Source organism: Acidocella sp., assembly GCF_035535915.1.
GTDB lineage: Bacteria > Pseudomonadota > Alphaproteobacteria > Acetobacterales > Acetobacteraceae > Acidocella.
On record NZ_DATLPB010000111.1, the window covers coordinates 1 to 57,671 of the forward strand.

General features: G+C 61.1%; 50 protein-coding genes, 2 tRNA genes, 1 pseudogene and 1 riboswitch (1 of these 54 running past the window's edge). Of the genes and pseudogenes, 29 read left to right on the top strand and 24 right to left on the bottom strand.

The window, feature by feature from the left end; genetic code table 11:
* The 7 genes and pseudogenes from VNC39_RS14730 to VNC39_RS14760 form a co-directional block, all read left to right on the top strand.
* A pseudogene (locus tag VNC39_RS14730) lies at positions 1 to 243 on the top strand (aldehyde dehydrogenase (NADP(+))); the annotation flags it as partial.
* Between the two features lie 10 nt (positions 244 to 253).
* Positions 254 to 418 carry a hypothetical protein gene (locus tag VNC39_RS14735; protein WP_325400406.1) on the top strand — a complete coding sequence of 55 codons (165 nt, stop codon included), beginning with the start codon at positions 254 to 256 and terminating at the stop codon, positions 416 to 418.
* Positions 419 to 718: 300 nt separating this feature from the next.
* Positions 719 to 1,222, top strand: a complete 504-nt coding sequence (locus tag VNC39_RS14740; RefSeq protein WP_325400407.1) for a DUF892 family protein — start codon at positions 719 to 721, stop codon at positions 1,220 to 1,222.
* 163 nt (positions 1,223 to 1,385) lie between these two features.
* Positions 1,386 to 2,717, top strand: a complete 1,332-nt coding sequence (locus VNC39_RS14745; protein WP_325400408.1) for a DUF2254 domain-containing protein — start codon at positions 1,386 to 1,388, stop codon at positions 2,715 to 2,717.
* Between the two features lie 241 nt (positions 2,718 to 2,958).
* Positions 2,959 to 3,309: a hypothetical protein gene (locus tag VNC39_RS14750; RefSeq protein ID WP_325400409.1), complete on the top strand. Its 351-nt coding sequence runs from the start codon at positions 2,959 to 2,961 to the stop codon at positions 3,307 to 3,309.
* Between the two features lie 737 nt (positions 3,310 to 4,046).
* Positions 4,047 to 4,298, top strand: a complete 252-nt coding sequence (locus VNC39_RS14755) for a hypothetical protein (protein ID WP_325400410.1) — start codon at positions 4,047 to 4,049, stop codon at positions 4,296 to 4,298.
* Between the two features lie 84 nt (positions 4,299 to 4,382).
* A complete protein-coding gene (locus VNC39_RS14760; protein ID WP_325400411.1) occupies positions 4,383 to 4,637 on the top strand; it encodes a DUF1150 domain-containing protein in 255 nt (84 codons plus the stop codon).
* Between the two features lie 60 nt (positions 4,638 to 4,697).
* On the opposite strand, the gene VNC39_RS14765 is transcribed toward VNC39_RS14760, so the two are convergent.
* From VNC39_RS14765 to VNC39_RS14775, 3 genes are all read right to left on the bottom strand, one after another.
* On the bottom strand, positions 4,698 to 4,916 hold the full coding sequence (locus VNC39_RS14765; protein ID WP_325400412.1) for a hypothetical protein: 219 nt from the start codon (positions 4,914 to 4,916) through the stop codon (positions 4,698 to 4,700).
* 134 nt (positions 4,917 to 5,050) lie between these two features.
* Positions 5,051 to 5,770: an SDR family oxidoreductase gene (locus VNC39_RS14770; RefSeq protein ID WP_325400413.1), complete on the bottom strand. Its 720-nt coding sequence runs from the start codon at positions 5,768 to 5,770 to the stop codon at positions 5,051 to 5,053.
* Between the two features lie 125 nt (positions 5,771 to 5,895).
* Positions 5,896 to 6,117: a hypothetical protein gene (locus VNC39_RS14775; protein WP_325400414.1), complete on the bottom strand. Its 222-nt coding sequence runs from the start codon at positions 6,115 to 6,117 to the stop codon at positions 5,896 to 5,898.
* Between the two features lie 357 nt (positions 6,118 to 6,474).
* Between VNC39_RS14775 and VNC39_RS14780 the strand changes: the two genes are divergently transcribed.
* From VNC39_RS14780 to VNC39_RS14795, 4 genes are all read left to right on the top strand, one after another.
* Complete coding sequence (locus VNC39_RS14780; protein ID WP_325400415.1) at positions 6,475 to 6,969, top strand: hypothetical protein; 495 nt, start codon at positions 6,475 to 6,477, stop codon at positions 6,967 to 6,969.
* A 200-nt stretch (positions 6,970 to 7,169) separates the two neighbouring features.
* Positions 7,170 to 9,191, top strand: a complete 2,022-nt coding sequence (locus VNC39_RS14785; RefSeq protein ID WP_325400416.1) for an FUSC family protein — start codon at positions 7,170 to 7,172, stop codon at positions 9,189 to 9,191.
* Complete coding sequence (locus VNC39_RS14790) at positions 9,188 to 9,394, top strand: DUF1656 domain-containing protein (RefSeq protein WP_325400417.1); 207 nt, start codon at positions 9,188 to 9,190, stop codon at positions 9,392 to 9,394. Before VNC39_RS14785 ends, VNC39_RS14790 begins: the two co-directional genes overlap by 4 nt.
* Positions 9,395 to 9,405: 11 nt before the next feature.
* Complete coding sequence (locus VNC39_RS14795) at positions 9,406 to 10,287, top strand: HlyD family secretion protein (protein ID WP_325400418.1); 882 nt, start codon at positions 9,406 to 9,408, stop codon at positions 10,285 to 10,287.
* Positions 10,288 to 10,467: 180 nt separating this feature from the next.
* Here the strand turns inward: VNC39_RS14795 and VNC39_RS14800 are convergent, their stop codons facing one another.
* From VNC39_RS14800 to VNC39_RS14830, 7 genes are all read right to left on the bottom strand, one after another.
* Positions 10,468 to 11,235, bottom strand: a complete 768-nt coding sequence (locus tag VNC39_RS14800) for an energy transducer TonB (protein WP_325400419.1) — start codon at positions 11,233 to 11,235, stop codon at positions 10,468 to 10,470.
* A gap of 141 nt (positions 11,236 to 11,376) precedes the next feature.
* Positions 11,377 to 13,758 carry a TonB-dependent receptor gene (locus tag VNC39_RS14805; protein WP_325400420.1) on the bottom strand — a complete coding sequence of 794 codons (2,382 nt, stop codon included), beginning with the start codon at positions 13,756 to 13,758 and terminating at the stop codon, positions 11,377 to 11,379.
* Between the two features lie 287 nt (positions 13,759 to 14,045).
* A complete protein-coding gene (locus VNC39_RS14810; protein WP_325400421.1) occupies positions 14,046 to 14,453 on the bottom strand; it encodes an ExbD/TolR family protein in 408 nt (135 codons plus the stop codon).
* A gap of 4 nt (positions 14,454 to 14,457) precedes the next feature.
* Positions 14,458 to 15,117: a MotA/TolQ/ExbB proton channel family protein gene (locus VNC39_RS14815; RefSeq protein ID WP_325400422.1), complete on the bottom strand. Its 660-nt coding sequence runs from the start codon at positions 15,115 to 15,117 to the stop codon at positions 14,458 to 14,460.
* A 69-nt stretch (positions 15,118 to 15,186) separates the two neighbouring features.
* On the bottom strand, positions 15,187 to 16,284 hold the full coding sequence (locus VNC39_RS14820; RefSeq protein ID WP_325400423.1) for an NAD(P)/FAD-dependent oxidoreductase: 1,098 nt from the start codon (positions 16,282 to 16,284) through the stop codon (positions 15,187 to 15,189).
* Positions 16,281 to 16,973, bottom strand: coding sequence for a methyltransferase domain-containing protein (locus VNC39_RS14825; protein WP_325400424.1), 693 nt, complete (start codon positions 16,971 to 16,973; stop codon positions 16,281 to 16,283). The genes VNC39_RS14820 and VNC39_RS14825 overlap by 4 nt, the downstream gene beginning before the upstream one ends.
* Positions 16,973 to 18,031, bottom strand: coding sequence for a type III polyketide synthase (locus VNC39_RS14830; protein ID WP_325400425.1), 1,059 nt, complete (start codon positions 18,029 to 18,031; stop codon positions 16,973 to 16,975). Before VNC39_RS14830 ends, VNC39_RS14825 begins: the two co-directional genes overlap by 1 nt.
* A 297-nt stretch (positions 18,032 to 18,328) precedes the next feature.
* Between VNC39_RS14830 and VNC39_RS14835 the strand changes: the two genes are divergently transcribed.
* Complete coding sequence (locus VNC39_RS14835; protein WP_325400426.1) at positions 18,329 to 18,538, top strand: hypothetical protein; 210 nt, start codon at positions 18,329 to 18,331, stop codon at positions 18,536 to 18,538.
* 144 nt (positions 18,539 to 18,682) lie between these two features.
* Here VNC39_RS14835 and speE read toward each other — a convergent pair whose 3' ends face one another.
* The 5 genes from speE to gcvT all read right to left on the bottom strand — a co-directional run bounded on the left by speE (position 18,683) and on the right by gcvT (position 24,654).
* Positions 18,683 to 19,543: a polyamine aminopropyltransferase gene (speE, locus tag VNC39_RS14840; protein ID WP_325400427.1), complete on the bottom strand. Its 861-nt coding sequence runs from the start codon at positions 19,541 to 19,543 to the stop codon at positions 18,683 to 18,685.
* 166 nt (positions 19,544 to 19,709) lie between these two features.
* Entirely contained in the window at positions 19,710 to 20,165 is a 456-nt protein-coding gene (speD, locus tag VNC39_RS14845; RefSeq protein WP_325400428.1) for an adenosylmethionine decarboxylase, read from the bottom strand.
* Between the two features lie 179 nt (positions 20,166 to 20,344).
* Positions 20,345 to 23,212: an aminomethyl-transferring glycine dehydrogenase gene (gene gcvP, locus VNC39_RS14850; RefSeq protein ID WP_325400429.1), complete on the bottom strand. Its 2,868-nt coding sequence runs from the start codon at positions 23,210 to 23,212 to the stop codon at positions 20,345 to 20,347.
* Positions 23,212 to 23,589 (bottom strand): glycine cleavage system protein GcvH, encoded by a 378-nt coding sequence (gcvH, locus tag VNC39_RS14855; protein ID WP_325400430.1) that lies wholly within the window; start codon positions 23,587 to 23,589, stop codon positions 23,212 to 23,214. Before gcvH ends, gcvP begins: the two co-directional genes overlap by 1 nt.
* Before the next feature lie 12 nt (positions 23,590 to 23,601).
* Positions 23,602 to 24,654 carry a glycine cleavage system aminomethyltransferase GcvT gene (gene gcvT, locus VNC39_RS14860; protein WP_325400431.1) on the bottom strand — a complete coding sequence of 351 codons (1,053 nt, stop codon included), beginning with the start codon at positions 24,652 to 24,654 and terminating at the stop codon, positions 23,602 to 23,604.
* A gap of 141 nt (positions 24,655 to 24,795) precedes the next feature.
* Positions 24,796 to 24,887, bottom strand: a riboswitch (glycine riboswitch).
* Between the two features lie 164 nt (positions 24,888 to 25,051).
* On the opposite strand from gcvT, the gene VNC39_RS14865 reads away from it, so the two are divergent.
* Positions 25,052 to 25,978, top strand: coding sequence for a J domain-containing protein (locus VNC39_RS14865; protein ID WP_325400432.1), 927 nt, complete (start codon positions 25,052 to 25,054; stop codon positions 25,976 to 25,978).
* Complete coding sequence (locus VNC39_RS14870) at positions 25,975 to 26,292, top strand: hypothetical protein (protein ID WP_325400433.1); 318 nt, start codon at positions 25,975 to 25,977, stop codon at positions 26,290 to 26,292. Before VNC39_RS14865 ends, VNC39_RS14870 begins: the two co-directional genes overlap by 4 nt.
* Positions 26,293 to 26,442: 150 nt before the next feature.
* Here VNC39_RS14870 and VNC39_RS14875 read toward each other — a convergent pair whose 3' ends face one another.
* Both VNC39_RS14875 and lpdA read right to left on the bottom strand, forming a co-directional pair.
* Positions 26,443 to 27,165, bottom strand: coding sequence for a pyridoxine 5'-phosphate synthase (locus VNC39_RS14875; RefSeq protein WP_325400434.1), 723 nt, complete (start codon positions 27,163 to 27,165; stop codon positions 26,443 to 26,445).
* A 4-nt stretch (positions 27,166 to 27,169) separates the two neighbouring features.
* A complete protein-coding gene (gene lpdA, locus VNC39_RS14880) occupies positions 27,170 to 28,561 on the bottom strand; it encodes a dihydrolipoyl dehydrogenase (RefSeq protein ID WP_325400435.1) in 1,392 nt (463 codons plus the stop codon).
* A 201-nt stretch (positions 28,562 to 28,762) separates the two neighbouring features.
* On the opposite strand from lpdA, the gene VNC39_RS14885 reads away from it, so the two are divergent.
* The 5 genes from VNC39_RS14885 to VNC39_RS14905 all read left to right on the top strand — a co-directional run bounded on the left by VNC39_RS14885 (position 28,763) and on the right by VNC39_RS14905 (position 33,754).
* Positions 28,763 to 28,939 carry a DUF3309 family protein gene (locus VNC39_RS14885; RefSeq protein WP_325400436.1) on the top strand — a complete coding sequence of 59 codons (177 nt, stop codon included), beginning with the start codon at positions 28,763 to 28,765 and terminating at the stop codon, positions 28,937 to 28,939.
* Between the two features lie 49 nt (positions 28,940 to 28,988).
* Positions 28,989 to 30,191, top strand: coding sequence for a pyridoxal phosphate-dependent aminotransferase (locus VNC39_RS14890; protein ID WP_325400437.1), 1,203 nt, complete (start codon positions 28,989 to 28,991; stop codon positions 30,189 to 30,191).
* A 105-nt stretch (positions 30,192 to 30,296) separates the two neighbouring features.
* Complete coding sequence (locus VNC39_RS14895; protein WP_325400438.1) at positions 30,297 to 30,719, top strand: organic hydroperoxide resistance protein; 423 nt, start codon at positions 30,297 to 30,299, stop codon at positions 30,717 to 30,719.
* A 500-nt stretch (positions 30,720 to 31,219) separates the two neighbouring features.
* Entirely contained in the window at positions 31,220 to 32,440 is a 1,221-nt protein-coding gene (locus tag VNC39_RS14900) for an acyltransferase family protein (RefSeq protein WP_325400439.1), read from the top strand.
* Positions 32,441 to 32,836: 396 nt separating this feature from the next.
* Positions 32,837 to 33,754, top strand: a complete 918-nt coding sequence (locus VNC39_RS14905; protein ID WP_325400440.1) for a hypothetical protein — start codon at positions 32,837 to 32,839, stop codon at positions 33,752 to 33,754.
* Between the two features lie 181 nt (positions 33,755 to 33,935).
* Here the strand turns inward: VNC39_RS14905 and VNC39_RS14910 are convergent, their stop codons facing one another.
* The 3 genes from VNC39_RS14910 to VNC39_RS14920 all read right to left on the bottom strand — a co-directional run bounded on the left by VNC39_RS14910 (position 33,936) and on the right by VNC39_RS14920 (position 39,369).
* Positions 33,936 to 36,836, bottom strand: a complete 2,901-nt coding sequence (locus tag VNC39_RS14910; protein ID WP_325400441.1) for a methyltransferase domain-containing protein — start codon at positions 36,834 to 36,836, stop codon at positions 33,936 to 33,938.
* A gap of 158 nt (positions 36,837 to 36,994) precedes the next feature.
* Positions 36,995 to 38,341, bottom strand: a complete 1,347-nt coding sequence (locus tag VNC39_RS14915; protein WP_325400442.1) for a glycosyltransferase family 4 protein — start codon at positions 38,339 to 38,341, stop codon at positions 36,995 to 36,997.
* On the bottom strand, positions 38,338 to 39,369 hold the full coding sequence (locus VNC39_RS14920) for an NAD-dependent epimerase/dehydratase family protein (protein ID WP_325400443.1): 1,032 nt from the start codon (positions 39,367 to 39,369) through the stop codon (positions 38,338 to 38,340). The genes VNC39_RS14915 and VNC39_RS14920 overlap by 4 nt, the downstream gene beginning before the upstream one ends.
* Positions 39,370 to 40,130: 761 nt before the next feature.
* On the opposite strand from VNC39_RS14920, the gene VNC39_RS14925 reads away from it, so the two are divergent.
* Together VNC39_RS14925 and VNC39_RS14930 are read left to right on the top strand one after the other, a co-directional pair.
* Positions 40,131 to 41,501, top strand: coding sequence for a hypothetical protein (locus tag VNC39_RS14925; RefSeq protein WP_325400444.1), 1,371 nt, complete (start codon positions 40,131 to 40,133; stop codon positions 41,499 to 41,501).
* Positions 41,492 to 42,754: a glycosyltransferase gene (locus VNC39_RS14930; RefSeq protein WP_325400445.1), complete on the top strand. Its 1,263-nt coding sequence runs from the start codon at positions 41,492 to 41,494 to the stop codon at positions 42,752 to 42,754. Before VNC39_RS14925 ends, VNC39_RS14930 begins: the two co-directional genes overlap by 10 nt.
* Before the next feature lie 200 nt (positions 42,755 to 42,954).
* On the opposite strand, the gene VNC39_RS14935 is transcribed toward VNC39_RS14930, so the two are convergent.
* A tRNA-Ala gene (locus VNC39_RS14935) sits at positions 42,955 to 43,030 on the bottom strand.
* 311 nt (positions 43,031 to 43,341) lie between these two features.
* Here VNC39_RS14935 and VNC39_RS14940 point away from each other — a divergent pair.
* From VNC39_RS14940 to VNC39_RS14970, 8 genes are all read left to right on the top strand, one after another.
* A tRNA-Thr gene (locus tag VNC39_RS14940) sits at positions 43,342 to 43,413 on the top strand.
* 102 nt (positions 43,414 to 43,515) lie between these two features.
* Entirely contained in the window at positions 43,516 to 45,066 is a 1,551-nt protein-coding gene (locus VNC39_RS14945) for a tyrosine-type recombinase/integrase (RefSeq protein WP_325400446.1), read from the top strand.
* A 515-nt stretch (positions 45,067 to 45,581) separates the two neighbouring features.
* Entirely contained in the window at positions 45,582 to 46,244 is a 663-nt protein-coding gene (locus tag VNC39_RS14950; protein WP_325400447.1) for a hypothetical protein, read from the top strand.
* Positions 46,245 to 46,249: 5 nt separating this feature from the next.
* Positions 46,250 to 48,175, top strand: a complete 1,926-nt coding sequence (locus VNC39_RS14955; RefSeq protein WP_325400448.1) for a hypothetical protein — start codon at positions 46,250 to 46,252, stop codon at positions 48,173 to 48,175.
* Between the two features lie 21 nt (positions 48,176 to 48,196).
* The gene (locus tag VNC39_RS14960) at positions 48,197 to 50,101 is read left to right on the top strand and encodes a hypothetical protein (RefSeq protein WP_325400449.1); all 1,905 of its coding nucleotides are present in this window, start codon (positions 48,197 to 48,199) and stop codon (positions 50,099 to 50,101) included.
* A 737-nt stretch (positions 50,102 to 50,838) separates the two neighbouring features.
* Positions 50,839 to 51,540, top strand: a complete 702-nt coding sequence (locus tag VNC39_RS14965; protein ID WP_325400450.1) for a recombinase family protein — start codon at positions 50,839 to 50,841, stop codon at positions 51,538 to 51,540.
* Positions 51,541 to 52,394: 854 nt separating this feature from the next.
* Positions 52,395 to 52,724: an HNH endonuclease signature motif containing protein gene (locus VNC39_RS17485; RefSeq protein ID WP_408840834.1), complete on the top strand. Its 330-nt coding sequence runs from the start codon at positions 52,395 to 52,397 to the stop codon at positions 52,722 to 52,724.
* Positions 52,725 to 52,923: 199 nt separating this feature from the next.
* The gene (locus VNC39_RS14970) at positions 52,924 to 54,285 is read left to right on the top strand and encodes a hypothetical protein (RefSeq protein WP_325400451.1); all 1,362 of its coding nucleotides are present in this window, start codon (positions 52,924 to 52,926) and stop codon (positions 54,283 to 54,285) included.
* Positions 54,286 to 54,991: 706 nt separating this feature from the next.
* On the opposite strand, the gene VNC39_RS14975 is transcribed toward VNC39_RS14970, so the two are convergent.
* From VNC39_RS14975 to VNC39_RS14985, 3 genes are all read right to left on the bottom strand, one after another.
* Complete coding sequence (locus VNC39_RS14975; protein ID WP_325400452.1) at positions 54,992 to 55,642, bottom strand: hypothetical protein; 651 nt, start codon at positions 55,640 to 55,642, stop codon at positions 54,992 to 54,994.
* A gap of 105 nt (positions 55,643 to 55,747) precedes the next feature.
* Positions 55,748 to 56,731, bottom strand: coding sequence for an NAD(P)H-quinone oxidoreductase (locus VNC39_RS14980; protein WP_325400453.1), 984 nt, complete (start codon positions 56,729 to 56,731; stop codon positions 55,748 to 55,750).
* A gap of 118 nt (positions 56,732 to 56,849) precedes the next feature.
* Positions 56,850 to 57,671, bottom strand: the 3' portion of a protein-coding gene (locus tag VNC39_RS14985) for an NAD-dependent succinate-semialdehyde dehydrogenase (RefSeq protein ID WP_325400454.1). The gene runs 639 nt beyond the window's last position; only the last 822 of its 1,461 coding nucleotides appear in the window; the start codon falls outside the window, past its right edge — the gene reads right to left on this strand; the stop codon is at positions 56,850 to 56,852.

Consider the following 57,671-nt stretch of genomic DNA (forward strand, 5'->3'; position numbering starts at 1 on the left):
GGCAGAATCGTAGCCAACGGTTTCTCGAATATCGTGGAGATATCGGATGCGCAAATCCATGGCGGTCCCTTTCCGGCGACATCCGACCCCCGCTTTACATCGGTCGGTAGCACGGCAATCAACCGCTTTCTGCGTCCCGTTAGCTATCAAAATTTTCCACCCGAACTTTTGCCGCCGGCACTTCGCGACGACAACCCACTTCGCCTCTGGAGATTGCGTGATAAGCTGCCGGGAAAGCTGTAGCACCTCCAGCGTGGAGCGGGTCAGCGGGCCACGGCGCTTCCGCGCCAGGGCGGAGGGCAAGAACCTGCTCGGCCTGCCCGACTGCATGCCGGTGGCGCCGATCATCGCCGGCCATCCCAAGGAAGCGGCGCCTCCGGTGCCACGCAACCGGTCGGCCGTGCGCTGGGTCGGCTGACCGGTCGATCGCCGGGCCGGGCACGCCAGCACCCGCGGTGATAAATGGCACCGCCGTCACCGGGCAAGCGAAAAACGTTCGCGCCCGGTGAGCCGCCGAAGGCAATTAAAGAATTCATGACAAATCCGACTGGATTGTCCGGCATCTTACCGCGATTGATCGAGATCAATTCAGCCGGGAAAGCGGTTCGTCTATGGTCCGCCTTCTCAACATCATCCATCCGGGGGTGTCGCAACCCCCCGGATCCGCCCGTCTTTCGAGCGCCCCTGTTGAGACACAACAATTACAAGGAGATGTCCGATGCCCGTGAATAACGCCAAGGAACTATTCATAAGAATGTTGAGCGACGTCCGGCAGCGCACCGAAAAGACCACGAAAATATATCAGGAATTGAGTGGGTTGGCGCAGGACCCCAACATCAAGGAGGCGTTGCAGTCGCGTGCGTTTCTTCAGGATCAAACTCTCAGTTCCCTGGACCGGTGCTTCGAACTGATCGGCGAGAAACCCTCTCCCGCGAACGACCGGCTGCATGACGCTTTTCTCGAAGATTTCCGCCGCGAGCTCGGTGAGATCCAGGCCCCTGCGGCCAAGGCGCTCTTTATCCTGGTCAAGGCCAATCATTTGATCCATCTGCGCATCGCCGAATATGTGGCGCTGATCGCCATGGCCGACGTGTCCGGGCATCTCGGCGTCGGCGTGCTGCTCGAGAGTTGCCTCGCGGACAAGCTCGCCTTCGTCGAGCGGACGCGCCGCCTGATCAGGCATGCCATCGAAACCAAGCACGAAATCAAGCTGGCGGCCTAAACCTTTCATAGGGGGCCCGCTCCACCGTGCAAATGAAATTCAAAAAAACCACCGGTGTGCCAGCGCTTTCTGATGCTGGCCGCCGCCACGGGGGGCGGGCGTGGAAGAGTCAAAAATCACCGAGATTTATTGACGGCCCCACACCGCCTTGGATGCGGCGAACATGAAGATCCGTCAGGTTTCATGGCAGCGGCTTGCGCAATGGCAGATCCCGATGGTCTACATTGTGGCCGGCCTGATCGTCAGCTTTGTGCTGCCGCGGCTGGAGCAAGCTTATTTCGGCCGCTATATGCACGAGGTCTCGGTAAACACGGCCATTGCATTCTTCTCTGCGGTCAGCTCGGGGATGATGGCGCTGACCGGCATCGTGTTCGCGATCGCTTTCGTGGTGGTGCAGTTCAGTGCGCTGGCCTACTCGCCACGGCTGGTTCTGGTGTTTACTCAAGATTCCAAAATCTTCCACACGCTGGGAATTTTCTTCTGCACCTTCATCTATTCTCTCGCGGCACTGGTCTGGACCGACCGCAACGGCTCGGGAAACGTTCCTGCATTTTCTGCCGTTCTCGTCATGCTTTTGCTGGTCGTCAGCATGGTGCTGTTCGCCCGGATGATCCAGAGCGTGAACACGCTGCAGATCAATGCCGTGCTGCGCACGATCGGCGACCGCGGCCGGGCGGTGATTGACGAGATGTTCGGCAACATGCCCGCCTATACCGGCGAGGCGCGGCAGCGAACGCGCATCGTGCCGGCAGAGTTCGGGCCGCCGGTGCAAACCCTGGTATATCTCGACGAACCTCTGGTAATCGCGAAACTCGAGATCGCCGCTCTGGTGCGTCTGGCGGCAGCGGCGGACGCTATATTGGTGCTCGAGTGCGGCGTCGGCGAGACGCTGGTGGTGGGCACCACCCTCTTGAACGTTTATCACGCACCGCATCGATTGCCGGAAACCTCCTTGATGCGGTGCATCCGTTTGAGAACCACGCGCACCTATGAGCAGGACCCGCGATATGCGATTCGCCTGCTGGTCGACATTGCCATTCGGGCGCTGTCCCCGGCGGTCAATGATCCCACCACCGCCGTTCAGGCCCTGGACCAGATCGAGGATCTGCTGCGACGCCTGGGGCGATGCCAGCTCGAGGCCGGTGAGGTCATGGATGCGCGCGGCATGACGCGGCTCGTGGTCCCGGTGCCGACCTGGCAGGACTATCTGTCATTGTCCTTCGATGAGATCCGGCAATATGGCGCGAATTCGGTACAGGTCGTGCGCCGGTTGCGTGCGGTTCTGGTGGGCCTCGCGGAGACTGTGAGAGCCGAACGCCGCGATGCCGTGTTGCATTACATCGCGCATTTGGACCTCAGTATCGGCCGCACCGGCTTCGACGCCGAGGACAAAGCGAGCGCGCTGGAAGAGGACCGCCAGGGGCTTGGCATGTCGCGCAAGCGCGGCCCGGGCGGCGAGGTCAAGGCGGCGCAGACGCGCGAAACCACCGTTTAGCGCGCACGCAGGCGTGTGCAGCGCCGCCGCAACCGCCGCATAACCAACTGAAAATCCTTAAAAATAATTACAAGACCATTACAGTATGTGGTACATATTCCATGGCCATGCGGTTTCAAGCCCGCGTGAGACGTGATTGGCGTCTCGTGGCGAACATACCCGGCACAAACATATTCATGAAGTACACCATTTGGTTGTTTCAGGCGAATGGATAGTCACTCACCAGTTGATGAGGCGTTTCATGCGTCGCAATTTTCCTGTTGCCTTGTCTTTCCTGGCATTGGCCGGATGCGCCACCACGCCGACCCTGCAAACCCGCCTCGCCCCCTATATCGGCGCGAGCGAACTGACATTGGTGCAGCAATTCGGCGTGCCGAACAAGGAGGCCAACGTGAAAGGCGTGCGCTATCTCGCCTATAACTGGCAGAGCCTCGCCGTCGACAATGGCGGCGCCTATGGCTGGTTCTTTCCCTCGATCTTCGAGAGCGGGCTCTACCCGCGGATTGTCAGTGATTATCCCTGTGAATTGATTTTTTTGCTGCGGGACGGAAGGGTGTTCAACTTCACCGTGCGCGGCGCCCATTGTTCCTGAACGCCGGCCTTCACGCCACCGCCGCGGATGCAGGCTCTCGCGCCATTTTTCGCGAAGGGCCAGCCGCCTTCGCCGCCGCCGCATACCGCGTCAGGTAGCCGCCAATCTGCCGGCAGGTTGTAGGCAACATCAACCAAAGGATTAGACGCGTACCTTTCCCGATCAAGCTCATCACGATGGACGTTCAGAAACGTCGACACAGATGAGCGCGAATCCTCCATGTGCCTAAGAGCATTCGCGGTCGCCCGGTGGTAGGTGGGATCCACAAGAAAATGGTTGAAGCGCCAAAGGACTCGGAAAATCCATTGGTTTTACCCGGTCCTTCTCCGCTCGGTGATAGCGAAGCACGTGGCTATCGAAGTTTTGACAAGGGAGCGGTGAGTTGGCGGCCTGTGCATCAGCGTCGCGCGTCGTGGTCAATTGGAAATATCGGGGCGCGGGCTTTGCGACCATTTTCCCGAATAAAAATGCGTTCATTCCGATGAGCGGTCAGTGCCCTGCTGAGGTGCTCCGGCGGTGAAGGCGGATACAGAGAAAGGGTTGATAGAAGCGATGGCTGTTATCGTGCTTGAGCAGGTGCCTGAGGCGAGCCTGGCCGCCGGGATCTCGGCGACGCTGCCAAGGCAATGCGGATCGCGGGTGGCGTCATGAGCGCCGAAATCGTCTCCCTTCAGGCATGGCGTCGCCGACATAGCGAACACCATGAGCCTGAGAGTCGTTCCGTTAGTCTTCCATGCATGCTGCCGACATGGCCCTATGGCTGGCTGCAGCCGGTGCTGGTGGACATCGATGTGAAAATGATCGCGGCGTTCGGCATGTTCGCCGCCTGCATCGCCGGCCAGGCGAATCTCGGCAGCTCGGTTTGCCACGATCCCTCGCCGCGTCCGGCACAAGATCACCGTCGGAGCGCCGCAATCATCGATTTTGCAAGGCGTCACCTGCCTCAGCCGCCCATGACCTATGAAGCTGACCGGAAGCGCATCCGGTGACGTGACGTCATCGCGCGGATGGCAACAGGTTGTTTAGTTTACCAACATGATCGTTCTTCCCGACTTAAGAAAAGGAATTGCTTAATGGACATGGAAATCCAAGACGATACACGCGATACCGTCTGTGAGCCCGTCATCAATGTTCGCCACATCTCTTCTGAAGAGCTGGAGTGTTTGGGAATGGACAAGGTTGCCTATGTGAGACCGGTCATGACCCAAACCGGTCCGGCGTTCGCCATTCATGCGGCGGACGGACGGCAGCTGGGCCTCGCCACTTCGGAAGCCCTGGCGGCGGCCGTGATCATCCAGAACGAAATGCTGCCGAAGCTCGTGCATTAAAGCGTCCCGGCATCCGGGGATTGGATTCGGGGCGCGCCGTTCCGGCCGGACCGTCCAGGCTCAGTCCGATGCCGCCCCTTCGATGCTTCCATCGTCCCGCTGCACCAATACCGCGAAATGCGCCCCGACCGGAGCCGGCACAATGTAGGTTTGCGCCATGCCGTTCCAGGGGCCCAGCACCGTCATGCTGCGCACCACGTTCACCTCCGTCAGCACCGCGCCGTCCTTCTCGCCGCCGCCGATGTGCGTGCTGTGCAGCTTTTTTCTGCGGGCGAGCAAGGGAAAGGCTACTTTTTGTGAACAAAAAGTAGCAAAAAAACTTTGTTAATCTGGGCCCGTGCGGTTTCACCGCCTCCGGCCCAGCATAACAAAAGTTTTTTGCGCCGCTTTTTTTCAAAAAAGCGGCCACTTCCTTACACCAGCACGCCGCCGCCATCGACCGTGACCACCTGGCCGGTGCTGAAGGTCTGGCGCATCAGGTACAGGTATGTCTCCGCCACCTCATCGGCCTCGCCGACCCGGCCGACCAGCAGCTTCGCGCCGACATCCCGGTACAGGCCCTCGCGGTCGGCTTCCGGCAATGCGTCCCACATTTCGGTTTTGACGACGCCGGGGGAGACGATGTTCACCCGGATCGGCGCCAGCTCGACGGCCAGCGCACGGGTCAGCGCTTCCATCGCCCCCAGCAGGCTGGCGGGCGCAACCCACCCTTTGAACGGCCGTGCCGAAGCGATGCCGGTGGTGAGCACGATCGAACCGCCTTGCCGGATCTGCGGCGCGCCGTATTTCGCCGCCATCACCGCCCCCCAATACCGCACGTCGAAAGAGCGGCGGGCCGCATCGATGTCGAGGGCGGAAAAATCGCCCAGCAACAGCCAGTCGCCGGCCGTGTAGACCAGATGATCGAAGGCGCCGATTTTTTTGAACAAAGCGGCAATCTGGCCCTCATCGGTAAGGTCGACGACATGCCCTTCCGTGCCGGCCGGCAGGGCCGCCAGGGCCTTCGCGACACGCTCCGGCTTGGCCGAAACCACGACCACGCTGGCGCCCTCACGGGCCGCCGCTTTCGCCGTGGCGAAACCGAGACCCGACGTGCCGCCGAGAACGACGACCCGCTTCTCTTTGAGATTCATAAACAACTCCGAAATTACCGATCGCCGCTTATGTAGACGCACCCGGCGAAGGGGCAAGATATCGGCGCCGCCGGCGCCCCCGCCTGGGCGAAACAGCCTGCGGCCCCAGCCGGCTCTCTAAAATGTTATTTTATCGTGAATCCTTTGGCGTCGAACACCATGACCTGGCCGGCAAAAAGTGGAATCTCCAGATAGGGCCCCGCCTCGCCAATTCGCTGCACCGAATCGCCGGTTACCAGCGGATGGCGTTGCAGGATCTCTTTCCAGATCCGTGGAAAATCCCAGCCGGCGCGGCGCGCGCCGTTGCAAACCTCCAAAAGATTTCCCACTAAATCACTCATATTCAATCTTTCTTGCCCACGACACCTAAACGCTCTGCTTGCCTTGTCTTCAGATGCCTCGACTTGATCTAGATCAAATGTCTCGCCCCCGTATCGCGGCACACGATCGGGACAACCGCATCCTGCATGGCCAACCCGACCCCAAAAATTCGCCTGAAACCGGGCCGCGCCCGGGGATTTCCGGCGCAAATCCATCGCGCCCGTGATCTGGTAAAAATACGCAATAAATGCAACCTGTTATGCATTCCATGACGACCGGCATAACCGGCCCACCTATGTTGGCAGGCCAATTTATCAACCATGAGTTGCTAATATTCAGGTTTGGGTGATGACGAAATCACGCCAGTGGATTAGGAACGGTTAATGACTATGGGCTCCTTCGCGAAAATCCTCAGCTGGCGGGCGCCGGGGAATTTTCCCTTGTTCATCGCCTTGGCAATCACCACCGGTCTGTCCGGCTGCGCGACGCTGAGCCATTACGAGCAATCCCTCACCCCACCGCACCCGGAAGCCGCACCGCCGTCTCCCGCCGCGCTGAGGGCGGCGGAGACACGCGGCTATCAGGAAGGGCTGCAGGCCGGCAAACGCATCCAGGCCCGGCACGACAGTGCCGTTGCCCAGGCGGCGCGGAACAAGGCTTCCAGCGAAGCTTCCGCGATGGCGCAGGAAGCCATCGAGGAAACGCAGGATATGCAGACGCTGCAAAAGGTCTGCGTCGGCGCCCAGACGGCCGCGAAACCCGCAGCCACCCCGACGGCCATCCCGCCGATCCCCCCCGCCCCCAAAACGAACTCTCCCGACGCGTTCGCCCCCAGCGGCCCGGCGGAACCGCTCGCCGCCGCGCCGGGCCCTTTTTAAGGCGGTCCCCCGGCGCCAAACAACGCGCGCCGGACCGGCGGAGCCTACCATGTCCAGATGCCAGCCTTCATCCAGGCCCATCATGGCCGATGACAAGGCATGCAAGTGCAACCGTCCCTTGTTCTTACGCGACATCTCCGTCGAGCCGGGATGGGCTAAATGGGTAGCTTCCTCTGTCCATTTCCGTTGCCCTGGCGCCAATGCCGAAACCCGATGAAATCACGTTCGCGCTAAAAACATTCCTCGGGGCCATGGCGGCTTTGTACGTGGCCTTCTGGCTCGGACTGAGCAATCCGTATTGGGCGATGGCGACCGCCTACATCGTCGCCAACCCGTTCACCGGGCCGATGCGCTCGAAGGCCATCTACCGTTTCTTCGGGACGCTCACCGGCGGCGCCGCCGCCGTGGCGCTGGTGCCAAACCTGGTCGGCGCGCCGCTGCTGCTCAGCCTCGCCCTCTCCCTCTGGGTCGGCCTCTGTTTGTATATCTCCCTGCTCGACCGCACCCCGCGCGCCTACGGCTTCATGCTCGCCGGCTACACCGCGGCGATTATCGGCTTTCCCAGCGTCGATTCGCCGCAGCTCATCTTCCAGACCGCGCTCACCCGCGTGGAGGAAATCACCCTCGGCATCGTCTGCACCACAATGGTCGGCACCGTGGTGTTTCCGCGCGCCATCGGCCCGGTTCTGGCGCGGCGCATCGCTGCCTGGATGAAGCCGGCCATCGACTGGACGACCGCCGCCCTCGGCGGCCGGGAAGCCGAGGCCGATATCGGCGCCGCACGGCGGCATCTGGCGGTGGAGGCGACCGATGTGGCGATGATGACCACGCATCTCGCCTACGATACCTCGCATCTGCAAAACGCCGTCCGCTATATCGTGCATCTGCGCATCTACGTGCTCAGCCTGATGCCGGTGCTGAGCGCCATCAATGACCGCGTCGCCGAATTGCACCGGCGGGATGGCATGACACCGGCGCTGCAACAAACGCTGGATGGGGTGCGCGATTGGGTCCAGGTCGGCGGGCCGGAGAGCGACGTTGCCTTGCGCGCCCAGATCCGCGCGCTGGAAACGGACGCCGCCTCCTGGAGCGGCCTGCTGCGCGCCGGCCTGGCGCGCCGGCTGGAGGAGCTGACAAGCCTGTTCCATCAGGCGCGGATCATCCGCCGGCACATTGTCGACGGCGACCCGGCTCCCGATGAGCCGCTGCGGAACGCGGACTATCTCGCCAACGCCGCGCTGCTGCGCGATCACGGCATGGCCCTGCTCTCCGCCTTCGCCGCCTTCCTCGCCACCCTGCTCACCTGCCTGTTCTGGATCGGGACCTCCTGGCCCGCCGGCGGCACGGCGGCACTGCTCGTCGCCATCGCCTGCTCGTTTTTCGCCGGGCTGGACGACCCGGCCCCGGCCCTGGCCAGCATGCTGCGCGACCTGCTGGTGATCAGCGTCGTCAACGGCCTGTATCTGTTCGTCATTCTGCCGCGGGTCGAAACCTTCGCCGCTTTATGCCTGGTGTTACTGCCGGCTGCCTTGGTCATCGGCGTGCTGGTGTCACGCCCGGCGACCTTCATCGTCGGCATGAACATGGGCGCGTTCGGGCCTACCATCCTGGCGCTGAACAATGGCTATACCGGTGATTTCGCCGGTTATGCGAATGGCGACCTGGCGATCATCGGCGGCGTGGCGACGGGGCTGGTGGTCACCCGGCTGATCCGGTCTGTGGGCGGGGCCTGGAGCGCCAGCCGCCTGCAGCGCGCGGCCTGGCGCGACATCGCCACCGTGGCCCAGACCAAGGGCGCCTCAGATCGCGCGGTACTGACCGGGGCGATCGTGCAGCGCCTGGGACAGATGATGCCGCGCCTGGCCGCTGTCTCGAGCGGCGCCGATGAGGCGGCCGCGGCCCTGCTGCGCGACCTGCGCGCCGGACTCAACATGATCGAGCTGCAAAATCTCTTCGACACGCTCCCGCCGGCGGCCCAGCGTCGCACCGACGAGGCGCTGTCGGGCATCGCCGCCTTTTACGCCCGGAACCCGCGTCAGCCGCCGCCGCAGGCGGTGCTTACCGCCATCGACGCGGCGATGCGCAGCCTCGCCTTCGACGCCGGCCGTTACGGCGAGGCGCTGATGCTGCTTTCAGGTCTACGCATCGTGCTGTTCACCGGCGCGCCGCCCCCGCAGGTCGAGAGCTGGCGCGCCGCGCCAAACATGGAGCTGCTCGCATGATCGGCGAAATCGATCTCTTCGGCGTGTTCCTGCCGCCCTTGCTGGTCTGGCTGGGAATCGCCCTGCTGCTCTCCACGGCCTTGCGTGCGGCGCTCCACCGGTTGGGCCTGTACCGCTATGTCTGGCACCGGCCGCTCTTCGACCTTGCCCTTCTCATCATCCTGACCGGCGCGGTGAGCTATGCCGCTCCGCGCCTCTTTTGACACAGGACCCCATGAAAGCCGCATCTCTCAGCCTCCGTCTCCTGGTCACTGCCTTGCTCGTCGCCGTCGCGGCCGTCGTGGCCTGGCAGCTCTGGGTCTATTACATGGACGATCCCTGGACCCGCGACGGCGCGGTCCGCGCCGACACGGTCCAGCTCGCGCCCGACGTGTCCGGCCCGGTGACGCGAGTGTTCGTGCATGACAACGAGCTGGTGAAAACCGGCGAACCGCTCTTCCAGGTCGACCCGACGCGGTTCCTGCTCGCGATCCTCCAGGCCGAGGCCGACGTTACCCGCACCAAGGCGGTGATGCAGGATGCGCAGCGCACCGCGAGCCGCTATGGCAGCCTGTCGGCCAACGCCGTGTCTTCCGAAGACCGCGACCACGTGGTCAGCGCCGCGCAGGAGTCCCAGGCGGCGTATCAACTGGCGCAAGCCAATCTCGCGCTGGCCAACTACAATCTGCAACGCGCCACCGTGCGCGCCACCGTGAACGGCACCATCACAAACTTCTCGATGCGGCCGGGCGATTTCGTGACCTCCGGCACGCCTGTCCTGGCGCTGGTCGACGCCGATTCGCTGTATGTCGACGGCTATTTCGAGGAAACGAAATTGCGGCAGATCCATGTCGGGGATGCCGCGCGGGTCATGCTGATGGATGGCAGCCCGGCAATTCTGGGCCATGTGCAGGGTTTCGCCGCCGGCATCACCGACGGCCAGCGCACGGCGAGCCCGACCCTGCTCGCCAACGTGAACCCCACTTTCACCTGGGTGCGCCTGGCCCAGCGCGTGCCCGTGCGCATCGCCCTCGACCATGTGCCCGCCGGCACCAAACTCGTTGCCGGCATGACCTGCACGGTCGTGATCGGGCAGAAGGAAGCAGGCGCTTTTTGAAAAAAGCGCCGCAAAAACTTTTGTTACGCTGGGCCTGAGGCTGTGTCGCTGACAACGCCCATGCCCTCCGGGCCTATTCCAACGGTGCTACGCACCGCCGGAACCTTCAGCCCCTCCGCCCCGCGTCACAAAGTTTTTTTGCTACTTTTTGTTCACAAAAAGTAGCCTTCCCTTCCTTGCTTAGTCGCCGTCGACGTCGGGCGCCGCCATCTGGAAATTGACCGTGACGGTGATGTGATAGGTCCGGCCCTCAAAGCCATGCGGCGGCGGCGGGTAGGCGGCGATGCGCGCATCCCTCAGCGCCGCCTCGTCGAGCAGCGGATAACCCGATGAGCCGGTCAGCGTGATATCGGTCACAATGCCGTTGAGATAGGTGAAGGTGAGCTGCGGCGCGCCGGATTCGCGCGCCATCTGCGCCGCCTGCGGATAGACCTCGTTGGCATGCGCCTGCAGCGCACGCTTGATCGCGGCACTGAACGCGTCGACCTGCCCGCCGCTCGGCGCCGGCGGGGCCGGCGGTGGCGGTGGGGTCTGCGCCACCGGCGGGGTGGCTTGCGGCGGCTGCGGGGTCGGTGGCCGCGGGGTTGGTGGCCGCGGCGGGGCGACATGGCGGACCACGTGATGCACGACGGCATGCGGTGGCGGCGGCGGCAAAGGCGGCGCCATCGGCAGAGGCGGCGGCGGGGGTGTCACCGGCTTCGGCGGCGGGGGCGGCGTCACCGGCTTGGGCATTGGCTGCGGGACCGGCGGCGGAGGCGGCTTCGGCGCGGGCGCCGGCGCGACGATCGAAATTTTCACCGGCGCCGCAACCGTCGCCGGCGTTTCCTTGTGCGATATCGCCGGCAGCAGCAAGGCGAGTCCGCCCAGCTCCAGCAACACGCCGATGCCGAGGGCGGCGGCGAAGCGCCTTCCGTCGGTCCGCGGGTTCATCCACATATCAGATCGCATTGTTTCCGCCATAAAAACCAACCTCGACAGCAAACTCATGTAACGCAACGGAGTCCGGCTTGCGCCGGACTCCTTCTCGGTTTCTTTAAATTGTCATCCCCGGCGGAGCGGGCACGCCGCCAACCGCCCCGCCGGCGACAATCAGAAGCCGATAGGCATCGACACCGAGGCGAAAACCGCGATGCCAGGCAGCACAAAATAGAGGTCCTGGCCGTCGGAAACTTGGCCCGGGCTGAAGATGATCTGCTGCTGGTTGGTGATGTTGTCGACGTTCAGCTTCACCTTGATCTGCTTCATGTGCGGCGCAGGGTTGTTGAACGTATAACCCACCGCCAGGTTCACCAGGTTGTACGGATCGTACCAGGCACCGGGGTGGCGCGGATTGGCCAGCGCGCCGCCGCCGTTGGTGGAACCGTTGCTGTCGAACTCGCCACCGGTCCACTGATCGATGACCGAAGCGTAATAGCCGTTCTTGTCGTAAATGATGCCGGCATTGGTGGTGAATTGCGGTACCTGGGCGAGCGGATCGCCGGTGCCCGTCTGGTTGGCCAGGTTCCAGCCGCCATTGCCGAACAGGCTGATGCCGTTGTTGAACGAATAGGTGGCCTCGCCTTCGATACCCTTATAGATCGCGCCACCGTCATTGAAGAACGCTGTGTTGACGCCCGAGCCCCGCGACACGATGTTGTTGGTGAAGTGGATCAGGTACACGTCGCCGCCCAAGGCCCAATGCTGGTCCTGGTAGGCAACGCCGGTTTGGTAGTTCCAGGTGACTTCCGGCTTGAACGACTGCTGATTGACGTTGTTTGTATAGAAGGTGTTCAGGTTCGGCGCGAGCATGCCTTCCGCGACCTGGGCATAGGCCGAGAGGTTCGGCGAGAAGCTATATTTCGCCTCGAACGAAGGCAGGGGCATGCCCCAATCATGCTGCGTGCCGGAGGGCTGTTCGGTCTTCTGCTGCACCAGCGCATCCTGCTGGCGACGGAAGAAGGCGTATTTCACACCCCCGGTCAGCGTCAGATTCTGAATCGGCTGCCAGTCGAGCTGCACGTAGGGCTGGAACGTATAAAGCTGGTTGTGCTGCAGACGGTCGATCTGGCCATTATTATTCGTGCTGGTGATCAGGCCGCCATTCGCGTCATTCGGGTCGAAGTTCGGCAGATTCCCGTTAGACAGAGCGTTTTCGCCGAGGAAGCGCGTGTTGACCTGATGGTCGAACCAAACGCCGGTCTTGATGTCGCCCCAGGCGAAATCCTTCTGCAGGCGCTGAATCGTGCCGACCGAGCGATAGTTCATGAAGAACGTTTCACCCGGCACACCAGCCGTGATGGGGCCACCCGGCGAGAGTTCAACTTCGTTCGGCAACGCCCCCGGCCCTTCATCGTTCACATCGTCGCCGTTATTGTCGGCATGGTAATAGGCATAGGTGTAGACCTTGCCGTCATATTCCCAGCCGTCGGCAAGATGCGAGGCAAGGTCGACATATTCCATGTCGGTCGTGATCTTGTCGAAGTTGAACTTGAAGAAGTTCTGCGAATTCGGGTTGTTGCTCAGATTGAAGTTCCGGCCGAACTGCTGCATCTCGGAGAGCGTCGCGCCGGTGACCGGATTCTGATAAAGATTGTTGTAGTCGGCGAGGAAAGTCAGCGTGCTGCTGTTGCCGACCGGCACGACCACCTTGCCGAAGAAGTTGCCGCGGTCCTGATTTGTGTGGGTCAGCGCACCGTCGGAATTGTCACGCTCGACATTGAACACCGCTGACGCGCCATTGGCCTCTTGGATCGCGCCGCTATCGATGCGCAGCCCTTCGACGTTGGTATTGTAGCTGCCATAGGAGCCGTACGGGGTGAACGTCGTCGTCGGCGCCGGATCGATCGTGCGGATCGACATGGTGCCGCCGAACGTGGCGTTACCGACCGTCTCCGCGGTGCCCGGGCCGCGATCGATGACCAGCTGGCCGATCTCGTCATTGGTGAAGAACGAGGTGGTGTGGTGCGTGAAGTCGTTGGAGTCGCCAATGGGAATGCCATCGATCGTGACGTTGTACTGGCCGTCCTGGAAACCGCGAATGGTCGGCGCGGTTTCGCTGAGGCCCGGGCCGTTCGGGCTGACCAGGCTCACCGACGGCGTGAGGCGCGCGATGTCGGCATAGCTCGACGTGCTGGTCAGCAGGTTCTGAATCGTGTGCTGGCTGACCACCGAGGTCGGCTGCGTCGAGTTCAGCGGCGTGAGCGAGGGCGCGTTGTAGGGCGCGGTGCCGGGGGTGGTGGCCAGGTCGGCGACGTTGCCCGTGCCGGTGGAGAGCACCGCGCCGAGATCCAGATTGGACGGAGCGGTGAACCCGCTCGTGTCGGTCACGCCGCCAACCGCCGGCGCGCTCTGCGGCGTGACACTCTGCGCCTGAGCCGGCGCCGCCAGCGGCGTCGTAGCAAGCATTACACCAAAGCCCGACATCGCCAGATAAAGCACCCGGTGCGACGACGCACGCCCCAGAACACGGCGTAACGTGAAGTTATGATCCATCGTAAATTAGTCTCCCAGACTGAATTTTATCCCGACGCCGGCACGATCATTCGGCGTACTTGCAGGCGATTATCTGAAATCGACAAAACATTCGCTTTCATTTTGGAGAATGTTTTGTGACACGAACTGCAGCAGATATTAACAAATCGTCATTAATATGAACTCCGAAAATTTTCCGTTTAATTACAGCGATGTAGTATTGACTACCTTCCGTCCCCCAAAAAAACGCGGAGGGTCTCTCCGCGTTTTCCCGCAGGTGCCGGAGACGGAGGCCGGCGCCTAAGCGTTCAGTTCGCCGCCTGCGGCTGCGCGGCGATGCCGATGTCGGTCACGCCCGCCTTCCTGGCGGCATCGATCACGGTCATGAAGTGCTGAAATGGCGCCGCCTTGTCGGTGGCGATGGTCAGCTCGGTCTTATCCGGCGCGCCGTCGGCGGCCAGCATCGCGGTCAGCTGCGCCACATCCATCACCTGGTCCTTGACCTTGATGGTGCCGTCGGCCAGCACATTCACGGTGATCTTCGGATGCGGCAGATCCTGGGTCTGGCTGGAAACCGGCAGCTGCAGGTTCACGCCCTTGTCGGGGATCATCTGCAGCGTGACGATGATGAAGAACACCAGCAGGAACAGCATCACGTCGATCATCGGGATGATCTCGATGCGTGCTTTCTTATGCTCGAAATAACGCATTTTCATGGCCTCAGACGCGCGCCATGGCCGGGCTGCGCGGCGCCGCCGCGGCAGCCGGCGCATCGGTGCGGTTGACGATCAGCGTCTTCATGGAATCGAGCTGATGCATGACCAGCCGTACCTGGTTGGTCAGGGCGTTGTAGCCGGTGAGGCCGAGCATGGCGATGAAAATGCCGAACGCGGTGGCGACCAACGCATCAGCGACGCCGGAAGTGACATCGGCCGGGGCATGGCCGGGCTGGGCCAGCACGGAAAAGGCGTGGAACATGCCGATGATCGTGCCGAACAGGCCGAGCAGCGGCGCCAGGGTGACCACCGTGTCGAGGACCCATAGGCGGCGATCGATCGTGGGCGCGATCAGCATGATCGATTCGTCCAGGCGGCTGGCCATCGCCTCGCTGGAAACCGCGTGCAGATGGCGCTGCGCGGTGGCCAGCAGCGCGGCTTCCGGCAAGCTGCCGGCGCGTAAGTGCAGATCGGCGAGGTCCTTCTGCCCCAGCGTCTCGCGCTCGGCCGTGGCATGGATGATCGAGCTGCCACGCACAATCGCGCTGCGCAACGACCAGGAACGGTCGATCATCACCGCCAGGGCGATCAGCAGCAGCGCAGCGAGAATGTAGAGAACCCCGTCGGAGTAATCCGCGAGGTGAATAATATATGCGTATGACAAATTATGGTTCTCCGTCTTTCGCATGGGCCGATACAGCAAGTCCGCGACGCGAAGTGTGATAGATTCGTGTCAGTCGGCGTGTTGCAGCCTCGTTCGCGCGGCGAAGAAGCCGAGGCACGCGGGAACCGTTTCGACGACAGAAAAACTAAACGCCCCAAGAACCGGCAGGGAAAGCGCGCGATACAGCCACCCGGCGCGGCGGATCTGCGCGCCGACCTGCGCCCCTAGGCGGCGATGATAGAGCGCCGCGCCCTCCCCGGAGGCAATGCAGCGCGCCGCCAGCGCGGCGCTATGCAAGGCGATCGCCGTGCCGTCGCCGGTGAAGGAAGGGATCACCGCCGCCTGGTCGCCCAGCCGATAGCAGTTCGCAAGATCGTCCGGCGCGGGGCGGTGCACGAAACCGTAAGGCATGCGCGCGACGGACAGCGGAGCGGCACGCAATGGCACGGCGCCGCTGAGCCGCGCGGCCAGATGCGGGCAACTTTCCTGTACATGGCCAAGAACCTCCGGCCAGCCGCCCAGGCGCCGCAAGATATCGACCTCGATGACCAGGGAGAAATTCGCGCGCCCGCCCTCGACCGGCAACAGCCCGGCATACCCGCCGGGAAACAAAACGAGTTCCACATGCGCCGAAAGCGCGGCGTGTGCGGCTGGTGCTAAGCGAAAATGCGTCTTGAAACCGACCAGCGTGCCCGGCGGCGCCGGCCGCTCCAGCCCCCGCGTCTCATGCTTTCCGGTGGCCAGCAGCAAGGTCCCGGGGGCGAAATTTTCCGCCGCACTTTCCACGATGCCGGCATCGATGCGGCGGATGGCGCAGCCGCGCCTGATCTCCGCCCCCGTCTCGGCCGCCAGCGCCAGCACCGCCTCGTCCAGAACCAGGCGGGAAAGACCGACCGCGCGGAACGGCAAGGCCGCCCGCACCGCGCGCCGCCCCCGCAGCAGGCGGATATGGTCGATCACCTGGCCGCCCAGCGCCATGACGTCCACGCCCAGCCGCGCCAGAGCCGCCACGCCCTCGCCGCTCAGGAACTCGCCGCACACTTTGTCTTTCGCCGCCGCCTCGCGCTCCAGCAGCAGCACCTCGCGCCCGGCCCGGGCCAGCGCCAGGGCGGCCGCCGCCCCGGCCAGCCCGCCGCCCGCCACCAAAATCTCGGGGCGCGCCGTCATTTCAGGCGGCTCACCGCGTAGCGGAACAGCCAATGCCAATGGATCTCGGCGGCAAGTTTGGCCGCCGCCAGCAGCCGCTCCCAATCGCCGCGGGTGAAGGAGCGGGCGATGGAAACCTGCCCGTCAAGCCGCACGATCGGGTGCCAGCGCATCAGCCGGGCAAGCAGCGGGTATAAAAGATAGGCCGCCTTGTGGCGGTGCAGGTCGGCGATATGCCAGCCGCGTTGCGCCTGCGCTTCCATCCAGGCCATCAGGCGGAGAATGTCGGCGTCGGCCAGATGATGGGTGAATTGCGACGTGACGATGAAATCCGGCCGCTGCGGCAGCACCGCTTCAAACACGTCGCCGGTACGGTAATCGATATTCCGCCCCCCCGCCGCGCGCGCGGCTGCGGCGGCGCGCGGGTTCATGTCGATGCCGGACAATTCGGCCACGAAGCCGCGCCGCGCCGCCCAGGCGGCGATCGCCCGCAGCAGGTCGCCCTGCCCGTAAGCGACATCCAGCACCGTAAGCGGCGCCCCGCGCGGCCAGGATTTCGTGACCTTGTCGAGCCAGCGCAAGGTCGGACGGTGCGTGAACGTCACCCGGTTCACCATCGCCAGATCGGCCAGGCAGCGCCGATACACCGCCTCGTCCAGCCCCGGCTCATCCATCGCCTCGTCCAGCACGGCGCGGACGGAAAAATCCATCACACCCCCGTGAAGCGGAACGTCTCCGCGACCATGCCCGGACCGAACGCCATGGCCAGGCCGCGCTGCCCCGGCGCCGCGCTCTGCATCATGCCGGCCAACACGAACATCACCGTGGCCGACGACATGTTGCCATGCGCGGCGAGCACCGCGCGCGACGGCGCCAGCGCCGCCGCCGGCAGGTCCAGGCCTGCCTGCACCGCGTCGAGCACCGTGCGGCCGCCGCCATGCACGGCCCATAAATCGATGTCCCGCACCGTGTCTTCCCGCAGCACGGCATGCGGCGATTCGCGTAAAGCGTGAGAAATCGCCCCCGGCACCTTGCCGGAGAGATGCATAAGAAACCCCTGATCGCCAATATGCCAGGTGATATGGCCGCTGGTCTCGGGAATCGCCATGCTCGCGAAATCGCCCAGGCGCACCCCCTCCGGTTCCGCCGTCACCAAGGCCGCCGCCGCACCATCACCGAACAGCAGGAAGGAGAGCGCGGCTTCCAGATCCTTGGTCTCCTGCAAATGGAGCGTGCACAGCTCGACATTCACCACCAGCACCCGCGCCGCCGGGTCGGCCAGCACGATCGCCTGCGCCGCGCGCAGGGCCGGAACCGCTGCGCAACAGCCCATGAAGCCGACCAGCAGCCGCTGCAAATCCGGCCGCAGCCCGAGCCGTTGCGCCAAAACCTGGTCCAGGCCAGGGGCGATGAAGCCCGTGCAGGACGCGAGAACGAGATGCGTCACATCCCGAATTGGCCGGCCCAAAGCTTCGATGGCCTGCATAGCCAGTTCCGGCGCGTGCACGGCATAGACGCTCATGCGCGTCGCCGTCCCGGGGTAGGCGCCACGGCGGTAAAACCCTTCCCGCGCCTCATCGGCCTCGACCATGCCTTCTTTCGCCAGCACCGAGTAGCGATGCACAATGGCGGCACGGTCGGCCATGCGCTCGAACACGGCGCGCGGCCGCTCGTCCAGCCCCTGGGCCATGAAATCACGATAGGCGGCGTGGATGTCATGGGGCGGTACAGCCGTCCCGATGCGATTGATATATGCCTGCTTCATCATCGTGGTCTGCGCCCGCCGCCGCAACGGATCAAGACAGAGGCGCCGGCGTGACAGTCTGTCGTCAAATTTTCATCGTCCCGGGTCCGGACCGGAAGCGGCCCAATTCTTGACACAATAAGCGCCTAATCGCCGTGGTGTCGTTTACTCATCGTTACAGCCAACCCCGCCCCCGGCGGAACGGAGCCTCGCTTTTCATGCCGTCCCACCTCACCCGGAACGAACGCCGCGCCGATCCGCGCAAACATTACGAGGTCTTGCCGGCTTTGGCGTCCGAAACCGCCATCAGGGAGCTGTGAGATGAGTTTCTTCGACGCCGGGAAAAAACGCTTCAACTGGGTCCCGTCCCTGCCGCCGCAGACCTCGGTCCGCCCCGATCCGGGCTGCGTGCAATGCGGCAGCCAGCTGGAGCCGACGGGCTTCGGGCAGTTCAATTATCTCGGAACATGCTTCAGCTGCTCATGCCGGGTGTCCGAGGACGACGAGGATTTTGAGGAGCTGGAAGAATGATACAAAAGAAAGCACTACTTTTTGTGAACAAAAAGTAGCAAAAAAACTTTATTAACTTTGGGCCCGTGCTGGTTTCAGCGCTCCAGGCCCAGCATAAACAAAAATTTTTGCGGCGCTTTTTTCAAAAAGCGCCTGCTTTCTTCCTTAGGGCAAATGCCGAGCGATATAAGGCGGCAGCGCGAACGACGCGACATGCACTTCCGGCGACCAATATTGGCTCTTGCCTTCAATCCCCGCCGCCGCCGCGCGCCGCGCAATCTCCTCGGCCGGCAGGCGCGTCGCCGAATCTTCCTTGCCCGCCCAGCCCAGCGCCATATAGCCGCCGACATAAGTCGGAACCGCCGCCACATAGGCGCTAACGTAAGGAAAGAACTGCGCGCGGCGCCGTGACGTCTCGTGCAATTCGTCGGCCTGCATGAACGGCACGCCGCATTGATTCACGATGATGCCGCGGGCAGTGAGAATGCGCGCCGCATCGCGGTAGAATGCGTCGGTGAACAGCACCTCGCCGACGCCGATCGGGTCGGTTGAGTCGACGATGATCACGTCGAACGCGTTGTCCGGCGCCTGCGCCACGTAATCGATGCCGTCACCGACAATGACCGTCGCGCGCGGGTCGGTCCAGGCCGCGCCGCCGATGCCGGGCAGGAAGTTTTTGGCGAGATCGATGACCGCGCCGTCGATCTCCACCATCACCGCGCGCGCCACATTTTGATGCATCAAAACATGCTTGAGCACGCCGCCGTCGCCGGCGCCGATGATCAGCACGTTCTGCGCCGCGCCATGCGCCAGCAGCGGCACGTGGGTCAGCATCTCCTGATACACGAACTCGTCGCGCTCGGTGATCTGCACCACGCCGTCCAGCGTCATCACGCGGCCATGGCTGTCAGTGTCGAAAATGGCGATGTCCTGGAACGGGCTTTGCACCCGCGCCAGTTGCCGCGTGAAACGGAAACGCTGCCCCCAATCCGGGTACAGCGTCTCGTTCAACCAGGTATCGGTCATTGCTTTCCCCGTTCGTTGGAGCATGATGATTTTAGGTCAATCATTCTCCAGCCTTTTTCCTGCGAGCGATGGCATGGCTCAATCGAACCGCGCCGCAATTCGATTTCAAGCCATATCGCTCTAAGCTTTCGGGTGCGGCCGGCGCAATGCCCGGCCGCATGACATTTCAGGCGATCAGGCCGCGCTTCTGTTCGCTAACCTGGATGTGGCTGGCTCCGAAGGCTTCCTTCAGGAACGGAATCACCTTGTACGGGTCGCAGGAACCGCACATGAAAACATCGAGCGCCGCGAAATTGCGCTCCGGCCACGTGTGGATCGAAATATGGCTCTCCGCCAGCACCACCACGCCGCTAACGCCGCCATTCGGCGAGAAATGATGGAAATGGCTGTGCAGGATCGTCGCCCCCGCCTCCACCGCTCCGGCGCAGAGCGTCTCGTCGATCAGCCGCGGGTCGTCGAGATTGGACGCGCCCCACAGGTCGATGAGCAGATGCATGCCGGCGAACTTCATGCCATCGCGTTCCACGAAATAATCTTTAGCCGGCTCCACGGAGACCGTCGTGATCGTCTGGTTTTCGCTCGGAGTCTCCGAGACCATCCCCAGTCGGGCAAGTGCGTTCATTTTCGAACCCCCTCAACTAGTAGACAGCCTTTCGGGACACGACACCGCATCGTGCCCCCCTGGGCCAGAAGGGCCGGCTTATGAGGCCATCCCCCCCATATGGCAAGTGTTTTTTTTGTCCCCAATTGTGAAATTTACAGCACTGATTTTTCTAGGGGTTTTATGCCTTTTTTGTGCCATCATTCCGCTGCCTCGGCATAGGCTTCGAGCGGCGCGCACGAGCACATCAGATTGCGGTCGCCATACACATTGTCGACGCGTTTGACCGGCGGCCAGTATTTCGCCGCTGCCACGAACGGCAACGCGAAAGCCGCCTCGGCGCGGCTATAAGCATGGCTCCACTCACCCATCAGCTCGGCAGCGGTATGCGGCGCGTTCTTCAGCGGGTTGTCGCTCTGGCTCCAGCTCTGATCGGCGATTTTGCCGATCTCGCCGGCAATGCTGATCATCGCGTCGCAGAACCGATCGATCTCGGCACGGTCCTCGCTTTCGGTCGGTTCGATCATCAGCGTCCCCGCCACTGGCCACGACATGGTCGGCGCATGGAACCCATAATCGGCGAGGCGCTTGGCGATGTCCTCCACCTGCACGCCGGTGGTCGCGGCGAAACCGCGGCAGTCGATGATGCATTCATGCGCCACCCTTCCCTGCGCGCCGCGATACAGGATCGGGTAGTGGGGCCCGAGCCTTGCTGCCACGTAGTTGGCGTTGAGAATTGCCACCTTCGTCGCACGGGTGATGCCGTCCGGCCCCATCATGCGGATATAGGCGTAGGGGATCGGCAGGATCAGCGCCGAACCGAACGGCGCCGCCGCGACTGGGCCGAAGCCGGTGGCCGGCCCCGCCGCGACGCAGAGCGGATGATTCGGCAGATGCGGCAGCAGATGCGCCGCCACGCCGATCGGCCCCACGCCCGGCCCACCGCCGCCATGCGGAATGCAGAACGTCTTGTGCAGGTTGAGATGGCACACATCCGCGCCGATCGCGGCCGGCGAGGTCAACCCCACCTGCGCGTTCATGTTGGCGCCATCCATGTAAACCTGGCCGCCCACCTCATGCACAGCGCGGCAGATATCGCGGATTTCCGTTTCGAACACGCCATGGGTGCTGGGATAGGTGATCATCAGCGCGGCGATGTTGTGTCCGTGCGTGGCAATCTTATCGCGAAGATCCGCGAGTTCGACATTGCCCAGCTTGTCGCAGGCAACCACCACCACCTTGTAGCCCGCCATGGCGGCGGAGGCGGGATTCGTGCCATGCGCCGAAGACGGGATCAGGCAGATATTCCGGTCCCCTTCGCCACGCGCCTCATGATAGGCGCGGATCGCCAACAGGCCGGCATATTCGCCTTGCGCGCCGGAATTGGGCTGCAGCGACACGCCGGCAAAGCCGGTCACCGCCTGCAGGAATTCCGCCAGCCGGGCAATGAGCTTGCGGAAGCCCACGGTCTGGTCATCGGGCGCGAACGGATGGATGTCGGCGAATTCCGGCCAGGTGATCGCCGCCATCTCGGCGCTGGCGTTGAGCTTCATCGTGCAGGAGCCGAGCGGAATCATCGAGCGATTGAGCGCGATGTCCTTGTCCTCGAGCTTTTTCAAATAACGCAGCATCGCCGTCTCGGAATGATGCGTAGTGAACACGGAAGCGTCGCAGAACGCGCTCTGCCGCTGCAACGATTCCGGAATCGACTCACAAGCCGCAACGGGTTCGGCGCCTAACACGCCGAGCAGTTTGGCAAAATCCTCGCGCGTCACCGTCTCATCCAGGGCGATGCCGACCCCGCTCGCGTCGATGCGCCGGACATTGAACCCGGCTTCGGCGGCGCGGCGCACCAGCGCCTCGGCGCCATCCCCGGCATCGAGGGCGATGGTGTCGAAAAACGCGTCATGGCGGAGCCTGAACCCGGCGCGGACCGCCGCATCGCCGAGCAGCCGCGCCAGCAGATTGACGCGCCTGGCGATCCGCTTCAGCCCTTCCGGCCCATGCCACACGGCATAGAAACCGGCGATGACGGCGAGCAGTACCTGCGCCGTGCAGAGATTGGAGGTCGCTTTCTCGCGGCGGATATGCTGCTCGCGGGTCTGCAAAGCCAGGCGCATGGCCGGCCGCCCGGCTGCATCCACCGACACGCCGACCAGCCGCCCCGGCATCTGCCGCTTATACGCGTCCTTGGTGGCGAAATAGCCGGCATGCGGGCCGCCAAAACCCATCGGCACGCCGAAACGCTGCGCCGAGCCCACCACCATGTCCGCGCCCATCTCGCCGGGCGGGGTGAGCAGGGTCAGCGCCAGCAAATCGGCGCACACCACCGCGAATCCACCCGCCGCCTGCACAGCTTCGATCTCGGGCCGCAAATCGCGCACCGCGCCGGTGCTGCCGGGATAGTTCAGCACCAGCGCGAAGGCGCCGGCGGCCGCGATGGCGGCGACATCCCCCGGCGCCACGTCGACGATGCGCCACCCCATCGGCCAGGCGCGCGTCGCAATCACCGCTCTTGTCTGCGGGTGCACATCGCGCGCCACCGCGATGGTCGTCAAATTCTGCCGGTGCAGCCCATGCGCCATGGCCACCGCCTCGGCCGCCGCGGTTGCCTCATCCAGCAGCGACGCATTGGCGATCGCCATGCCGGTAAGATCGCAAATCGCCGTCTGGAAATTCAGGATCGCTTCCAGCCGCCCCTGCGCGATCTCCGCCTGATAGGGCGTATAGGCGGTGTACCAGCCGGGATTTTCCAGCACGTTGCGCAGGACCACCGGCGGGGTGATGGTGCCGTGATAGCCCATGCCGATCAGCGAATGTTTCACCACATTCTCGGCGGCAAAGCCGCGCAGCTCACGCAGCACCGCCGCCTCGTCGATCGCCGGCGGCAGCGCCAAAGCGGCATTGCTGCGGATCGTCTCCGGCACGGTCTGCGCGATCAGATCATCCAGGCTCACCGCGCCCACTTCCTGCAGCATCGCCGCGATCTCGGCCTCGCGCGGGCCGATATGGCGCGCGACGAACGCATCCGCGGCGTCCAGGCGGGTCAATTCATCCTGCCAATTCATCAGAGACCCGCCAGATATTCTTTGTACGCGCCCAAATCCATCAGCGTACTCACCGCGGCGGGGTCCGCCAGGCGCAGGCGGAAGAACCAGCCTTCCGCTTCTGCGGACTTGTTCACCAGCGCCGGATCGTCGGTCAGCGCGGCATTCTGCTCGGCGACCGTGCCGGTGAGCGGCGCATACACGTCGGACGCCGCCTTCACGCTTTCCACCACCGCGCAGGCCTCGCCCTTGGCGACGGAGCGCCCGGACTCCGGCAGTTCCACGAACACGATGTCACCCAGCGCCTCCTGGGCGTGATCGGTGATGCCGACGGTGACCAGGCCATCCGCCTCCAGGCGGACCCATTCATGGTCTTTGGTAAAATATGTCTGCGGCATGACGAGTCCCTTTCAGCGGACGTAACGGTGAGGAATGAAGGGCAACGGTGCGACCGTGCCGGGAAGTTTCTGGCCGCGCACGATGAGGGCGAGTTCGGTGCCCGGGGCGGCAAAATCGGATTGCACATAACCAAGAGCAACCGGCGCGTTCAGGCTGGGCGCGAAGCCGCCGGACGTGACCCGGCCGATCGGCCGGTCATCGGCGCCATGGATGTCCGCGCCGGCGCGGGCCGGGGCGCGGCCGCTGAGCTTGATGCCGACGAGCTTGCGCGCCGGGCCTTGCTCGAACATCGCGCGCACGGGGGCAGCGCCGAGAAAATCCCAATCGGTCCTGCGCCGCTTGGAGATCGCCCAGGCGAGATTGGCTTCGATCGGGTTGGTATCCGCGCCGATATCGTTGCCGTAAAGGCAGAGGCCGGCCTCCAGCCTCAGCGAATCCCGCGCGCCCAGCCCCGCCGGCACCGCCCCGCGGCGGAGCAAGATCTCCGCCAGCGCCTCGGCCTGTTCCGCCGCGCAGCCGAGCTCGAACCCGTCTTCGCCGGTATAGCCGGAGCGGGTCACGACGCAGCTCACGTCCTCGATGGTGACGGCGGCGGCGTCCATGAATTTCAGCGACGCCGCTTCCGCGAGCAGCGACGCCGCGTCCGGCCCCTGCAGCGCCAGCAGCGCACGCGCGAAATGCGGCGTCACCGTCACGCCATGGGCGCGCAGATGCGCAATATCGTCATGCTTGCGGCTGGCATTAAGCACGAGCTGGAAACGGTCGCCGAGATTGGCCACCATCAGATCGTCGACGATGCCGCCTGTTTCGTTCATCAGCAGCGAGTAACGCTGGCGCCCCGGCGCCAGCCCGCGAATATCGCCCGTCACCACCGCCTCGAGAGCAGCCGGGTCGGAAATCTCCGCCTGGCCCATATGCGAGACGTCGAACAACGCCGCTTTTGTCCGGCAGGCATTATGTTCGGCAATGATGCCCTGATATTGCAGCGGCATCTCATAGCCGGCAAACTCGACCATCCGCGCCCCAAGACGCCGATGCAGCCCATCCAACGGTGATTTCAGCACGTTTCCCCCATAGATCAGCGCCCGGCCAAGTGCCGTGCAAACTGACCCCCCTCTGTTTTGGGACCTGAGAGATTCGGGCGCGGCTAGCGCCCTTGACCCCGTCGGTGCGGCGGAGACCCGCCGGCTTTCCAGAGTATCCCGCTTACGGACGCAGCCCTTTTTGCCTGAGCGGTTCCGGGGGCCGGTTGCGCCTTCGGCGGCGGGCATGGCCCGCACTCTCCTGCGTCCGAATAAGGACACGTCATTGTGACGCAGGGAAGGCCATTTGGGAAGCCACTTTTCCGCCTTAAATGTCCTCCCGCCGGCAAAACGGGGGATGCCTTTTTAACGCACGCCATCTCGCCTATGTTAGCGCCACGCACCTGCTGCCGGGCTGCGTGCAGATTATGTGGGGCTCATGGCTGACGATCCATACAAGACGCTGGGTATCGACAAAACCGCCAGCGCCGAAGATATCCGCGCCGCTTACCGCAAGTTGGCAAAGAAGCATCATCCTGACCTCAACCCCGGCAACAAGGCGGCGGAGGAGGCTTTCAAAAAAGTCGCCGCCGCCAATGACTTGCTCTCCGACCCGGAAAAGCGCGCCCGGTACGACCGCGGCGAAATCGACGCCACCGGCGCCGAACGCGAGCCGCCGCGCACCTACCGCAACTATGCCGAGAGCGGCCGCGGCGAGCGCTACGCCCATGCCGGCGCCGGCGCAGGGTTCGGCGGCGGCGGCTTCGCCGATGAGGGGTTCGAGGACCTGTTCGCGAATATTTTCGAGCAACGCGCCCGCGGGCCGGCACGCGGGCAGGATGCGCGCTATGTGCTGCAGGCCGCGTTCCTCGACACGGTGAACGGCGCGACCAGCCGCCTCACCCTGCCCGACGGCCAGACGCTGGACGTGAAAATTCCGCCCGGCACCCAGGAGGGCGATGTGCTGCGCCTGCGCGGCCGCGGCGAGCCCGGCCGCCAGGGCGGCCCGGCCGGCGACGCGCTGATCGAGATCCATGTCACGCCGCACCGTTTCTACCGCCGCGAAGGCCAGGATATCTTCCTCGACCTGCCGGTCAGCCTGAGCGAGGCGGTGCTGGGCGCCAAGGTGAACGTGCCGACCCCGCGCGGGCCGGTGGCGATGACGCTGAAGCCCCACGCCGACAGCGGCACCGAGTTGCGGCTGCGCGGCCGCGGCGTGCCGGCCCACGGCAAGCTCCCGGCCGGCGACCTCTATGTGAAGCTGCGTGTTGTCATCGGCCCGACGGACGAAAAACTCGAAAGCTTTCTGCGCACATGGACACAACCGGGCTTCGACCCCCGTGCCGGGATGGAAGGAGCAGAATGATGGTCACGTTAGAGCGGCTGCGCCTGGAAATCCGCGGCCTCGACGAGGGCGAGCTGGAGCGCTGGATCGGCGCGTCCCTGGTCCGCGCCGAGGGCGCCGCCGGCGCGCGTCTGTTCGAGGAGATCGACGTCGCCCGCATCCGGCTGATTTTCGAGCTGCGCCACGAGCTGGAAATCGAAGAAGCGGCGCTGCCGGTGGTGCTGTCGCTCATGGACCAACTCTACGACTTGCGCCGCCGCGGCGCGCAACTCAATGCCGCGCTGGCGGACTTGCCGGCGGATGTGCGCCAGGCGATTCTGCGGCGGCTCGGGTAAAGAAGGAAGAAAGGAAGCGCTACTTTTTGTGAACAAAAAGTAGCAAAAAAACTTTATTTACGCTGGGCCTGAGGCTTCGTCAGCGACACAGCCTCAAGCCCGGCATAAAAGAAGTTTTTGCGCCGCTTTTTTCAAAAAGCGGCTGCTTCCTTACTTATTGCGTGCCGCGAGCATCAGCCGCCGCATCTCCCGCACCGAAGCCGGCAGACCGGTCAGCAGCGCCTCGCCGATCAGGTAATGGCCGATATTCAGCTCGCGCACCTGCGGCAGCGCGGCGATCGGGCCGACATTGGCGTAGGTCAGCCCGTGCCCGGCATGGCATTCCAGCCCGACTTCTTCCGTGAGCCGCGCGGCCGCCGCCAGATGCTCCAGCTCGCCCGGCTTGCCGTTGGCGTAGGCGCCGGTGTGCAGCTCGACCACCGCGGCCCCGATTTCGGCGCTCGCGCGCACCTGCGCCGGGTCCGGGTCGATGAACAGCGAGACGCGGATGCCCGCCGCGTTCAGCCGGGCGATGATGGGCGCGAGCGTGGCGCGGTGGCCCACCACGTCCAGCCCGCCTTCGGTGGTGACCTCGGCGCGCCGCTCCGGCACGATGCACACCGCATGCGGCTTCAGCCGGCAGGCGATCTCTGCCATCTCCTCCGTCGCGGCCATTTCCAGATTCACCGGGGCGCCGTTCCAGGCGCGGATGCGCTCGGCATCGTCGTCCCTTATATGCCGGCGGTCCTCGCGCAGATGGATGGTGATGCCGTCCGCCCCCGCCGCCACGGCGGCCTTGGCCACGGTCAGCGGGTCGGGATGCACGCCCCCGCGCGCGTTGCGCAGGGTCGCGACATGGTCGATGTTAACGCCGAGGCGGATCGCTTCACTCATGGCGTCAAATATGCAGCGCGCGCCCGTCCGCCGCCAGAGCGGCTTCCTTCACGGCTTCGCTCAAGGTGGGATGCGCATGGCAGATGCGGCCCACATCCTCGGCCGAGGCGCCGAATTCGATCGCCGTGGTCAGTTCGGCGATCAGCGTGCCGGCATCGGGGCCGAGAATATGCGCACCGAGCACCCGGTCGGTGCCCTTCTCGGCGAGGATTTTCACGAACCCGTCGGTGGCGCCCATCGCGCGGGCGCGGCCATTGGCGGTGAAGGGGAACTTGCCGACCACATACGCGACCCCGGCGGCCTTCAGCTCCTCCTCGGTCTTGCCGACCGCGGCCACTTCCGGCCACGTGTAAACCACGCTCGGGATCGCGTCGTAATTCACATGCCCCGCCTGCCCGGCCAGGCGCTCGGCCAGCGCCACGCCCTCATCCTCGGCCTTGTGCGCCAGCATCGGCCCGGCGATCACGTCGCCGATCGCGTACACGCCGGGCACGTTGGTGGCGAAATGCGCGTCTGTCTTCACCCGGCCGCGCTCGTCGGTTTCCACGCCGGCCGCCGCGAGGTTCAGCCCCTCGGTATAGGCGTAGCGGCCGATCGCCAGCAGCACGATGTCCGCCTTGATCTGCTCCACCGCGCCGCCTTTGGCGGGCTCGACGGTCAGGGTCACGCCCTGGTCGGAGCTCTTGGCGGCGGTGACCTTATGGCCGAGCTTGAACTTGAAGCCCTGCTTGGCCAGCACTTTCTGGAAGGCGGTGGAAATCTCGTTGTCCAGGCCCGGGGTGATGCGGTCGAGGAACTCGATCACCGTGACCTCGGCACCCAGGCGGCGCCAGACGCTGCCCAGCTCCAGCCCGATCACGCCGCCGCCGATGACGACCATGTGGCCCGGCACCTTGTCCAGCTCCAGCGCGCCGGTGGAGGTGACGATGCGCTTTTCGTCGATTTCCACGCCCTTCAGCGGCACGGAGTCGCTGCCTGTGGCGATGACAATGGATTTCGCGCTGTAGGCCTGGCCCGCGACCTCGACCGTGTTGGCGCCGGTGAAGGACGCGGCCCCCTTGATCCAGGTGATCTTGTTCTTCTTGAACAGGAATTCCACACCCTTGGTGTTGGCCCCGACGACCTCGCCCTTGCGCGCCTGCATCCGCGCCAGGTCCAGCTTGACCTCGCTGATGAGAATGCCGTGATCCTTCATCTCATGCGCCGCCTGCTCGAAATTTTCCGAGGATTGCAGCAGCGCCTTGGAGGGGATGCAGCCGATATTCAGGCAGGTGCCGCCCAGCGTGGCCCGCTTTTCGACGCAGGCGACCTTCATGCCCAACTGAGCCGCGCGAATGGCGCAAACATAGCCGCCCGGCCCCGAGCCGATCACGATCACGTCGAAATTTTCAGACATTGGTTTTCCCCGATTCGCTTCGCAGAGTTGTGAAACCCGCCGCGGTCATAACCCCGGCGCGGGCTATGAGGCAATTCAACCCAGCAATCACCTGGAAGCTGGTCAGCCGTGACGGCGATTTCATGACCCGGAACTTTCTCCGGCCGGCATGGTTCACAATCTCAACGAGGTGAAGGGACTGAAACCTTCAGGGAGAGACACATGACCCTGCTTCTGATCCTCCTGCTGCTGATTCTGATCTTTGGGGGTACCGGCGGATATTATGCGCACCGCTCCTATGGCGGCTATGGCTCCGGAGGCTTGCTCGGCTTCATCGTCATTATACTGATCGTGGTCTGGCTGTTCGGCGGTTTTGGCGTACCACCCTATCATTACTAATGACTGCCGCTTCCTTGCCTGAGTTGGGGCGGCATGGCTTAGTCCTTCCATGTCGCCCCTTTCCGCCCGCGTCGGCCGAACCCAGCTTGCCGCCACCTTCGCCATGGCCGCGCGCGCGCGCGCCTTGCGCGCCGAAGGTCATGACGTCATTTCCCTCTCCCTCGGCGAGCCGGATTTTCCGACGCCCGAGCATGTGATCCATGCCGCCTATGAGGCGGCGCGGCGCGGCGAGACCAAATACCCGCCGCTCGCCGGCACCGAGGCGCTGAAGGCGGCGATCGCGAAAAAATACCGGCGCGACCAGAAGCTCGACGTGCCGGTGCAGAACATCCTGGTCACCAACGGCGGCAAACAGGCGATTTTCAACGTCATCATGGCGCTGATCGATGAGGGCGACGAGGTGGTCATCCCCGCCCCCGCCTGGGCCGGCTACGAGCAGACCGTGCAATTCGCCGGCGGCCGCACAATATTCGCCCCCTGCCGGCAGGAAGAGAATTTCGTACTCCAGCCGGAGGTGCTGGAAGCGGCCATCACCCCCCGCACGCGCCTGCTGCTGCTGAACTATCCGAACAACCCGTCCGGCGCCGCTTGCGATGAAGCAGCCCTCGCCGCCCTCGCCGCAGTGCTGCGCCGCCACCCGGATGTCTGGGTGCTGTCGGACGATATTTACGAGCATCTGCTGTTCGACGGTTTCCGCTACGCGACTCTGGCTTCGGTGGCGCCGGACCTCGCCGAGCGCTGCGTGACCATGACCGGCGTGTCGAAAACCTATGCCATGACCGGCTGGCGCGTCGGCTTCTGCGCCGCCCCGGCGGCGCTGATCAAGGCGCTCACCGTGGTGCAGGCCACCGCCACCTCCGGCGTCTCCTCGGTGGGTCAGGCGGCGGCCCTGGCGGCGCTGGAAGGCCCCCAGGACTATCTGGCGGAACGCCGGGCCGCCTATCAGGCGCGGCGCGATCTGGTGCTGGCCTTGCTGCGCGAGGCGCCGGGCCTCTCCTGCCACCGGCCGGACGGCGCGTTCTACGTGTTTCCCGATATTTCCGGCTGCCTCGGCAAAACCACGCCGGGCGGGACGAAAATTCTCAGCGACGACGATTTCGTCATGGCCCTGCTGAACGAAGCGCATGTGGCGGTGGTGCAAGGCTCGGCCTTCGCCATGAGCCCGCATGTCCGCCTCTCCACGGCCACCAGCGAGGCGGTCCTGGCCCGCGCCTGCGAGCGAATCGCCGCGTTCTGCGCCGGCCTGCGTTGAGCCCCGCAGAACCGGCGCGGACATGGTTGACCACCCGATATAGTCTTAGTTGATTACGCCGGCCGGCGGCCCACATGCCGTCTGGTGCAATCAATGGAGACCGCGATGAAACCTTTATATTATGCCCATGGCCACGCCACCGGTGGGCGCACCGGTGAAGGTGCCAGCGATGACGGGCGGGTGTCGGTGCAGCTCAGCACGCCCAAGGAACTGGGCGGCGATAGCGGGCCGGGTACGAATCCGGAGCAGCTTTTCTCCATCGGCTACTCCGCCTGCTTCCTCGGCGCGATGAAATTCGTCGCCAGCAAGGAAAAAGTGGCGCTGCCGCCGACCACGAAAGTGTCGGCCGATATCGGCATCGGCCCGCGCGACGACGGCACCGGCTTCGGCATCACCGCGGCGCTGACGATTTCCGCCCCCGGCGTCGCCAAGCCCGTTCTCGAGGACCTGGTGCAGAAGGCCCACATCGTCTGCCCCTACTCCAATGCCATCCATAAGACCGTGGATGTGAAGCTCACCGTCGTTTGAGTCCCACGTTATAGGACCGGGGGCATCCGTCCTCGGCTTTAGTGCGGCAGGGCACGTACCAAGGCACGTCGTAAATCCGGCCGGCCGAGGAAAGCGACCGCGCATCTGCCCAGCCTGTGCTGGATGGTGCGCCTTGGGTGCCTAGCTCAGCTTTTGGCCGTGGCGCGGGCACCGCAGGCGACGTGTTCGCTGGACAAGATTCTTTGGTTCTAGCCGCTTTATTTTGTTAGGCCGAAAAGTATTTATTCGGCCTTTGCCTGTGGGGCGGCGGCCATGCGCCGCGCCCGGGTGATTTGGCTAGACTACCTAACCTTTGGTTTGACCGCACTTCGTGCGACCTCTGTCTGATAGGAGCATCCTAGCGACCTATAGGATACCTGTCATGCCTTCGATCTCATCAGGAAGGCTCAAAGACGGCTAAGGTTGCTCAGGCCCCTAGGACAGAGTCTTGCAGAGCTGCGGGGCCTAATCTAACAATTCCGAAATAACTGAGACTTCGTATGACACGACGCTTTGAGCACTTGGATGGATTGCGCGGTGTCGCGTCTTTCATTGTAATAATATACCATGGATTGCTCGCTTTTGATCTGGCGCTTCTGACGGGTGCGCCAGGCAATAGCGTAACCCCTTGGGATATATGGCTTTCGGGTGCGCCATTTCTGATCCCGATGGCCGGCAATTTTGCAGTATGCCTGTTCTTCGCCTTGAGCGGATTCGTTCTTGTGGGTGCCTTTGATTCGACGCCGATGGGTCTGATACCGCTTCTCGCAAAGCGCTATGTGCGGCTAGCACTCCCCGTGACTTGTGCTTGTTTGTTCGCCTGTCTGTTACTTAGCGCTGGATTGATGGCCAACCACGAGGTTTCCGCCATTACCCGCTCAACATGGTGGCTTGGACGGCAGTACGGGCAGTCAGCCTCGTTCATCAACGCCTTCCAGGAAGGCTCATGGGATACCTTTACCCGTACCTCCGACATATCAAAGACATATGATAGTTCGCTGTGGACGATGCAGATCGAGTTTGTCGGTTCTGCCGGAATCTTGCTCGTATGCTGCCTTGCTAAGAGGCTCGCTCCGGAATCCAGCGCAAGGAGAGTGGTATATATTGCCAGTTTTGCTGCATTCTACGGGGCATTCGCTGAATCATATGTCGGCCTGTTTGCTGCCGGGGCATTGATACGTCAGATCTTTTCAAACGGTTGGCGCCCGTTGACCAGCCGTCCTTGTCTGGCATTGGCCATCTGTACCTTCGGTATATTTTGCGGCACGATTCCATTTAGCCAAGCCATTTGGCCGATGTTCCGGATCTTTCCGAATCCGGGAGCGCTCAATTGGATGCCATGGGCTGCCACCGGCCCAGTCTTCTGGCACACTGTCGGTGCCATCGTAATGTTGGTTGGTCTGCAATCATCACCATTGATGCAGACGGTGCTCAAAACACCAATCTGCCGGTGGCTCGGATCCATCTCCTATCCGCTTTATCTTATTCATATTCCCATCCTCATGACGCTGGGCTGCCATGTATTTCTGGCCGGAAATGAAATAGGGGCGCCGCACAAACTTTCAGTTATCTTAGCTCTGGTAACTTTTGTGGCTGTCTCTCTCATATGTGCGCATGCCTTCATGCTCGCTGTCGAACGGCCCGCCATTTGGTTTTCCGGAAGAGTTGCTCGGAAGATCCCGTCAGCTATGGCATCAATCACACAGGCAACCGTTTCTTAGGGCGCAATCATCCAACCGCGTGCCGATCGCGGGCGCGAATGGGCTCGGTATAAGCCCGCAGAAGAATATGGAATGTGAACATACAGTCCACTGACCATTTGCTTCAGCGGCTGATTCGGCCCTGCCCCTGAGCCGCCGCCATTCCCCCGCCGAACGAAGACGTCCTACCAGAATCAAAAATTATGTTGTTTTTCAAACGCTTGATGCGTTCAATAAGCTCCCCGGTGATCTTGACAATACAACCTCCGTTAGAGATTAAGATGATTATGCAACTGACATGCACCAGAGCGTGAATGACAATACCACTTCTTTGGCGCCGACATGGAAGGCATCAACATCCATCGCCATGAATTTCACGGCGAAGGAAACCCATCTTTTTTAATATAGTTGTTTTTTATGATATCATTTCTTCATATCGGCTTACCGAAAACGGGAACGACATTTCTTCAAGAGTGGCTTAAGCTCAACAGCCAGATCCTGCTGCGTGCTGGCCTAACGGTCGTACCTTCATTGAGCGCTCATCGCTTTGCGGTTTCTGCGCTTGGCGAAGAATTCTCTGATCGCCCAGATATCGTCGACATACGATCGCAGGTAACTCTGGATCAAGCTATTGCTGACGTCAGGCAAGACGGAGCCATCATTTCCTCAGAATATTTTTCAATCGCCGAGCCGAAATCTGTTTTAGAGATATTCCGTAAGGCCGGACTAACGATAGCCAAAACCATCGCATACCTGAGACGGCAAGACATCCTCTCCGCCGCGTGCTACACACAGGACATAAAAGCTCTTGGTTTTTACGGTGTCTTTGATGAAGTTCGCTACGAAAAATGGCAAGATTTTACGTTGCTGAAAAAAAACTGGAGTGATGTGTCCCAGGAAGTCCATCTTTTAAATTACGACCATCACAAAGCCAATTTGAGCAAATCATTTCTGGCTGTTTTGGGCGCACCGAATCTTCCTGTCATTGAACTGACACAACGCTTCAACGTCTCCTTGTCTGCGGAAATGACAGAGGTCGCCAGGCTCTTGAATCTGAGGCAGCGGCCATTTTCTCTTCAAAGGCTTGAGACAATTGAAGGCCACTACCCCGGGATTCCTTTCGGATTTTCTCCGCAAATTACTGCTTCGTTTGAAAAGCTTTATCGGGATAGCAACCGCAAGCTCGCCCAAATATATCCAGGAGAATTCGACAGCTTCGCAACCGATATGTGGGAATCTCCGGGGCAGGATTTCACCGGACGTGTTAGCGAAGACCATCTTGCCGATGTTTTGCGTTATCTATACCCGGAGCCGGGCAGCGCTGACGCGGCTTAGCGCAGTTGCACTTTTATTCTAGCCTTGGACCGCCGATTTTTGGCGTTCGAGGAAGTCATCGAAGACCTCTATTTTGGCGGTCTCAGCTCGTCCGCCGCATTTGTGTCGACGATGAACCGCAACGGGGCCGGCGTGCGTTCGACGCGGCCGATCTCGCGGAATGCCCGATCCTGTATGCCTGTTACCCTGCCAGCATCAGGTCATAAACCTCCGTATAGCGCTCGATCATTTTCTCCAACCCGAACAGTTTCCCGGCGCGGAGATGATTTTCCTCACCCATCCGCCGCAACCGCGGAGGATCGTCCAGCAAGTTCACGATAATGCCTGCGACCTCGCCGAGGTCATGCCCCAACGTTTCATGGCCGCCCGCAATTTCCGCGAGCGCCCCGATATCATAGCCCGCCACCACGCAGCCCTTACTCATCGCGAACGGTGCCACCTGGCCGAAGCTCTCCTTCCACACCGGCGCCACAAAAAGTCTGAATTTCTCGTACCATTTTGGTAGGGATTCATAAGGCACGTAGCCAGAGAAGCGAAAATTCTCTCGCACTCCGGCCTGCTCCGTACGCTCCAGATAAGGCTGCAGCAGGCTACCGCCCCCCACCACATAGGCGCGGGTACGCGGCCGGCGCTTCACCACCTCGATCAGCAACGCAATGCTGTCCTCGTTCAGCTTGTCACGTTCCAGGCGGTACACCATGCCAATGGCATTTTCCGCGTCAGGCACACTTTCCTGACCCTCAAAGAGGCTCAGATCGATGCCGGGATGAATCACCCGCACAGCGGCTCCGCTTGCCGCCGCCTGTCCACCGAAACAGTCTAATACATATTGGCTGACAAACACATAAGAGCCAAATACCGGATCGACGAGGGGGGCAATCGGCGTGTTCACATTCTGCACCGCCGGCACCCCGCACCCGCGTATCGCCTCCAACGCCGCCTGATACCAGCTTTCGTCCGTCAGTCCCCAATAATGGACATGTATCATGTCCGGCCGCACCTCATCCATCAGCCGTGCCATCGCCAGCGGATCAGCTGCTTGCACCTGATGTATCCCTACACCGGTATGTACTCCCCCCGGCCACAACGCAGAAGTCAGGATCTCATGCTCATAGGGGCGCGGGAGCTTCTGCACAAGGTCGATGACAAGCTGCGTTGAGCCACCGACAAATACATTGGGAATGATGTGCAGAATGCGCTTCTGCGCTGGTCCATCTTGATGGAACGGCACGACATGGTACGGCTCAACCCAACCGCCCGGCCTGTGGACCCTGGCACTCATGTCATATTCCAGTTGATAATGGCCTGCCGCCTCGTTCCACACCGGCTCCAGCCGGAATTCCAGCGGCAAATTCCGGGGATGCGAAGTGGGATCTACCGGGCCGGCAAGCGGCGTTGGCGCTAATGACCGGCCTTTCAAGCGACGCCAAGCGCGATATGCCAGCCGAAGCGGCGGGCGCAGAACAGGGCGTAACTCTGCAAGCAGGGGCTGTATGCGGCGTAGTGCACGCCAGCTGCTTGAATCGTGGATTTGTCGTAGTTGCGTGGTCAGCGCGTTTTGCTCGTCTTGCGCGGCCAGCAATTGTTGGGTTAAATGTGCACTCCTCGCCTCCGCGTCCCTCACCCTTGCGGTCAGACGGTTTTTGGCGGCTGTCAATTCGTCCCGCAAGACGGTGTTTTCCATCTCACGCTGCACCATTAGGTGCTTCAGCTCTAGCTCGGCGGCCAACTGATTCCGCAGGTCCGTGTTTTCCATCTCACGCTGCACCGTCAGGCGCTTCAGCTCTAGCTCGGCAGCCAACTGATCCCGCAAGATCGTGTTTTCCCTCTCCCGCTGAACTAACTTCAAGCGCTCCAACGAAAGCAGACTCCGTTGCCGCTGCATATCAACGTGTCCGGCGATGAAATTCCGCCCCTTGTCCGGATAGACGACTGACGGTAAATCCGGCAGCTTCTTCTTTGCACAAGCTGCGATATAGATCGCGTTATTGAAGTCGCCCTGAAAAAGCTTCCGGTCACACACCAACTCAGCATGTTCCGACAAATCTTCCGTCTGCAAAAACACGCTGGCGGAGATGTTCTGTAGAAGCATCTGAACGTGCGGAAAAGCTGAGGAGACCAGCGTGCGGAATTCCTCTAGTTTCATCTCGTGCAGATGATAGGGATTCTCGCCATAAAGCGCTGTCACCGTCGGGTTTGGGGTGGAGATTAACAGCACCCCCTCCGGTTTCAGCAGCTTGGCGAGGTTTTTCATCAATTCGCCCTGCTGCTCTGCGGAAATATGCTCTATCACCTCAAAACAGGTGATGAGGTTGAACTGCTCCGCCTCTAACGAGTCTCCGAGATCGGCATTTCGGAGAAATTGTAGATTATCCATGTCATGGCCAGAGCGGGCATAATCCAGCGCGACCTCATCAATATCCACTGCCAGTACGTTGAGTGCCGCGGCTGCCAGCCTACGCGCGCCATAGCCGGTACCGCAGCCAAAATCCAGTACATTTCCCCCAGTTGCCAGATGCGATGCGTACTCATAGCGCGGCAGATGCTCATAATCGGTCAGCTCGCTCCAAGTGCCGGGCACGTAGCGCTCCTGCATGAAGCTGGAAAAATGGCTGCCACGTGCCACGCAGTGCAAATGAACGGAACCATCCGCCTCGGGAACCTCGGCGATCTCGCAATGCTGAAAATTGGTCATACGGAACAAAACGGCCAATGCCGATGTGGAGAAAATGTTCCGTACGGACGCATCAACTCCTCGTACTGTCATGTCCACCAGCACGGTGGTCCGCTCGGTAATCACGCCCTTTCCGAAAAGGCTATAGAATGGCACATAAGGATCCGGCGCGCGCTCCAGCACACCGGTCAGAAGTACGAAATCGAAACCGTGCGGTGGCAGATGCTCTAGCGATTCCGCGATAAACCTTCCTGGCAGGAGCTGGCGTGCCCGGTTCCGCAGCGGCGCGCTTGCTTCCACCCCCATCACGGAAAACCCCAATTTATCCGCCAGCTTCAGACGCACTCCGCTTCCACAACCGATTTCAAGCAGCTCGGCGCGCCCTGCACCGCGCAGAGCCTCCGACAAAATATCCTGTATCCATGTTGGTAGGTCAGCATCCAAAGGACCTTGAATCTCACTTGTTTCCGGCAACCTGACATAACCGCACGCCCGGCAGCATCGGCCTGGCTGTGCCGTCACATCGAACGTATTTTTGAGGCAGACGGGACAATTCAAAAGCATCACTATGCACTGGCCCCAGATAGATATTTCTGTCTCGTACCAACACGCGTGGTTAGAACCGCGTCGTATGTGTCCACCACCTCATCAACCATCACCTCGATGGTCCGGCTATAATGGGTGTTCAGACCATAGGCCCTGGTCTTGGCCGGTGCTTCCGTCAACTGCCTCAACAATCTGGTTAAATCTTCCACGCTACCGCGCTCGAAACTCCAGCCATTACCGCCATCGAGAAACTCCGTTAGTCCCTGCACGCTGGAGACAACAACCGGGGTATGCGAGGCAAGCGCATTCAGCAGCACGAGCGGACTGTTCTCATACCAGGTTGATGGAATGGTCAGCACATCCATGCCGTCGAGCACGGATCTGAATTCAGCCGTGGGGAACGTACCACAGAATTCGGTATCCTCGGTCGCCAAGCGCCGCAGCTTCTGGAAATAGGGGGACTCATCGACAGGTCCGTAGATTTTTAGTCGGAAACTACCCGGCTTCAATGCCCGCGTCGCCTCTATCAGAAGATCCACTCCCTTATGCACTGCGATCTGTCCAATATAACCAATGGTTAGCGGCGCGCCCTCGGCCGGCGCTGGCTTCTCCCGCCGGTCAAGATCGACACCAAAACGACTTAGAGATAGGCGTCGCGTATCAAACCCGTTGCGGGCATAAGCATCATATAGAAATTGCGTGGGTGCGATCATCGCATCATAGTGTTTATAGGCATCGCGTAGGGTTTGCGGTCGCTTGACCACGTCGCCGATTGGATAGAGCTGCCGCTCGTCCCTGTGCCGCTTCAATCCATAGTATAACCGCTTTGCCGCGATCGATGCCTTATAATTCCGGCGTGGCCAGTTGCCTGCGGCCTTCTCGTAGCAGGCGATACAGTTCGTGCGCAGCTGGTTGGGTCCCTTACACAGCTCTCCATCCGCCGATTGCAGCTTGCTGTTGTAGCAGAAGCCGAAGAAATCCGTCAGTGTTGCCACCACTGGATAGCCAGCCGCCTTCGCTTCATCCACCAACACGGCGGTATGGTTCTCGAGGTGCGTGACATGCACGATATCAGGCCGGAGCTCATCGAGAATCTGCCGCAGCACCGGCCGCGCGTTCTCCTGCCAATATGTCTCGCGCAAAGTCATGTGCGGCAAATAATTCTTGTCGAAAGCGACAACGGGCATGCCATCATAGATATAGCGCGTTAGGATCGCCCGATTGCGCGGCTCACCCTGAAATACACCCGTCACCACGGTCACATGATGCCCGCGCGCCCGCAAGGATTTCGCCACGTGCAGCGTATAAGTTTCGGTGCCATAAAAATGGTCCGGGAAAAAGCAGTGCACGAACAGGGCGATTTTCATAGACTTTGATTCTCGGCTTGTTTGGCGGTGTGCGAGACGTCGGCATTCTGATGTTTGGTGTCCTGCGGCTGCGAAGGCGACGCATCGGACCTGTGCAACGTCGAGATCTCGGGGTGATCGGCCAGGTCGGACAGCATCCGAGCCAACCCTTCGGGAAAGGTCAGCCGCGGCCGCCAGTCGAGTATACGTTCGATCCGCTCTATGGACAGCACGTTCGAAGGCACATCGAACGTGCGTCCCGGCTTACGGTCAACGATCAATTTGCGGCGGAAGCGCCTTTCCAGAATATCGACGACTGAGTTCAGGCTGATTCCCTTGCCACTGCCTATATTGAACACATGCTGCCCCTGCAAATCATCCTCCGTGGCGAGTCGCACAAGGCACTCGGCAACATCGGCCACATGGATGAAATCACGAACCACCTCTCCTGTGCCCCAGATCTCAATTGGCTGATTGTTGAGGGCCTTGTTCAAAAAGACGGTCACCGCACCAAGCCCGCGCGATATGTCCTGCCCGGCACCGAACGGGTTGGCGATACGCGCGACTCGGCAATCCAGTCCATGCATGACACGATACAGGTTCAGATAAATTTCCGCCGCTGCCTTGCCGGCGCCATAAGCATTGATCGGCGCAAGTTCATGCCACTCGGGCACGGGAACCCGCTTCAACGGGCCATAGACCGTGCCCCCGGAGGAGGAGAACACAACCCTCCCGTGGCCGCGGCGCTTCAGTGCATTGAGCAGCCCGAGTAGAGCGCCAAGGTTGCGCTCGAGATCGGATTTCGGGTCGGCGTTAGCTGTCGCTGGCTGCGACCCCCATGCGTAAAAATGGACGACATCTACCGCCTCGATCTGCTCATCCCAGGCAGCGTTGTAAATATCGAGATCGCGCCAGGGAAGCGACTCGCAGGAAACAGCCTCATCAAGGAATTTCGGCCGCGTCCGGCCGGCGAGACACACATCGCACCCCTGCTGCGACAGCATCAGCCCGACATGCCGGCCAATGAAACCGCCGCCGCCGATAACCAAGTGGCTACCCCTATAGCCTGAAGTTACAGGACGCATGAAGCCCAAGTATCAACATATCGTTTTGCAGTAGGCAATGTTTTATCCTTCGGCATAAAACCAATAAATGATATCAATGGCCCCCACAGCCACCCCTTCTAGCAGTCCGACAAGCCGAGCGTCATCCATCTTATCGTACCACCCTCACAAGCCTGGCAGATCATAAGCCACTAAAATCCAGGGTCCAGCGTCATAAGCTTCACAAACTGCGGCCACGACGAGGTGGATGGCGGCGCTCAGCCCGTGGTGGCGGCCGGCAATTTGGCAACCTTGAGTTGATAAATAGACGTCTTATATCTAGCCGGCGGACCAATTGCGGGAGCGGATATGGTTTGTGGCTCCTTCCAAGCCAGGAAGAACCGGCCCTACGATTCGACCATGGTCCGTGCACCGGTAGCTGCAACCACCCAAGCAGATGTCCGGTCCTTCCTCAGCCTGGATATCGCCTGCATTTCCTGGCGAACCGTGCTGCGGCACATCGGCCTCGCCTCGTTACCGTACAGCTTGCCGATCCACCTCCGCCGTTTACGCTTGCGACGAAAGCAGTCAGACAATGCTAAGCTGTACGTCGGGCCAGTCCAGCACCGAACTTGCCCAAACACAGGAGCAACTGATAAAGACGCTATTTCAGCTGATATAGGACCGACAAATGAGGGGGCGCCATATTGCGGGCAACATGCGCTTTACATGTCAATTTTTTCAAAAACTAATTTCATGCGCGATGAATGATGATGCGGCAGAGTAAGCGTTTGCGCAGAAGTTGGCATCTGATTCGCAGCACGATCAATTTGGCACTTAATGGCCTGAGACGCCATGGCGTACGAGGGGTAATCAAACGGCTTCCCCGTTATCTAGTGAATCGGCACATCGTGTTATCTTTGATAACGTCCGGTGCCCCGACGAATTTCATGGCGGGCGGCTCGATACGCTCGCTGATTCTGGCACATAATGAACCGTGGGCCCCGCTGCCGGTATACATCGATCGGCGTGCTCCCCGAACTCTTACGATCGTGACGGACAGCGTCGCGGCGCATAGCTTATTCGGCGGGGTTGGCACTGCCCTGGTGGTTGGCGCGCTCTCCGCAAAGCGATTAGGCGCCCGGCTCCGTCTGGTAACGCGCAGCGATGCCACGGACCCTGCCGTTCTGGGCAGAATTCTGAAGGCACACAAAATTGACTGGGACGGCGAAACGGATTTCGCGCATATACCCATCGGCCGGGATAAGCCTCTCTCTGTCGGACCCGAAGACACGATCCTCACAACGTCTTGGTGGACAACGCGCGCCGTTTTAGGTTCAGTTGATGCTGCCCAAATCCTCTACCTCCTGCAGGAGGATGAGCGAATGTTCTATGCGCATGACGACTCAAGATTGCGCTGCGCCGAAACCCTGGCCGAACCGAACGTGCGCGTCATCGTCAACACCCAGCTCCTTTTTGACCACCTCGCTGAAGGTGCCGATCCGTTGCCGCGGCTTCGGGAGCGTGGCCACTGGTTTGACCCTGCTTTTCCCAGCTTTGCCCAGCCAACAGAATCCCGGCCTCGGAATGGCAAGTGGAACTTTTTCTTCTACGCACGCCCCAACCATCCTCGGAACCTGTTTTGGCGTGGTTTAGAGGTCATCGATGCCGCCATGCGCGATGGTTCGCTGCCATCGAACGAGTGGAATATTCACTTTGTGGGCAATAACATCCCGGACCTAAAATTGCCCGGCGATGCACGCCCCATTGTGCGCGCCAATTTGTCTTGGTCAAACTACGCCGAACTCGTGTCGCAGATGGATCTCGGCCTGTGCTTGATGGATACACCACATCCGTCCTACCCGCCACTTGACCTGGCAGCGTCAGGCGCCGTGGTCGTCACCAACACTCACGGCCCAAAGACATCGCTGGAGCGCTGGTCTCGAAACATCATTACCGCCCCACCAAGCATAGACGGGCTATGTGAGGCTCTGCGGCGCGGCGCCATGCTGGCTCAAAATGCTCCCTTGCGCATGGAGAACTACCGAAGCGACCACATCTCACGGGACTGGGAAGCCTCACTTCGCCCCGCCCTTGATCGACTCCTCCCCCCCCAGGAACTCAGAAAATGTTCCTGAACATTCCTTCGGCCATACGATACGTTGATCCCTGGCTGTCGAGCTACGATGACCGATTAAAGCAGATGATGGCGCAGCAACGCCGCATTGCCTATTTCTACGAGCTCCCGGATACCAGCACGTTTCGCTACCGTGCTTTCAATCCAGGCTTAACGCTTGCGGCCCACCCTGAACTCGCCACCTCCGGTGCATGGTTCGATCACCGAGATCTGAATGCGGACCCCGGCTTTGTCGAAATGGCCGATGCGCTGGTGATCTGCCGCACGCGCTATAACGCCCGGGTGGCGCAGTTGATCGCCCGCGCCCGCGCCCGTGGAATACCTGTTCTATTCGATTGCGATGACCTGGTTTTCGATGTCGAGCGGCTCCATCTCCTCGTCGATTCCCTGAACCTCAATCAATCTGATGAAGCCGTCTGGAACGATTGGTTCTCGATGATTGGCCGCTTGGGCGCAACAATGCGCCTTTGTGACACATTCATAACGACAAACCACTACCTTGCCGAACGCGCCAAGGAGTTTGAACCTCGATTGCGCACGGCCGTCGTCCCGAATTATCTCAATCGTGAACAGCAAGCTCTCTCGGCCGGATTTCACGGCATAAAGCGGAACGCAAATTGGGCACGAGATGGACGCATCCATATTGGCTATTTCAGCGGATCTCCGTCTCACGCCCGCGACTTCGCCGTGGCCGCTCCGGCGATCTACCGTCTTCTGGAAAACGACCCGCGCATCGTGCTCCGTGTCGTTGGTTTCCTCGATGTAAGCGGAGAGTTGCAGCGCTATCGCGACCGCATTGAAATCCACCCCCTCCAGGATTTTATGAATCTCCAGCGCCTGATCGCTGAGGTCGAAATTAATATTGCCCCCCTTCAATCCAACACGTTTACAAATTGCAAATCAGAAATAAAATATTTCGAAGCTGCGGTATGTGGCACAATAACGCTTGCTACACCAACGTTCACTTTTAAGAACAGCATCGAACATGGGCGAACCGGCTTTCTGGTAAAGCCCTTCGAATGGGATTCAGCGCTCCAGGAAGCGATCGCAATTGTGGAGACCCCCGAGCGGTACAGCGCGATTGCCGACGCTGCCTCCGAGCACGCCCTCTCGGCTTATGGATGGGACCGCCCGGCGGACGACATCATACGGGCCGTATTCAATCTCGATTCTGAGGCTGTGAGCAGGCGTGGGCAAAGCGGGCCTCAATTGTGCCTGGCCTCTCAAAATCAAATTCCGGCCAGTTCTCCTTAAATTCCAGCTGGTACGCCGCGGCCTCTGCCACCGGCACGCCCGCCTACCAGCCGCAAATCCAACATTCCCGACATAGGCTGCGGCCGAGCCACGCGCCCTGCCGTAAGGCAAATCGGCCTCAGGTCGGCATGCCGCGCATATGCACCGCAACGGCGCCGCGGAAAACGGCTGACTCTCGCCATCAATTTCAAGGGAACGGTTGGTGGAGCTAAGCGGAATCGAACCGCTGACCTCCTGCATGCCATGCAGGCGCTCTACCAATTGAGCTATAGCCCCGAACCGGTGGCGGGCATATAGACCGGAGTTCGCCTGCGGATCAAGAGGGAGGTGGAAGCAAAATTGCATTGATGCAAATGGCCGCTCCTAGCCCGGGTTCGTGCGGCGGCAATGCAGTGATTTTGCCGCGCAAACCCGTTTCAAGCCATTCGCCAAAGCAAGGCTCACCGGCCCAGCCATGCATTCAGCGCATGAGGACTTGCGGCGAATTCCACGCCCTCATCACTCGCCTCCACCTCCCACCGCGCCATGGCGTCACGATGCGTTGGCTTTGGAAAGGAGGCGCTATATACACCCTGTCCAAGCGTAATGCCGGGTTAGCACAGTGGTAGTGCAGCGGTTTTGTAAACCGAAGGCCGGGGGTTCAAATCCCTCACCCGGCATACCCCTACTGGTAAGGCGTTGTTTTCTCTATAGTCCTGGACTTCTGTGGCTTTGCGGCACCCAAAGGTGGTACACAAAGGCGGTACACAGACGTGGTGACTATGAGAATGGCGACCCCTTGGAGAGACCCAAAGACAGGCATCTGGAAGCTACGGAAGCGCGTACCGACTCGGTACTGGGCGGTCGCCGGTAACAAGGTCATCAAGATCAGCACAGGAGAAGCTGACAAAAAGAAGGCCCTGGAGAAGTGGCCCGGTGTTCTACAGCAGTGGGCAGACCGCGAATTGGAGTGGGAGCGTGCTCTGAATGTGGTCACGTTGGACGCCACGAAGGCCCGGGAGGTGGCCGCAACGTGGGCCGCATGGATTGCCTCAGGGGCACCGTTGAATACTGGAGGGACCGACTCGGACATATTTGAGCCGCTGGACCTGCCCGAGTGCCGCACACCAGAGCGCATCGCCGTTATGTGGGACCGGGTGGAGGCTCACACCGACGAAGCCCTGACGGTGGCTGGCGTCTCTATTACCCCCGAGACCCGCCCGCTCTTGGTCCAGACCATGGCCCGCGTCGTCCAGGGAGCCTACCTCCGGGCAGACCTTACGGAGCCTGTATTGGCCGTGAGGATAGCGCAGGCATTGGATCCCCTCGCAGCAGCACGGGAGAACCTGCCAGACGTACCACTTCCGGCCTCTGCAAAGCGCACCAGCTCTACGGTCACGCTTACGGGTATATTCGAAGCCTGGAAGGCCGTGGCTACTGTGAAACCCCGCGTGATCGGAGAGACCGGCGGGATGATCGACCTCTTGAGGCGATTTCTGGGGCACGATGACGCCGCGCGGGTAACTACGGCAGACTTTCGGCGCTGGCGGCAGGAGACGATTGCAGCGGGTCTAAATAACAATACCTGGAACAACCGTTTCTCCATGATCCGCCAAGTATTTGACTTCGCGGTCAACGATGGCGTCCTGCCGAATAACCCGGCGGACCCGACCCTGCGCCTGCAGCCCAAGAAGAACGACTCTCCCCTGCCCTACAGTGACCAACAGGCGGCGCAGATACTCAACGCCAGCCGAGAGCAGGACCGCCCCTCCCGCCGCTGGGCTCACTGGATTATGGCGTTCACCGGGATGCGCGTGGCGGAAGTCCTGCAGCTCTCAGTGTCTGACCTCCGGGAAGACGGCGGGATTTGGTACATCTCAGTGAACGAGGATGGGCCGGGCAAGAGCGTGAAGTCTTCAGAACGGCGAAACATCCCGATCCATCCCGCGCTGGTAGCTGAAGGCCTGCTTAAGTACGCCGCCACCCTGCCGCAGGGCGGGCAGCTATTCCCCGACAAAGAGCCGGACAAGTACGGGATGCTAGGAGGCCGGAGCTACAACGTGGTGGGCCGTTGGATTCGGCGCGAGCTGGGCCTCACAGATGAGCGCGTAGTGCCGAACCATAGCTGGCGTCACCGCATACAGGACGAGCTGAGCACTCAGGACGTGCCGCAGGATCTGCGTGACTCCATCTGCGGTCACGCCAAGAAATCGACCGGCGCAAAGTATGGTGTGCGCGGGGAATCGTTGCGGCGGCTTGCTGAAGCCATCGGGAGGATACCCGTGCCGCGCGGAGTGGTGGTGTCAGAGCTACAGGCGGAGGCGTTAGCTTGACCATTTAGGGGTAACCTGGACGGGCACCTGCAGCCGAATATATCAATAAAATCAATAACTTACCGACGCGCAAACAGAAGCGTTCGCACCACTCCTTCGGCCACTTGCAAAGAGGCCAAATCGGAAGGTGACCGCAGGAACGGACGTTCAGTGCCGCCCAGTTTTGACGGCCGTGCGCCCTTCTTGGACGTTCAAGATCTCCCCGAAAGCGGTTATCCCTGGAGTGGAGCTGCAGACCTAAAGGGGTTCCACGCAAAATTACGAGCCGAGCTTTGCGACAGACTAATCGTACAATGGTTTTAAGCTCTGCGACCGAAAATAGAAAAAAAGACTGCTGGTTCAATGGATCTGTATTGGAATTGAATCAAATTTGAGGCAGCTATCACGAAGTAGTGGGGGATAGAGGCTTGATGTTCCGGCTTTATGCATGCGCTGGTGAGTTTCTGAATAACACTCGCCCGCCGGCGTCACGGGCAGGGGATTTGTATGCCGGTCGGAGCGGGGCGCCCTGATTCATGGCCACAAACGGGGGAATAGGGGCAGACGTCGCCAAAGCGTCGGACCGGCAGAGCGCGGTCCGCCTTCTCGCCTGCATCGACGCGGCAGGCACGCCGGTCGAGGATGGAACATGGGGACCCGATGTCGTCGCCGTGCTTCATGCACAGTCCCGTCTGCAGGCGCTCGATTTCTGGATGCGCTATCCCGACTACCTCGCAAACGAGCTGCTGAACGAATATGAGCAGGATCAGGACGAAGATCTGCTCGATCAGGCGCGGCGGATCTTCGATGACCGGGAGCCCGACCTTCGCCGTTTTCCCATGATCCGCTATCATTTCGGGGCGTTCGAACCGCTCGACGATGCATTAGCGATCCTGCGCGCGTCCGACCTCGTCATCGTCCGCCGCAGCGGCGTGCCCGGCCAGATCCGCGAGCATAACTATTTGCTGACGAGCAAGGGACGATCGTCGATGAACGAACTCGCAGCGGCGGCGCCCGAACTCGCCTGGTATCGCGAGCGTGCCAATATCGTCGCGCGTGTGGCGGGGACGACGGGCGGCAAGGCGCTGAAGGACCGCCAATATCTCCAGCGGGAATATAAGCAGACAGAACTCAATCGGGTCATCGAGCCGATCACAGAGCGCGTGCGTGCCCGGCTCGAAGCATTTTTGGAGAAATAGGAATCATGTCGCTCGGTTGGCTCGAGGCTGTGGCCGCGCGCGCGGGGATGGACCCGAAGGACGCGGAGTTGCGACTGCGGCGCTTAGGCATCGCGCCCGACCGCCCAAGTCGTCCGGCGCCGACGCTGACGATCACGCGGATCGCCTTCAAGGGCGAGAAGCGGGGTTCGATCGAAGGCACATTCGACTTTTCATGGTCCAATCTAGGGCCGGGCGTCTGGGCAATTACCAGCGAGAAGAACTTTGCCGGTAAATCGTCAGTGCTCGAAATTCTACTCTGGTGCCTGCGTGGCTCGCCGAAGAATCTTCAGGACGACGTCCGTAGCTGGCTCAACTGGGTTTCTCTCGAATTCAGCGTCGATGACCAGCAATATCGTGTGGCGTTCGACCTTACCGACAGCGTGCCGGCGGGCAACCTCGCTCGCCTGAGGTCAGATGGGACGGCCGACGAGCTGGACCGCTTCGCATCGGACGACGGTTTCGCCGCGGCAATGTCGGGCTTCATGATGCGCACGCTCGATCTCGATCCCATCCCCGCCATGCACGGCGCCGATGGAGAGAAGCAGGCGGTCGAGCATGGATGGGCGGCACTATCCGGCGGACTCTATTTCGGCGGTGAGCACAAGCAGCTTCTGGGCGACGTACTCATGGCAGGCCTGCCCGCCCGGATGTTGCAGATGTATATTGGCTTGCCCTGGGCGAATACCCGTATGCAAACCGGAACTGCGCGCAAGGAGATCGATCAGGAGCGCGAACACGCCAGCAAGGCGGCAGCCAAGAGCGCCGGCGAGGCTACGGCGGCGCGCGAGCGGCTGGGTATGGAGCTAGAGACAGCGACTAAACTGCTTAAGAAGCTTCCCACCGAGGCGGTGAGCGCCGAACAGTTGAAGGCGCGCGCAGACGAAGTCGCGAAGCTCGCACCGGTCGGAACCGAGCTGCAGGTAAAACTTGCGACCGCCGAGGTGGAGGCAACTCAATTGCGCAGCGTCGCAACGGCGGACGAGCGCGGGCTACGCGACCTGCGTGAGAACATCGTCGCCACGCAATTCTTCAACGGCCTGGAGCCGACTTGCTGCCCGCGATGTGAAACGCGGGTAACGAGCGCCCGGATCAAGAAGGAGAGTGCAGACTTCAGTTGCTCGCTCTGCTCGGAATCCATCCCTGCCGAACAGCTGGAGGATACCAGCGAAGCGATCGCGGAGGCTGAAGAGCGTGCGCAGGCATCCCGCAAGGCGGCCGATCAGGCCGACGCTTTTATCAAATCCCTCCGCGGACAAGTGGTAACCAATAGGCATGCGCTCAACGAGGCGCAGACCGCACTCGACGAGGCAGTCCGGAGCACGGCCTTTCAAAAGCGTCGTGAGGCGGAACTGGAAGTGGCCCGTCTGGAAGGAGCACTACGCGAACGGCAGGCACCATCGGTACAGCTCGAGGATCATCCGGACGCGGCCCTGGTCCGGGCCGCCGACGAAGAAGCAAAAAAGGCCTATGACAGGGGGCGCGGCGATATTCTAGATGCGCTCAACGCCGAGATACTGAGCCTCGGCCAGCGGATGGGCGTACAGGCGCTGGAAGAGGTGAAGCTGAATAGCAACGCCACTCTCACAATCACCAAAGGCGGTGCGGGCACCAGCTTCTCCAAGGCTACGGCCGGCGAAAGGCTCAGACTCCGTCTCGCGACTGCGATTGCCCTGCTGCGGGTCGGCCAGGTCCGCGGGCTCGGTCGGCACCCTGGCCTACTGATCATTGATTCGCCGGGCGCGGAAGAGGTCAGTGAGATGGATCTGTCGACTTTGCTCGGCGAACTGAAGGCCATTGCCAAAGAGACGCGCGGCCTTCAGCTATTCGTTGCGAGCGCCAACCCCTCGATCGTCGATCAGCTGGGTGAAGAGCAATGCCGCGTCGCGCGCGGTAACGAATATGTTTGGTAGGACATCGCCGCGATGCCGGTGATGAGCATCGTCGACCGGCTGGAGCAGGCCGCTCGTGCAGGTGGGATCCCAGTCCGGGCACTAGGCGGGGTCGATGCGATCCTCGCCGAAGCTGACGGTGTCGCCGAGAGCCCGTTCCTCGACATTTTGGTCGCCTCTGCCGCGGAGGCGTCCCCGGATGATCGCACTCGACTTGCGCCGCTTCTTATCCAGGCTTTTGCCGTCAACCGGCATCCGTCAACTTATCGAGATGCGCTTGAGATCCTGCTTGGAGGGGATGTGCTGCTCCAGGCCATGCTCGCGCAGCTCGTTCCCGTGCTCGCTGGGCGGGTGACCGACCGTCGAACCAATCCACAGGCGCTGATCGCAGCCTATGCGCTCGAGGCCTTGTTTCAGATCTCGCTCGACCACGCTCCCACCCGCTACCGGGTGCTGATGATCATGTCCGAATTAAGCGATCAGGAGTCTGATCTGTTCGCCGAGCACGCCGCGAAGCTCGTTGGTGCCGCCTATCATCAATGGGGCGAAGCGCCGTTGCTGGATACGCTGGCAGCGCTCCAGACCATCGACGGCGCTGCTGGCGAGGCAGCCTATGAGCTTGCCATGGCTGCTTTGGCCCGTGCGCTTGATGCGGCCGCAATGGATCAAATTCGAGAAGGTTTACGATCGGCCCACGAGCTCTTCGCCGTTGCCTTGACGGCCGATCCAGGTCGGCTCGACGCCCACGCCTATTGCGCGATTATCGATATTCTTGAACTGTTCGCTAGCAATGGGGCGGCCATCGATCTCGACGCCCCGCTCCTGGCACTGGAGCAGGCGCTGGATGACAGGCACGAACTGCTCGGTATTGGTCGTATTCCGCTGTGGTTGCGACCTCGCTGCGACCGAGAGATCGAATGGTGCCGGTTGCTTACCACCGTACGCCGGGCCGCCCAGGATCTGGAACGGCCCAGCTGGCTCCATGCCGCAAAGATTCTCGAGCAGATATTGTCCCTCTATGAGGCTGAACGCACCGTCGCGATGGGCAGGGGGCTGCACCAGATATTCGTGCCTCGCATCGAGGCGTCCTTTGTCCGCGAGAGGGGGCTGGTCGCGCATCTCGACGATCTGTTGGCGGTCGAGGACTGGGACCCGTCCCTTCGCGTGACCGCGGACCGACTGCGATCGAGCATAGCGCGAGCGGAGGCATCCCTTCCGCGCATAGTCGAGGAGAACGCCAGATTTCCGCTGCTACAGGGCGTTCTCCCGGATGAAGAAGCAGCGCTGGTGCCCGCGAAGATGGCAGCTACGCTTGAGGCTCTACTCGCCGATCGGGCGACGCAGCCGAGGCGGATCGCGAACCCCATCGTCCATCGTGTCTATCGGAGACTGTCCACCGAACTCTCCCATTGCCCAGACTATGAGGGTAACATCAAAGACAGCTTTGATGATCTCCTGCTTCAGGTCATCATGTTTTGCGTCGATCGACAGGATGGCGACAAGAGAACGCAAGGCACGCGTATCGAATATCTGCGCAGAAAGGACGCGACGGAGCAGGACTTGCAACTGGACCTTCGTGAATTTCTCCGGGGCAATCTGCTCTCTGCCGATGTCCTGGCCGAGATACCGGGCGTGGCAATCGGCCGGACCGATCTCTATGTGATCTTCAGCAACTGCCGCGTTATCATAGAGTTGAAGAAGCATGAGGGGGTCGCCGACGCGCAGGCCGCCAAGCGCTATCGCTCGCAAGCCGCAAGCTACCAGGCGACCAACGTTAGGCTTGGGTTTCTCGGTATGCTCGAATTGCTTGATCGGCCGGGTCCCGCAGCGAGTCTGGAGGAATGCTTGTGGATCGAAACTTTTATTCCCACCGGAGCGTCGATGCCGCGGTATTTGGTCGCCTTTCGTGTTCCGGGCATGCTGAAACCACCGTCGTCATTCAGTTAGGCGACGCTTCTCGTCGGAAGCATCAAGTCCGTTAACGCGCGATCCCGTCAAAAGCAGTCAGGCTCCATTCGACCCGGACCGGCCGTGGGCCGACTGTCTGGTTGCCGCCGGGACGCCCGAAAGTGGATGGACCGAAATCCACCTAAAGCCGTTCCTCCAAAGGGAGCAGAACCCATAGGCATTAGGGCTCGGCGTCAGACTACGCGCAACCTGTCAAATTCCCTGTGCAGAGGTACTAGTATAGAGTTCAGTAAGCTTAGCCCGGCACATGCTACCGGTGCTCGATGACGCACCCGGCCATCCGCCAGACCGCCCCCGGCACCCACCCGGCGGGTCAGCATTCAGCGGGACTTTGCGTCACACCCAGAGTGTGAGGGGGACTACAATAACAACAACTGAAGCCGTTTTTTTTGAATTCCTTTGGATGGCTACCCGGTGGCATTGAGTTAGTCTGTGTGAAGTCTGGCATCACGTCGCGCATCATCCAACGATCATGACGACATGATCAGCGAACGATAGGTAAGCAACAAGCAATAAGCATCACATACGAACGACGACACAGTGCCGCTGTCAGCGGTCTGTTACACAGCAGGAAGCGCGCCATCGACAGTCATCGAGTCATGCGTCTGGAGAATCACACCGATTCCGTTTCGACTCAACCAACCCGATTCGTATCGCTGTATGAACTCTGTCACCGAGCGGAGACGGTCTTCGTACGGCAGCATGGGGGCGACGCAATGGCGGGTAGGTATATTTCCTACCTTCGGGTCAGCACAGAACGGCAGGGCAGGTCTGGCTTGGGACTGGAAGCGCAGCGTACAGCGGTCACCGCGTTCCTGAGAGACGGAGCAGTGTTGCTGGGTGAGGTCATCGAGGTGGAGTCCGGCAAGCGGTCGGACAGGCCAAAGCTGGCAGAGGCGCTGCTGTCGTGCCAGCGCACGGGTGCCACACTCTTGATTGCTAAGCTGGACCGGCTGAGCCGTGATGCGCACTTCCTGCTGGGTCTACAGCGCGCTGGGACGGCATTCAGAGCGTTGGATATCCCGAGCGCCGATAACTTCAGCGTTGGTCTGATGGCCCTTATGGCCCAGAGGGAACGTGAACTGATCAGCGAGCGGACCAAAGCTTCCCTCGCCGCTGCGAAGGCGCGTGGGGTGATTATGGGCGGCTTCCGTGGTTGCCTGCCTGATGGTCGTCTTGGCGCGGCAGCTAACGCCGATGCAGCGCGGGACTATGCGGAGCTTGTGGGGCCGATGGTCAAGGCAGGCATCGAGGCCGGTCAGAGCCTGCGGCAGGTGGCCGCGAAGATGGCTGAGGCGGGCATCAGGACTCCACGGGGCGGGCAATGGTCGGCAGCTGCCGTACGCTCGGTCTGGCTACGCCTGCAGGCCACCGCAGGAATGCTCAGCGAGGCTGAAAAACCGGCCGACATGGATTGACCGATCAGCATAATCCTACTGCGTACATAGAGATATCTTGAATTCGCAATGATACGAAGTGCTGACAAAAATATGTCGCGGAGATCAGCCTTGGCGTATCTCGGAGAAGCACACAGGCACACCATTCGAAGTGGGACAAACTTGAGATAGCGGTGGGCCTCGCCGTTGGGGTACCACCAGTATCGACCTGCGTCACGAAGTCAGCGGAGAGGTACGGGAAGCGTCATGCAGGGCGCAACGCTCGCGCAATGACGAATATATTGCCGTTTTTAAGCTGACGCACGTCAATCAAAATTTAATATTGGCACAATTTTGGCACAATCGTACATTCGTTGCGAATTTTATGCAGGATCTGACTGCACTCTGAATGGTAGGGCAGAAGACTGTTAGTCTTATGCGTGTGGGTAAAACGTTTGCATCTCCTGCACAGCGCGTGTCTGTTGCCTAACCATTTCACAAGAAATGCAATCAAAACGCGCCTAATAGAAAGATTAACGATGACCACAAGACATTCCATTGTGACCTCAGAGAACGAAGATGTCGGTGCTGAGGGTGCACCGGTTTTGCCACTCGCTGTTGCTGACGACCTACGAAAACTTGCCGCTGCCCGAGGCGCTGATGGCCCTACCGTGGAGCGGTTCCTTAAGAAGGTGCGCCTGGGAACCGAACGCGACACTGCGGAAAGTGAGTCATCCGCAGCTACGGCGGCTATGCTACGAAATCTCCGTGGCGATAGTGCCGACCATCAACCCGATGGCGACGAGGTTCCGCCGACAGAAGACCTCGGACACTGTTTGATCTGGACAGGAGGGAAGTCTGGAAACGGGTATGGGGCGTTTCAGCTGGATGGAAAGATGCAGCGCGCGCATAGAGCCTCCTACCAAATTTTCCGTGCGCCTATCCCCGCAGGGCTCGTAGTTCGCCATCAGTGCGACATTCCCCTCTGCGTAAATCCGGCTCACTTGGAGATTGGAACCCAGGCAAAGAATATTGAAGAAAGAGAGGCGCGCGGAAGACGTGGAATCCCTTCTGCAGATCTCACCGACGACGTAAAGACTGCAATTGTCGACTTGTGCGGCAAGGGCATGACGCAGCAGCAAGCCGCCGACCTGTTTGACCTTAGCCGGAGTGCCATTGAGAAGGTATTCCGGGATCGGGCTCGGTCGAAGCAAACGCATGATTGAAGGTCGGGGGCGGCACTGACTGGGCTGTAGTAAGTGGATCTGTATGACCAGGAGAGGCTCTCCGTCTCACACGCTGGGTCAGATCACCACTGCCACACGACTGTAAGCACCAGCAGGACTCTACAAGAGATCTGCATGTACCCTCAGGGTATTGATTAACCACTACTCACCACTCACCCACCACTCACAGGCACACTTCATGACCAGCTTACAGACGCGTCTCGATGAGCATCTTAAAGCACATCTATACGTAACTGGCGGAGCTTCAAAAAGCTTAGCGATCCGTCTTCAAGAAGCTGAATTTCTGTTTCTGGTCTACACGCCGCGCGATGCGAACACCGAGGCGCTAGTGGCGGAGCTTACCGACGCCGTAGCAGCCCAGGAGAAGCGCAGGCGTCCTCGTGGGCCGAAAGAACGGCAGGCGCTGGAGGAAGCCGTAGCGGCTGTGGTCGGTGGCGTGCTGCTGTCTGCGCTACGGCGCGGCAAGATGGTCCTGAAGAGTCGGCGGGAAGAGGCGTTCAGAGGTCACGTTGGCTACTCAGCAGCGATAGCTGCGATCGATGGTTTGGCGGTTACGGGCTTTCTGCTCCACCATTCCGGCATCCGTTTCGAGCGCCAGGACGCCTTCAACGACGTTACGGCCTGGGCCGGATGGGCGAGCAGGTATGAGGCAAGCGACGCGCTGATCCACCTTGCAGCGTCGTATGGCATCAACAAGGAGACCGTAAAACGCAGCTTCGGCACACGCTTTCCGCTGAAGGCCGAGGTGGCGAAGACACCTATGGTCCTGAAGCAGTTCGAGAGTGACGGTGGCGCAAGCCTTAGCATTCCCCGGAGCGATCAGACCCACAAGCAACTCAAGGCCGACGTTCAGCTGGCTAACCGGCTCCTTGCGGCGGCCTCATGGTCGTCCAACTGCCAGCCCCCGGCGCTCTTCCGGACCTTTCGGGACGACTGGACGTTCGGTGGACGGTGGATTGTCTCAGGAGAGGCGTCGATACAGCGCATGGCGGCGGAAGACCGGCTTGAGATTCTGATTGACGGGCAAGCGGTTGCTGAGATCGACGCACGCGGTAGTCAGTTGTCCATCGTTGCGGCTATCGCAGGCGTACAGGCGATACTGGGCGACCCCTACCAGATCGGCGCGCTAGCTGCTTTCGAGCGTGACGTGGTCAAGGCGGCGCTGACGGCCACTCTCGGTACCGGGACATTGCGTAAGACTTGGCCAAAAGACATGAAACACGACGAGGCGGTGAGCATGCCCAAGATCAGGGATGCGCTCGTCTCGGCTCATCCTTACCTCCGTGACCTCTCCAAGCTCCTCGGGGTTCCTTCAGACCGCGTTTCCCTTCGCCTCCAGAACATCGAAGCGCAGTGCCTAACCCACGCCATGCGAACGCTATGGGCCGAAGGTACGCCTGTTGTGCCCATGCATGACGGCCTCCTGGTGCCCGTCGCAGCCGCTGGGATGGCCGAGGTGGCGCTGAGGGAAGGCTACAGGGCCGTCGCGGGGGCAATCATCCAGACGACGCAGAGTGTCGGGGGCGGGGCTGCTGCGTGACACGCCCTCCACAGCCTTACAAAGACTCGCCTGAGTCTGCGGCGGCGTCTCCTGGTGGGTGACTACCGGAGGCTCTACGGGGTGGCTGTACGACTCTCCTGAGTCGTCCTGACGTGTGACGCCCATTCAGCACATGCAACATACGGCCAGGAGTACCCCACAGCGTCACGCAGCGGCGTTATAGGCACGCCGGTGGTGACTAGTACCTTCGCACAGACGTTTTGACGGGTTGAACGATGGACTGCATTCGACCCAAGTAAGTCACTCCGGAGCTTGCCAGCTCGTCCCAAAAGCGGTCGTAGCAAGGGCTGATCGGTAGGCGGGGCAGCGCCCATCCCGGACGTACAGGGCAACTGAGCCGTTTCTCAAAACCGGTCGTTCATCGGGGTATGACATCCCGATGGCCAACATATCAGGACATCTTGGCGTAGGCGTGCTGCTCGAGAGCTGTCCCACAGGCAAGCTCGCCTTCGCCGAGGGGACGTGACGCTTGATCAGGCACGCCATCGGGACGAAGCATGAAATCAAGCTGGCGACCTGAGGGCTCTCAGGTCCCGAACCTTCTGACTGTTTAAGTTTACCACCGGTTGCCCCAGGCATTCGCAAGTGACTGAAAGGGTAATGCTAACGGGGCAGGGTCATAAACAGCACTCGACTCAACTATCGGTGATATTGTGGAGTTACCGTCGATATTTGATCGACGAGATTACGATGACGCCTGAGACGGGGTTTCAGCCGCAATCAGAGCAGTCTCGAATGCAAGGAAGCTCTCCTGGCTCACGCTGGTGCCGCTATTGCCATCGTTCATCAGCGACAACAGTGACTGCGCAGTAGAGCTATTGCCGTCAGTAGATACCGAAGCGAGACCTTGCAGCACTTCGGCATTTGAAAGCGAATCGCTACCATTCGTATCAAGTGCAGCGAAGAGTTGATCAGCCTGTTGCTTTGTGCCGCCGAACTGCTCGACAACCTTCGCGAAAGCAGAGGATGTAATCTCTCCGTCCGGTTTGCCATCAGCGTCGACCGGCACCGTGGGAGAAGCCTCACTCATGTCCTTCAAGTAACCAATCATGGTTGCGGGACTGCTGCCTTGTGGCAGTGACGGTAGGCCGAGCCCGGCAATACTGACCTCCGTAACCGCTATACCCTGTGATGCGAGCGCCGCATACTGGTTTGCCTCAGGGCTCAGAGTGACGACCTCCGTCGACGATTGTGACGCCGCAGCGGTCATGGATTGGGTTGCGGTTGATGCGGTGTTCACGTTCGAACTGGACGAAGCAGCCCCCTGCTGCTCGCTCGTACCCGTCTGAGGGTAAGCGTTATTTCCAAGATTTGGACCGACGGACAATACAGACATGAGAGATCTCCGATTGAAAGGCCGCAGATGGGCCAGCAGATGTTCTGAGATTAAGCAGCACTTCTTCTTTATATGACCTTTACGGGCGCGCAAAGTCGTCCACGATCAATCGACGCTGAGTATGATTTTTCCGATCCCCTGGCCGCTCTCCATGCGGCGATGAGCATCAGCCGCCCTCGCAAAGGGGAACATACTGTCAATCACTGCTCTAACAGCGCCGTTATCGAAATGCTCGAGCCATCGGTCACCGAAGCGCCGGCTCATTGCGCATTTCACGTCCGTCGGTCGGGACTTCATCACCGTGCCGATGATTCGCAGATGGCGATAGAGAACCGCGTCGAGCGGGAGCCTGGCATCTGCGGCCCCGCCCATGATCCCCACTTGTATCAAGCGTCCGCCCTCGGCCATCGAGCGCACGTTACGATCAAGATATGGCGCACCAACAAAATCGATCACGACGTCGACGCCGCGACCATCGGTGGCTTCGGCCACGACCTCGGCAAAATCCTGGTGCTGGTAGTCAACGGCGATGTCGACACCGAGCTTACGTATTCCATCAAGCTTTTCTGCTTTGGTCGTACCAATGATCCGACCACCGACGGCACAAGCCAGCTGGACAGCAGCTGAACCAACGCCGCTGGCGGCGGCGTGGATCAACACCGTCTCGTGCGGTTGCAGTTCGGCGAGATGAATCAGCGCCTCATGAGCCGTAATGAACGCTTCGGGAATCGCTGCGGCATGAACGAAGTCGAGTTCATGAGGAATGGGCATCGCCATTCTGTGGTCGATCCGTGCCAATTCGGCGTACGCGCCGCCGCCGACGACGCCCATGACCCGCTGGCCAACCTCGAAGCCAGTGGTTTCCATGCCCATGGCAATCACTTCACCGGCGATTTCCAATCCCATGATGGTGGAATCGCCAAAGTCAGGTCGGCCATAGCCCCCGTTGCGATGGATGAGGTCAGCCCGGTTTACCCCGGCGGCGCGGACGCGGACCAGTAGGTCTGTTGGCCGCAACAATGGTTCCGGTGCCTCCGAGATCTGCAAAACCCCGGCATCGCCAAATGTATTAAACGAAATGGCTTTCATGTCCGCTTCTCCGTGACGGCGTTCAATGACGCGTTGGCGATTGCGTTAGGCACTCATCGCACCCGATAGGTCGGCGTCCAAAGCCGGACAAGTGACCCACGCAGCTTGCGTTCTCCGTTCAGATCTGGCTGATGAATTTGGTCACGAGGTAATTTTCGATGCCTTCTTCGCCCCCTTCCGAACCATAGCCGCTCTCCTTGAGGCCACCGAATGGCAACTCGGATACGACCATGTTGAAATGATTGATGCCGATCATGCCGGCTTCAAATCCATCGCCGACTGCCATGGCGGTTTTGGCACTGGTGGTGAATGCGTAGGCACTTAGTCCGTAAGGCAGTCGATTGGCCTCGGCCAGACCATCTTCCAATGTCTCGAACGGGCGGAGCACAGCGATCGGACCGAACGGCTCCTCGCGCATCACACGCGCTTCCATCGGGACATCCGCGAGCACCGTCGGAGCGTAGAAGAAGCCGGTGCCGCTGACGCGCTTGCCGCCGGTCAGGATTTTGGCGCCTAGCGAAAGCGCATCTGCGACGAGCGCTTCGACCTTGTCTACCTGTCGTTGGTTAGCGAGCGGACCGACCTGGGTTGCGGGGTCGAGGCCGGGGCCAACTTTTAATGCCTCGGCAGCGGCGACGAATTTCTGCGTGAACGTGTCATAGCTCGCGCGCTGCACTAAGAAACGCGTGGAGGAGATGCAGATTTGACCGGTGCCGCGGAACCGGTTTGCTGCCCCTAGCCGGGCCGCCTCGTCCAGGTCTGCATCGTCGAACACCAGCACGGGGCCGTGGCCACCGAGCTCAAGAGTGATCGGCTTCATGCCGAGCGCGGCCTGCGCCGCTAGTCGCCGACCGACCGGCACAGACCCTGTGAACGTGACTTTGCGGATCACCGGGGAAGCGATGAGGTGCTCGGAGATTTCCGCCGGTACGCCGAAAAC

Bases quoted from the DNA above. Each gene is read 5' to 3' on its own strand.
- VNC39_RS14740 (WP_325400407.1), top strand. From the start codon at position 719: ATGCCCGTGAATAACGCCAAGGAACTATTCATAAGAATGTTGAGCGAC.
- VNC39_RS14745 (WP_325400408.1), top strand. From the start codon at position 1,386: ATGAAGATCCGTCAGGTTTCATGGCAGCGGCTTGCGCAATGGCAGATC.
- VNC39_RS14750 (WP_325400409.1), top strand. From the start codon at position 2,959: ATGCGTCGCAATTTTCCTGTTGCCTTGTCTTTCCTGGCATTGGCCGGA.
- VNC39_RS14755 (WP_325400410.1), top strand. From the start codon at position 4,047: ATGCTGCCGACATGGCCCTATGGCTGGCTGCAGCCGGTGCTGGTGGAC.
- VNC39_RS14760 (WP_325400411.1), top strand. From the start codon at position 4,383: ATGGACATGGAAATCCAAGACGATACACGCGATACCGTCTGTGAGCCC.
- VNC39_RS14770 (WP_325400413.1), bottom strand. From the start codon at position 5,770: ATGAATCTCAAAGAGAAGCGGGTCGTCGTTCTCGGCGGCACGTCGGGT.
- VNC39_RS14780 (WP_325400415.1), top strand. From the start codon at position 6,475: ATGACTATGGGCTCCTTCGCGAAAATCCTCAGCTGGCGGGCGCCGGGG.
- VNC39_RS14785 (WP_325400416.1), top strand. From the start codon at position 7,170: ATGCCGAAACCCGATGAAATCACGTTCGCGCTAAAAACATTCCTCGGG.
- VNC39_RS14790 (WP_325400417.1), top strand. From the start codon at position 9,188: ATGATCGGCGAAATCGATCTCTTCGGCGTGTTCCTGCCGCCCTTGCTG.
- VNC39_RS14795 (WP_325400418.1), top strand. From the start codon at position 9,406: ATGAAAGCCGCATCTCTCAGCCTCCGTCTCCTGGTCACTGCCTTGCTC.
- VNC39_RS14800 (WP_325400419.1), bottom strand. From the start codon at position 11,235: ATGCGATCTGATATGTGGATGAACCCGCGGACCGACGGAAGGCGCTTC.
- VNC39_RS14805 (WP_325400420.1), bottom strand. From the start codon at position 13,758: ATGGATCATAACTTCACGTTACGCCGTGTTCTGGGGCGTGCGTCGTCG.
- VNC39_RS14810 (WP_325400421.1), bottom strand. From the start codon at position 14,453: ATGAAAATGCGTTATTTCGAGCATAAGAAAGCACGCATCGAGATCATC.
- VNC39_RS14820 (WP_325400423.1), bottom strand. From the start codon at position 16,284: ATGACGGCGCGCCCCGAGATTTTGGTGGCGGGCGGCGGGCTGGCCGGG.
- VNC39_RS14825 (WP_325400424.1), bottom strand. From the start codon at position 16,973: ATGGATTTTTCCGTCCGCGCCGTGCTGGACGAGGCGATGGATGAGCCG.
- VNC39_RS14830 (WP_325400425.1), bottom strand. From the start codon at position 18,031: ATGATGAAGCAGGCATATATCAATCGCATCGGGACGGCTGTACCGCCC.
- VNC39_RS14835 (WP_325400426.1), top strand. From the start codon at position 18,329: ATGAGTTTCTTCGACGCCGGGAAAAAACGCTTCAACTGGGTCCCGTCC.
- speE (WP_325400427.1), bottom strand. From the start codon at position 19,543: ATGACCGATACCTGGTTGAACGAGACGCTGTACCCGGATTGGGGGCAG.
- speD (WP_325400428.1), bottom strand. From the start codon at position 20,165: ATGAACGCACTTGCCCGACTGGGGATGGTCTCGGAGACTCCGAGCGAA.
- gcvP (WP_325400429.1), bottom strand. From the start codon at position 23,212: ATGAATTGGCAGGATGAATTGACCCGCCTGGACGCCGCGGATGCGTTC.
- gcvH (WP_325400430.1), bottom strand. From the start codon at position 23,589: ATGCCGCAGACATATTTTACCAAAGACCATGAATGGGTCCGCCTGGAG.
- VNC39_RS14865 (WP_325400432.1), top strand. From the start codon at position 25,052: ATGGCTGACGATCCATACAAGACGCTGGGTATCGACAAAACCGCCAGC.
- VNC39_RS14870 (WP_325400433.1), top strand. From the start codon at position 25,975: ATGATGGTCACGTTAGAGCGGCTGCGCCTGGAAATCCGCGGCCTCGAC.
- VNC39_RS14875 (WP_325400434.1), bottom strand. From the start codon at position 27,165: ATGAGTGAAGCGATCCGCCTCGGCGTTAACATCGACCATGTCGCGACC.
- lpdA (WP_325400435.1), bottom strand. From the start codon at position 28,561: ATGTCTGAAAATTTCGACGTGATCGTGATCGGCTCGGGGCCGGGCGGC.
- VNC39_RS14885 (WP_325400436.1), top strand. From the start codon at position 28,763: ATGACCCTGCTTCTGATCCTCCTGCTGCTGATTCTGATCTTTGGGGGT.
- VNC39_RS14890 (WP_325400437.1), top strand. From the start codon at position 28,989: ATGTCGCCCCTTTCCGCCCGCGTCGGCCGAACCCAGCTTGCCGCCACC.
- VNC39_RS14895 (WP_325400438.1), top strand. From the start codon at position 30,297: ATGAAACCTTTATATTATGCCCATGGCCACGCCACCGGTGGGCGCACC.
- VNC39_RS14900 (WP_325400439.1), top strand. From the start codon at position 31,220: ATGACACGACGCTTTGAGCACTTGGATGGATTGCGCGGTGTCGCGTCT.
- VNC39_RS14905 (WP_325400440.1), top strand. From the start codon at position 32,837: ATGATATCATTTCTTCATATCGGCTTACCGAAAACGGGAACGACATTT.
- VNC39_RS14915 (WP_325400442.1), bottom strand. From the start codon at position 38,341: ATGAAAATCGCCCTGTTCGTGCACTGCTTTTTCCCGGACCATTTTTAT.
- VNC39_RS14925 (WP_325400444.1), top strand. From the start codon at position 40,131: ATGATGATGCGGCAGAGTAAGCGTTTGCGCAGAAGTTGGCATCTGATT.
- VNC39_RS14930 (WP_325400445.1), top strand. From the start codon at position 41,492: ATGTTCCTGAACATTCCTTCGGCCATACGATACGTTGATCCCTGGCTG.
- VNC39_RS14945 (WP_325400446.1), top strand. From the start codon at position 43,516: ATGAGAATGGCGACCCCTTGGAGAGACCCAAAGACAGGCATCTGGAAG.
- VNC39_RS14950 (WP_325400447.1), top strand. From the start codon at position 45,582: ATGGCCACAAACGGGGGAATAGGGGCAGACGTCGCCAAAGCGTCGGAC.
- VNC39_RS14955 (WP_325400448.1), top strand. From the start codon at position 46,250: ATGTCGCTCGGTTGGCTCGAGGCTGTGGCCGCGCGCGCGGGGATGGAC.
- VNC39_RS14960 (WP_325400449.1), top strand. From the start codon at position 48,197: ATGAGCATCGTCGACCGGCTGGAGCAGGCCGCTCGTGCAGGTGGGATC.
- VNC39_RS14965 (WP_325400450.1), top strand. From the start codon at position 50,839: ATGGCGGGTAGGTATATTTCCTACCTTCGGGTCAGCACAGAACGGCAG.
- VNC39_RS17485 (WP_408840834.1), top strand. From the start codon at position 52,395: ATGCAGCGCGCGCATAGAGCCTCCTACCAAATTTTCCGTGCGCCTATC.
- VNC39_RS14970 (WP_325400451.1), top strand. From the start codon at position 52,924: ATGACCAGCTTACAGACGCGTCTCGATGAGCATCTTAAAGCACATCTA.
- VNC39_RS14975 (WP_325400452.1), bottom strand. From the start codon at position 55,642: ATGTCTGTATTGTCCGTCGGTCCAAATCTTGGAAATAACGCTTACCCT.
- VNC39_RS14980 (WP_325400453.1), bottom strand. From the start codon at position 56,731: ATGAAAGCCATTTCGTTTAATACATTTGGCGATGCCGGGGTTTTGCAG.